This window comes from Acinetobacter sp. YH12070 (assembly GCF_013419625.1).
In the GTDB taxonomy this organism is placed as follows: Bacteria; Pseudomonadota; Gammaproteobacteria; order Pseudomonadales; family Moraxellaceae; genus Acinetobacter; species Acinetobacter amyesii.
Window position 1 is genome coordinate 1 of sequence record NZ_VOZT01000011.1, and the last position, 57259, is coordinate 57259.

A 57259-nucleotide genomic window follows, 5' to 3' on the forward strand; every position below is an offset into this window, starting at 1 on the left:
GTCCAGATTTAAATCCAATAGAAAATATGTGGTCACGAGTCAAGGCGATTCGAACTAAGTTTAGAGTTAAAGATATTGATAAATTATTTAAAGATTACTGTAATGATTTATTTGGTATTTAGCTATAAACCAAAGCTTTATCAAAATTTCATGCACTTTTTCTCATAAATTTTACCAATAAAGCCTTGTGGGATCCCTTAATTCACAGCACCAAAGTTTTAAATGCTAAGTTCTATCGTCGAACATAATCACTCAAAGAAAAAACAATCCGCTTCAACCAACTTCTATATTTATTTCTTTTCGAAATTGTGAAAAATTTACAGTTTTCCTTTTTAATCTCCGGCAATTCAAGCTACATTCTATTTTGAAATCTTAATCCTGAAAAATCCCTATGAGTACTGCATTAAACGAAACCATCTACGTCATTCAACACCTTGCATTTGAAGATTTGGGTTCATTGGAAGATGTATTTTACCAACTGGGTTATCGGGTGAGATACTTCGAAGCTGGTGTCGATGACCTGAGTAAAGCTATGCAACATACAGGGCTTACCATCATTTTGGGCGGCCCGATCGGAGTTTATGAAACTAATGACTACCCTTTCCTACAAAAAGAAATAGACTTACTTAAAGTACGTTTAGAGAGTAATTTACCGACTTTAGGCATTTGCTTAGGTGCTCAGCTTATTGCGTATGCATTGGGAGCGAAAGTCTATGCAGGTCATAGCAAAGAAATCGGTTGGAGTTCCCTAGCGCTTGAAGCCATTACTAACAATATATTAGCGCCATTAGATCAAGTGCCTGTACTGCATTGGCATGGTGATACCTTTGATTTACCTGCAAATGCACAGTTACTCGCCAGCTCGGCAATTTACCCGAATCAAGCGTTTAGCTATGGGCCCAATATTTTAGCCCTACAGTTTCATATTGAAGCAGAAGCACAGGCCATGGAAAAATGGCTGATTGGGCATACATGTGAATTACATAAAGCACAAATTAACATCTCAAATTTACGCATGCAAAGCCAACAACATGCACCTCATTTAGAACGTGTTGCTCCCCTTATTTTGCAACAATTTTTACAACGACTCAATTATAAATAGGCTATCAGCTTAATTTTGAAAGGCTTATAAATTTATACTTTATAAGCCTTTCGAACTGAGTTTTGGATGGCAATTTCTATTTCAATAATAATCTTTACCGCAACTTCATATAAACCAAAGCAACATACATTTTTGATTTGGGCGATCACCAACATAGATCAACCTTAAAAAACTGCATTAAAAATGCAACTTTATGTCAAAATTTATTACCAACATTTGTTTAGCATTTCTGCAGTAAATTTTGAGACTACACTTGCCCATTGGTTGACAATAGAAGTGCAAATTCCTTTATAGGGTAACGAATTAATACATTGAATATTTAAAGGAAGCCTCCCCCCATTTAACTGTGCAACAAGATCCTCTCCCGGGCCACCCCAAGTTTGCGAGGATGCTCTTGCCGCATCTGAGGCCACTTTATCATGTTCAATTGCTTGCTTTTTTAAAAGCTCTATCGCTTGTTTCTTATCGCTTATTTGAGCTTTTACTTCTCGTATTAAATTTTCAACATTCTTATTTAAAATATCCGTGCGAAGCCCTTGGAGATCTCGGTCTTGATAGTTTTTTATAATAGACGCAAGTTGGCTATAATCTCCACTGCAACTGGTATTGTTTACCATTTGCTGAGTAAATCCAATGTTATTAAGCCGGCTTGCCTTTCCTGAATACCCAGAGTTATTTGACATATTACTTATAGTTTTATCCATAAGCTGCTTACTATACTCACTATAATTAGAACTAGCTTTATCAAACTGTGTTCGTGCTTCCTTATTCGCCTTAGTTAAACGTACATCCCCAACTTTCTGCGCCTGATTAAGCAAAGCATCAACATCATCATCAGAAGTAGAAGCAAAAGTCTGTTGACCCAAATGAATTATCATCATAAGTGCCAAAGTAGACCTAGAAATTACTCTAAGCCCTTTGTACTTTAAATCTCTAAATTTAAAAAACATATTGTTTACTTCTGAAAAACAGCGGTATGTTCAGCGCTTGCAGTTTGAATAATAATAGTAATCGGGTCACTTGTTTTTACTTTTTCAAAAAACACCAAACCATCTACCACTTGTTTTGGCTTTAATGTGGTTGAACTCAATACAGAAGAGGTCACTTGTTGAGTTAATGCATCCATAGTCCCTGCTGTATATTTTGTTGACTGATCATAGTTATTAAAAGTCAAATGAATGTTATCCGCCATTTGTTGTTGCGTAGACTGAGCTAATGACGCATCTCCTGATAAAGCCCCCATTACCCCAACACTTACAGCGAGTACCCCCATTGCACCAGCGATGATTGCATCATTACGGTCTTTCTTTTTCTGAATATCATAAAGAGAACTAACAGTTAATGCGTTAATAGGTTTTCCATTTTTAATAAGCCGTACTTGCTCAGGTCCAAACGTGAGGTTTTTCTTGCTCAAGTTTGCAACAGTTACCCGAACAGGCAATCCATATCTTGAAATTTCTCTATAATTATTTGATTTGGTATCCATTTTAGTAATACGGACAACATAGTCACCTTGCTTTGATTGGATTTGGCCATCTGATGTAAATGTTTGATTCATTCCTAACAGTGGTTTAGTAGGTGTGGCTGCACATCCAACTAACGTCATGCTCAGCATGCCTACCGCAAAAATTTGTGCACGCTTAAAAAGATTATTATTCACCATATTCATAATAACCACGTTCCTATTCATTAACTGCTTATTGGAGCGAGATTATAAAGAATAAAAGATAAATCGTGTTATAAAATAAATACATTAAAAAACATATACTAAAAACAACAGATCAATTATCAACCATATTTTTATTAATTTAAATATCACGAATTAATGTGATTTTATAATTAAATTAAATCATTTTACACAACCATAGCGATAAAAAAAGCCTACCAAGAATAAAAGTATTCTTGGTAAGCTTTTGTATTAAAATATATTATTTTCTAACTGATGCTTCAGTCGTAATATTTACCGTAATTTTGTCACCTACATTCGGTACATATGCACCGACACCAAATGCTGAACGATCAAAAGAAGTCGTTGCATTAAAACCAATCGTTTCCGCCTTAGTCATTGGGTGAACGGCTTGCTTGTTCAATACAGCATCCAATACCACTGGTTTAGTCACATTTTTAACTGTTAAATCACCCGTGATTTTGTATTTAGTTTTGCTGATCGCTTGAACTTTTGTACTTTTAAACGTGATATTTGGATATTTTTCAGCATCAAAGAAATCAGCTGTTTTTAAATGATCATCTAATGCTTTGACATTGGTATTTAAACTCGATAATGGAATCGTCACATTCACAGACGAATTTGCAGGTTTTGCATTATCGACATTGATTGTCCCTTGAATGTCACTAAAGTTTGCAGAAGGTGTTGAGAAACCAAAATGATTCCAAGTAAAAACTGTTGCTGTATGAGTAGGATCAATTTGATAGGCAACAGGTTTTGCCATAGAAATAGTTGTAACTGATGCTACCGCCAAACCGATTGTTAATGCTTTAAAGTTCATGTTTTTATCTCACTTTCGAATACCAATAAGTCTATAGATTTTTAGCCGTATTACAGCTTTAAAGATAAAACGTTTTGTTGCATGTTTAGAACGATAGTTTTGTAAAATCTGTAGCAGCATCTACAACCACTCTCAATTATTAAATTTCCCATATATTTCAAATAATTAATAATTTAATTGATCCATGAGTTATTTATCCTAAATTTAGGAAACATCAACCTATCAGAGTCGTAGGCTTTCTAAACAAATCCACTTAAGATTTTTAGACATCATAAAAATCTGAGTACCCAAAAATGACAGAACAATCGCTGGCTATTGAAAAAGCCTTAAATACTAAAACGCCCAAAGATGTCGTTTTGGCATTTCTTATGAATACTTCAAAAGAACTCGTCGAAAATGCAACTCAGCTGCTGGTTGCAGAAGACGCGGCATATGTTTCCTTAAACTTCAGCAACCCAGAACTTAAACAAATTGAGCCGTGGGCTGGGTCTGGCACAGGCAGAGACATTTATATTTATACCTTTGCCAACGTTGGGACCTACTGGAATATCGACGACTTTCAAATCACGGATATGATCGCTGAAAATGAAACCGTAGCTGTATTTGGTCAATTCACCTACACCTCAGTCTATGCAAAAAATACTTTCACCTCGCCTTTTTCAATTAAAGCCAAAGTTCAAAACGGTTTAATCAGCTTTTTCCAATTTATGGAAGATACCTACGCCTCAGCATCATCATTCCTCGTAAGTGGAGAATGGATCATTCAGCAAGATGCTGACTCAGCTAAAAACTTTAAAGTTTCAGCTTAAATAATTAGACCCAGCAGCTTTTCACGCAAGAGCTGCTGTTGATTTGGAATAGCCTTTTACATTGACTTAATGACAGCGGTATTGAATAAACCCTGTTTTTTTCGCGATTTGATCATACAGCTTTTGCGCAGTTTCATTGTCCTGATGCGTAAGCCAATACACACGGTCACACTGCCGCTTATCACAATATTCTTTCACTTTCGCGATCAGCGCCTTGCCAATACCCTGCCCGCGATATTCTTCAAGCGTATATAAATCTTGCAAATAGGCATAAGGCTGCAATGTCCAGCAGCTCTCATGTTCAATGACATGCACGATCCCAACCACTTGATGTTCAATTACGGCTGCAAAGCCATACATATGTTCGCACTCAGCAGCATGTAACCTTTGCCATGTTCGCTCGGTCACTGCATCCGCCACCTGACTTTTATAAAATTCTAAATACAGCTCCCAAAGCGGCTGCCATTGGTTTTTTGATATTTCTGTTAAATTTTTAATTTGTATTTGCACGTTCAATGTCTTTTTTAAATGATCACTGGATTTTTATAACTGAAATAAAGCTTCATGTGTTGAAAACACTTTATTTAATGCGCTCTTTTTTAAGAATAATGAGTCTTGAAAGGACGTTTTCTTATTTGTTTTATAAACTTATCTTTTTTATAAATACGATAGGCAAATAAAAAGCCCGAACAATCGGACTTTTTAACCATTTAGCTTATAGCTTCTCAACCAAAATGCGGTCAACCTGCTTCAAGCCTGTATGCTTTTCATGGTTCTTACGGCGAATCTTAATCACTTTGTCTTCTTGCAAATCTTGCAGCATCAATTCTACTGCAACCATGGCTTCAAGCTCTAAGTCCGTGCCTATCCATTTCTGTTCACCAGCATCCATCAGTACAATTTCATCATTTATCTGATCGTAAAGGCTCATCGTTTCCTCACTTGGGGCAACATTGCACCCGTGGCTGAATACTGCATGAATGAATTAATTTTAAACCAATGCTTTAATTCATTCGTTACAAATCGTTATTTCACAATTAAAAATAAATTTAATCTCTGCAATAAAAAACGCCCCTTCTCTGGGGCGTCTTTTTTACGGTTAATCTTTACAGATTAAGCGGTAATTTCTTTCACTGCAGCAACAACAGCATCAGCTGTGATACCGAAGTGTTTGTACAAGTCTTTTGCTGGAGCAGATTCACCGTAAGTCGTCATACCGATTACACGGCCGTCAAGACCTACAAATTTCCACCAGTAATCCACATGCGCAGCTTCAACCGCAACACGAGCGCGGATCGCAGCTGGAAGAACCGCTTCACGGTAAGCAGCGTCTTGTTTTACGAATTCTTCAGCACATGGCATAGAAACCACACGTACGCCTTCTAACTGTGCGTAAGCATCCATTGCCAATGAAACTTCTGAACCTGTTGCAATGATGATTGCTTTCAACTCACCTTTTTCTTTTGCAAGTACATAACCGCCTTTCGCTACGTCAGCAATTTGATCTGCTGTACGAGTTTGGAATGGCAAGTTTTGACGAGAGAAGATTAACGCTGTAGGGCCTTCGCTACGTAACAATGCAGATTTCCAAGAAATAGACGCTTCAACAGTGTCACATGGACGCCAAGTGTTTAGATTTGGTGTACCACGTAAAGATGCAATTTGCTCTACAGGTTGGTGTGTAGGACCATCTTCACCTAGACCAATTGAGTCATGTGTATACACATGAATCACACGCTGTTTCATCAATGCAGACATGCGTACTGCATTACGTGCATATTCCATGAACATCAGGAATGTTGCTACATAAGGAACGAAACCGCCATGCAGCGCTACACCGTTCGCAATTGCAGTCATACCGAATTCACGTACACCGTAATGAACGTAGTTACCCGCTGGGTTAGATTCAACGCCTTCTGCGCCTTTCCATAAAGTCAGGTTAGAACCTGCAAGGTCAGCAGAACCACCTAGAATTTCTGGAAGCTGTGGTGCAAATGCTTGAATGGCATTTTGGCTAGCTTTACGAGTTGCAATGGTTTCAGCTTTTGCATTTACTTCTGCAATATAAGCATCCGCTTTTACAGCGAAGTCAGCAGGTAATTCACCAGAAAGACGACGTTTGAGTTCAGCCGCTTCTGTTGGATATTTAGCAGCATAAGCAGCAAATGTGTCGTTCCAAGCAGATTCAGAAGTAGTACCTTTCGCTTTTGCATCCCAAGCTGCATATACATCAGCAGGAATTTCGAATGGACCTTCTGTCCAGCCCAAAGCTTCACGAGTTAAAGCGATTTCATCATTACCAAGCGGCGCACCGTGGCAATCTTCTTTACCTTGTTTGTTTGGAGAACCTAAACCAATAATGGTTTTACAGATAATTAAAGTTGGTTTAGCTGTTTCAGCTTTCGCTTCAACAGTTGCTGCGCGGATTGCGTCTGCATCATGACCGTCAACTTTAAGCACTTGCCAGCCGTATGCCAAGAAACGCTGTTCTGTGTCGTCAGAGAACCAGCCTTCTACTTCACCATCAATTGAGATGCCGTTGTCATCGTAGTAAACAACCAATTTACCTAGACCCAAAGTACCTGCCAATGAACAAGCTTCGTGAGAAACACCTTCCATTAAACAACCGTCACCCAAGAAGCAGTATGTGTTGTGATCTACAACTGTGATGTCTTCTTTGTTGAATTGAGCCGCTAAAGTTTTTTCAGCAAGTGCAAAACCTACAGCGTTTGCAATACCTTGACCCAATGGACCAGTCGTTGTTTCAATACCCGGTGCATAGCCCAATTCTGGGTGACCTGGAGTTTTAGAATGCAATTGACGGAAAGATTTTAAATCTTCAATAGACAGGTCATAACCTGTTAAGTGCAATAACGCATATTGCAACATAGAGCCATGGCCGTTTGACAATACGAAACGGTCACGGTTTGCCCATTGTGGGTTTGCAGGGTTGTGGTTGAGGAATTCACGCCACACCACATCAGCAATATCTGCCATCCCCATTGGAGCACCTGGATGTCCTGAATTTGCTTTTTGCACAGCATCCATTGCCAATACACGAATTGCGTTTGCAATACGACGTTCGTTAAGCGGGGTTGTCATAGGTCAGAGTCCAAACAAATGGTTTAAAAGAGTAAGATGAATAAGAATTCAAAGATGCGTATATTGTCTTAAAAAAAGCGGAATGGGTAAAGCCTCAGGGGCAAATTTTCGCTAATTATTCCTGCACCACCTGTATTTTGGGCGCTTATTGCTCAATTTCAAGCCTATGCATGTCGTTTATTTTGTATACAGTGACGCTTTTATATGGCGAATCAATGACAGCGCAATGCATATTTAGAGTTTAGTGGCGAAAGCAAACGCTTCGTAATTGATAAAAGTCCAATACATCGAATGGAAATCGTGAATAAAAATAGCGGCCAAAGCTTGTCCAGATAAATGACCATTTGAAATATGAAATACTTTCAATAATTAAACCCACTAAGGTTTGGGTAACTCAAACGTCGTAATCATCCCTGTAAAATCAGCACTTATCCAATATACTCACGGTTTCACATTCAATACTTTAGATCCCACGACATGTAGCAGGTAAATTTCGCTGCGAAATATCATCCGATTGACAATTCCAAGCACCATTTAAACCATCTGGAATACTAAAATAGATCTGCTTTGAGCGAAGAGCAAAATTGACATCTGTTGATTTAAACGTAAAAACCACTGAACACGTTCCTGCCACATCAGTAATTTCACTACTCGCAATATACTTGGTACTGATACTTTCATTTAGCGCTGTATTCAAATCTACACAGCTTTGTTCCGCTGAATAATTTTCAATCAGTTTTAATTTATAGGGTGAAATCATTGTTAATACTTCAGCCACTTGCGCCCGAGCAACATAGCCATTGTAAGATACAGTAGCAATTGCAGCCAAAATGCCGATAATTGCCACTACCATCATAATTTCAATGAGTGTAAAACCAGACTGTTTCATTACGTTTCCCCCATTCAACGTAATGACAAATAGGCAATTTGCATACCAAGTCTCAAAAGCCCGCATTTATTGTGTTTTATTTTCAAATTAAACGATTAATTGTCATGAACAGTCATATTCTGACAGTTCATGACATTCATCATTGATAAATCACAGGATACTGATTTGATTTTTTCTTATAATTGATTCACTTAAAAAAACAATTTAGGCAATTGAACGCCTAATCACATTGTTGCTTGTGCCAAAGCCCAATATCTCTGTTTTATCTCATCATACAAAATTAAAATGAGAAATCCATAGCTCATATCAATTTTTTAGATGCCTATATCAATTAAAAAGTCATTGAAATGAATTAATTTCATCCAATTTGGTCATGTTAAGCTAGTCCTAAACGCTTTCTCGATGTAACATATTGCGTCTTTAAATTTAACTGTGATAGGACTTATGCGCGAGTACGCTGTATTTACCTCGGAATCTGTAAGCGAAGGCCATCCGGATAAAATGGCTGACCAAATCAGTGATGCTATTTTGGATGCAATCTTAAAAGAAGACCCATATGCACGGGTTGCTTGTGAAACGCTTGTAAAAACGGGTGCGGTTGTACTTGCCGGTGAAATCACAACAACTGCAAATGTTGACTTTGAAGCGATTGTTCGTAATACCGTAAATGGTATCGGATACCATCATTCAGATCTTGGCTTTGATGGTTCAACTTGTGCCGTGATCAACATGATCGGTAAACAATCACCTGAAATTGCTCAGGGTGTTGACCGTCAAAAACCAGAAGATCAAGGTGCGGGCGACCAAGGCTTAATGTTTGGTTATGCAAGCCGTGAAACTGATGTGCTTATGCCAGCACCGATTTCATATGCGCATCGCTTAATGGAAAAACAAGCTGAACTACGTAAACAAGGCAAACTTGCTTGGTTACGTCCCGATGCAAAAAGCCAAGTAACATTTGCTTATGAAAACGGCATGCCAGTTCGCTTAGACGCAGTTGTACTTTCAACTCAGCACGATCCCAAAATTACTCAAGCTCAATTGAAAGAAGCGGTAATTGAAGAAATCGTGAAAAAAGTGATTCCTGCTGAAATGTTCCATGCAGACACTAAATTCCACATCAACCCAACAGGTATGTTCGTCATTGGCGGCCCTGTAGGCGACTGTGGTTTAACAGGCCGTAAAATCATTGTAGATACTTACGGTGGTATGGCTCGTCACGGTGGTGGTGCGTTCTCTGGTAAAGATCCATCAAAAGTGGACCGTTCTGCTGCTTATGCAGGCCGTTATGTTGCTAAAAACATTGTGGCTGCCGGCCTAGCTGACAAATGTGAAATTCAAGTGTCATATGCGATTGGTGTTGCAGAACCAACATCTATCTCGATCAACACATTCAATACTGCAAAAGTATCTGAAGATTTGATTATTGCACTTGTACGTGAACACTTTGACTTACGTCCATACGGTATTACTCGTATGTTGAACTTAATCCAACCGATGTACCAACAAACTGCTGCGTATGGTCACTTTGGTCGTGAAGGTTCTGATACCGCATTTACATGGGAAAAAACTGACAAAGTGGAAGCGCTTAAAGCATCTGCTGGTCTTTAATCTTAATAGATTAATTTCTCAAAAAAGCCTGCATTGATTGCAGGCTTTTTTATGCCCCATATGTCCATAACTAAAACATCTAGGATAAAAATAACTAGTGTAAAAAATATTGACTAAAATTTACGCCTAGCTTATTCATAAAACACCAAAATAATTTAAGAACAACATCATGCCCTTTCCATTAGACTTAAAATTTATTACTGCAACTGAAGAACAATTAGGATTTAAGTTTCCAGAAAAATATAAAGCCAAAATGCAAATTGAAAATGGTGGCGAATTCGGCATTAGCTTTTCTAGTGCGGATGAATTTGAAGATGGTGATGATATCGAAGCATGGTGGCTCTTCCCCTTCCAAGACACCAGCGATGTGAAAAGAATAAAACGTACAACGAATCATCTAGCCGCAGAACATCAATCCATAAGTAAAATTGAAGACTTCCCTGAAAACAGTATTGCAATTGCACATAACGGCGATGGCGATTATTTATTGATGCGTACGGTAGACGATACACAATTGGGGGAAGAAATATATTTATGGCGCCATGAAGACAGTGAATTTATCTATCTACTTGTGACTTCAATTGAAGAATTATTTAGTCAAAACCCTTAACGCTATAAGCATATATAAAGCCTTTTAAACTACAAAATATGCTGGATAAAATTACACTAAATCAACAATTTTTGATCGATTTTTGAATATTTTTTCAGCTAATATAAATTCAGCCCATGCTACGGGCATAACAAAAAAAGGAAAGATCAAAATGAATAAATTACTTGTTGCTTTAGGTTTGGCTGCAACTGTTGCACTTGTTGGCTGTAATAAAGACAAAGCGCCAGAAACAGGTGCAACAACTGGTGAACACCTAGAAAACGCTGCTGACCAAGCAGGCCATGACATTGCTGATGCAACTTCAGAAGCGGCAACTGCGACAGCTACTGCTGTAGATAATGCTGCAACTGCAACTGCGACAGCAGCTGACAATGCTGCAGAAAATGCTGAAGCTGCTGCACACAATGCAAAAGAAGCAGCTAAAGACGCGACTGCTGCAACTGCAGGTGCTGTTGAGCAAGGTGCAGCAAACGTGAAAGAAAAAGCTCAACAATAAGCATTCTTAAAAAAAAGCACCTTCGGGTGCTTTTTTTATATCTGTATTTTATTCAACTTACTGTTTCAATCTATTTTTAACTTGAAATTTAACTGATGTCAGGTCAATCTTATGAGGTCATATAAATAACAAATTTAGAGAAAAGAATGTCTTATTCACATCATACCGAAAAACATTTTATGGAACGTACAGGTTGGCTACGTGCATCTGTACTCGGTGCAAATGATGGCATTATCTCCGTCACTAGTTTAATTATGGGCATGGCTGCAAGTGGTGCTTCTAGCCATACCTTACTCATTACATGCATTGCAGGACTCATCTCTGGTGCAACCTCTATGGCGGCGGGCGAATATATCTCTGTGAAATCTCAAGAAGACGTCGAAAAAGCAGATCTTCACATGGAGCATAAAGAATTACAACGTAACCCAGATATGGAGCTTAAAGAGCTGACTCAAATTTATGTAAATCGTGGGTTAGAGCCGAACCTAGCACATGAAGTTGCAGTCCAATTAACTGCCCATGATGCACTAGAGGCCCATGCACGAGATGAAATTGGAATCCATGACAATACCGCAGCAAAACCCGTTCAAGCAGCACTCTCATCGGCTTTAGCATTTTCAATTGGTGCGCTATTTCCGATGGTTGCGATCTTGATCAGTGCTGACATGCATATTGAAAAAACTGTTATGGCCGTTGGCGTAATTTCCCTAGCACTCCTCGGTGCCTTGGCCAGTTATGCAGCTGGCACTTCTATGTTGAAAGGCAGTCTACGTGTTGCGCTTTGGGGCATTGCAGCCATGCTTTTTTCTAGTTGGATTGGTTCTTTATTTAATGTAAATCCAGTTTAATGCCCACTTCATCAGTTTTTTAAATATATTAAATCAATTATACACAGCAATGATTGTGTGATTTTTCAACAATATTCATTTTTACAATATATAAAAACCGTAAAATAGAGATACATTTTTTAAGCTTTTTTCTCCATGTCTGTTATTGCTACGCCAGCCAATCGATCCAATGTATCGATTTGGGTGGCTTTTGTTTTATTAATTTTAGGCACCCTTGGTGCTTATCTGGTTGTAGGCGTTAACCAAGCATTGCTATTTTTAATTGGCGGTGCTTTGGGTATGACCCTTTATCACGCATCTTTTGGTTTTACCTCAAGTTGGCGTGTCTTTATTAAAGAGCGTCGTGGTCGTGGCTTGCGTGCACAAATGATCATGTTGGCTTTGGCTGTACTGCTCTTCTTCCCTGCTTTAGGTGCGGGTGAATTATTTGGCAACCCAGTCAAAGGTAACGTTAATCCTGTTTCAATGTCCGTGATGATCGGTGCCTTTATTTTTGGTATTGGTATGCAAGTCGGCGGAGGCTGTGCATCAGGTACACTGTACACTGTGGGCGCTGGTAGCGCACGTATGATTGTAACGTTGATCTTTTTCTGTACAGGTTCACTGATTGCAACTTCACATATTCAATGGTGGTTTGACCTTCCCCACTTTGAGCCGATTTCTTTAGTCAAAAGCTTTGGTGTAGTTCCTGCACTGGCATTAAACTTTGTAGTTTTTGCAATCATTGCAGCAGCAACAGTTTACTTTGAAAAGAAACGCCATGGTCAGCTTGAAGTTGAGCCGCAAGCTAACCAACACGGCTGGAAACGCTTTCTACGTGGTCCATGGCCATTGGTTTGGGGCGGAATTATCCTGACTTTACTAAACTTTGCCACACTCGCACTTGCAGGCCGTCCTTGGGGCGTGACCTCTGCCTTAGCCGTTTGGGCAGCAAAATCAGCAAGTATCATGGGGATCGATGTTGCATCTTGGGCATATTGGCAGCAATCTGCGAATGCCAAAGCACTGACCGAATCATTATGGTTTGATATCACGTCGATGATGAATTTCGGCATCATGCTCGGTGCATTACTCGCAGCGAGCCTAGCAGGCAAATTTGCACCGAACTTTAATATCCCAAAACGCTCACTGCTAGCGGCGGTTATCGGTGGTTTGATGTTAGGTTATGGCGCACGTTTAGCATACGGCTGTAACATTGGAGCGTATTTCAGCGGTATTGCTTCAGGTAGTTTGCATGGCTGGTTATGGTTAGTATTTGCCTTCATTGGGAACGGTATCGGCGTCAAATTACGCCCAATCTTCTTCCCTGGCGAACGTCCACAACCTGAAAAATTAACAGGCTGCTAATTTCTGTAAATAAAAAGCCCCTCAAATGAGCTTTTTTTAATCTGCTAGTGCAGCTTTTAGATTACAACCATATTGCATGGTTTCTTGTGCATGCTTGTATGTGGTATAGCGGTTGATAATAAAATCATAAAATTGGTCTGTATTCGCAAATACCTGACTCAAATCTTCGTTTGCGGCATTTGGCAGTTTAACGTCTTTCACCAAGGCTAAGTTCACATGTCCGAGATGATACATTTCAGAAAAATAATGATTCATTACTTCGCAATAGGCAATTTTGGAGCTTTTTAAAGCGGTATTGGCAACAAAATGCTGATTTAAAGTTTTTAAGTTCTGAACATCTAAAGCGGATTGATCTGAAAAAGCCATACTTTCTACTTTTTTTAGTTGGCTAAAATCAGCTGCTAGAGTCTGATTTAATTGTTCAAAGCGTTGTTGTAATCCCGCTGTATCGGCAACTTGATAACTTTGCGGATTGAATGTTTTCTTTTCTTGTTCATTTGCAGAACACGCCGTGAGCGTCATTGCCGTCAGAACGGTTGTAACAAGAAATAATTTCATCAAAGTCTCACTTAAACAATCAAAAGCTCGATCATTATGCCCGAAAACAACTAGATGATTCGCACCTAAATCGCTTTTTCATTCAGATAACGCCAATAACGACGTGGCACATACTGCACATGTAATTTCATATTACGTCGGGCTTCAATATTGACACTTCTAAAATAATCTTTCCAAAGCTGATCATATAAAACTTCCTCATCATCCAGTTCGATATTAAAGGATTGACTATGGCCTGATTGTATTTGCCTATCTATGGTTGTGGCATCCATATCCACTTGATGCACCAGTTTTAAATCATAATAAATGCCATAATTGCGTTTTTCATCGTAAATCAGCCAACGTTGATCTTGATAGCGTGATTTAAAATGCCGTTCGATCAAAGGCAATACATTAAAGTCAGGTGAGACTAAACTGATAAACAAGCCATCCTGACATTTTTTAAAGCGCACAAAAGCTTCCATTCGGTGCTTTTCACGCCCCACTTGCTTCGCCCATTGGCTCATCCCTAATACATCAGCATGACCATAGTTTTTAGACACATCACGCTGTTGCTGGAACACATAAATCGCAAAATTAAAACAATGTTGAAAAGCCTGCTGCTGCTCGGATAAAAACGCATAATAAAACTGCTTCAAAGCACTTTCAGATGCTTTAAGCTTTAATCCTTGCCATACCCGCTGTGCTTGTTCATCGTGACTAGCCACATCAATGACTTCGGCGAAAAGACCCGCCTGTACTTGCCCATCCGTACAAATCTGTACATCAAATTGCTTAAATTGAAAGGCCCGAAAAATACAGCTTAGCAATCCTGTCATCGTGCCATCAAAGACATAAATACTCACGACTGTATCCTAAAATCCTAAGTTCAATTGTGGAGAAACTTGCTGCGTATATTTCGACTGACCACTTTGCAAGATCTGCTGACGTATTTGATGTGGCTGTTGATCTCGAATAAATTTGGGAGAATCTTCACAACGTATAAAATGTTGTGCTCTATTGTAGGAAATACCCATACGTTTTAATTGGTCGATATGGATTTTCCCAAATCGTCGTGCTTGAACAATTTTTTGAGCAGAACGCACACCAATACCCGGCACTCGCAAGATCATCTGATATTCTGCACGATTGATATCCACGGGAAATTGCTCTGGATGACGCAGTGCCCACGCTAATTTTGGGTCAATATCCAGCTCTAAATTTGGATGCTCTTCATCGACCAACTCTGTCGCTTCAAATCCATAAAAACGCATTAACCAGTCACTTTGATACAGCCGATTTTCTCGTAATAAAGGAGGTGCTGATCCCACAGCTGGCAGCGCACGCTCCTCTTCGTTAACTGGAATATAACCCGAATAATACACACGCTTGAGCTTAAACTCTTTGTAATGACGGTCTGCCATCAGTATTACATCACGGTCAGACTCTTGATGTGCGCCCACCACCATTTGCGTCGTTTGTCCTGCGGGTACAAATTTAGGGACTGTACGTATTATTTTTCGTTCATCTTTGAATTGAATCAAACGATCTCGCACAATACCTAAGTCTTTTTGGACTTCGACATGACTTTTTTCAGGTGCAAATTTTTTTAAACCATCTTCTGTCGGCATTTCTAAATTAATGCTCATACGGTCAACATATAAACCTGCTTCGGTAATGATTTCCTGAGATGCCCCCGGAATGGTCTTCAGATGAATATAACCATTAAAATTTTCTTCTAAACGCAGTTTTTTTACCACCTGCAACATACGTTCCATGGTGTGATCCGCCGATTTAAAAATCCCCGAACTTAAAAATAGCCCCTCAATATAGTTCCGACGATAAAAATTCATAGTCAAATCGACCACTTCCTGTACCGTAAATGCTGCGCGCTTTACGTCGTTACTTCGACGGGACACACAATATGCGCAGTCAAAAATACAGACATTGGAAAATAGAATTTTTAATAACGAAACGCAGCGACCATCTTCGGTATAGCTATGGCAAATACCGTTTCCAGTATTACCCAGACCTTTGTCTTTATTTTGGCGCTTACTACCACTCGAAGAACATGAGACATCATATTTGGCAGCATCGGCTAAAATTTGCAGTTTTTCACGGATACGTTCAGACATGGGAGAATTATAAAATTTAAAATGATCAGCGCATTATTTTAAAATGATCAAGTTCAAAAGTTAGGTCATACATCATCAATACGACATGAGGTGTCGCTTAATTTCAAGTACAACTTTCGTGTAAGCATAAGACCATTTTGATATGAAATAACGAATATTATTTGCTTAATTTCACTCGCTTGGGCAAAGTATTTAGAGTGATTGGAGTATGCACATGACTTTATTAGAAAAACTTGGCATCAAACACCCTATATTTCTTGCCCCAATGGCAGGTGTTTCTACACCTGAACTTGCTGCAGAAGTGTCAAATCAAGGTGGACTTGGTTCACTGGGTTTAGGTGCAAGCAGTGTTGAGAATGCACGTCAACAAATATTACAAACTCAAGAACTCACTGAACAACCTTTTCAGGTCAATTTTTTTTGTCATGACACAGTAGAACTCGATGAACAAGTTGCTGCCAAATGGATCATGCAATTTAAATCACGCTTTGCTCAATATAATGCAGAAGCTCCTGAAGCACTGAACTGTATTTATCCAAGCTTTAAAGACAATGACCATTTTCTAAACCTCTTACTGGAAACGCGCCCTAAAGCGGTGAGTTTTCATTTTGGCATTCCGCACCCACATCAAATTCAGGCCTTAAAACAAGCGGGTATTTTGACTCTAGTTTCTGCAACCAACTTAGCAGAAGCTAAACTGATCGAAGCTGCAGGCATTGATATCGTGATTGCTCAAGGTATTGAAGCTGGTGGTCACCGTGGCATTTTCAATGAAAACTTTGATAGTAGCGTTAAGACACGTGACTTGGTTCAGCTCTTGAAACGCCATATTCAATGCCCCGTTGTTGCTGCTGGCGGCATTATGAATGGACATCAGGCCTATCAAATTATGGAGTTGGGTGCAGATGCTGTTCAATTGGGCACTGCTTTTGTGCAATGCAAAACATCAAATGCAAATGAAGCTTATCGCAAAGCATTATTTGATGCGCCCATCACGCAGATTACATCAAGTATTTCAGGTCGTCCTGCGCGTGGCATTATCAATAACTGGCACACCGATATTGACACACCGACACGCCCGACAGTTCCGGCTTACCCATATAGCTATGATTTAGGCAAACAATTACATGCAGCAGCAAGTAAACATGGGGTACATGAATATGGTGCTTTTTGGGCGGGAACCAATGTCTCTCAAATACGTGAATTGGAAGCACCCGACTTGATCAATCAATTGGTTTTAGAAATGCGCTTTAACTAAGACCTCGATCAACGCGTCATTTAAACATGAATGCCTACAAAAAAGCCCTCAACATTGAGGGCTTTTTATTAGATCCTTATTTCAAATCAATCTAACTAACTTAAAGCAGCCTACTTTGTATCGAATTGCACAGATCCATTTCGTTTGACTTTAAATTATTTGGTTTCAAGCAAATTGACCTGATCAACTTGAACATCACTCATGATCTGACCATGATCGAGTAAGTGATTAAAATAGTTCTCGACGACTTTATATTGATCTGCTGTAGATTCAACTTTATACATATTTTGGCGGAACTCATTACTAGAGCGTAAACCTTTGGTATACCAAGCAATATGTTTACGTGAAATTCGACAACCTGAATATTCACCATAAAAACCATATAACTCAGATAAATGTCCAAGCAATACGTCACGAACTTCCATAATACTTGGCGCAGCCATATGTTCACCTGTCGTCAGGTAATGTCCAATTTCACGGAATATCCATGGGCGACCTTGAGCTGCGCGACCAATCATGACTGCATCAGCACCGGTATAATCCAGTACATATTTGGCTTTTTCAGGTGTATCAATATCACCATTGGCAATCACAGGAATATTGATCAACGATTTCACATCTTTAATTAAGCTATAACGCGCCGTATTCAGATACATATCTTCACGTGTACGACCATGAAGTGCCAATGCAGCAATGCCAGCTTCTTCGGCACGTTTCGCAACGCGCATAATGTTTTCATGACCATTTAGATAGCCCAAGCGGGTTTTTAAAGTCACGGGTACATCAACTGCATCAACCACAGCATCTAAAATGCGAGCCACTAAGTCTTCATCTTTAAGTAGTGCAGAACCTGCCAACTTATTACAGACTTTCTTCGCCGGACATCCCATATTAATGTCGACAATTTGCGCACCATTTGCCACTTGATAGCGAGCGGCTTCAGCCAGTTCAGCTGGATCTGACCCTGCAATTTGAGCAGAAATAGGCGCTATTTCACCATCAAAATTGGCACGATAAAGACTCTTTTTACTCATGCGTAACGTCTTATCTGCCGTCATCATTTCACTAACAGCATGACCTGCACCAAAGTATTTGCAAAGTGTACGAAATGGGCGATCTGTAACCCCTGCCATAGGTGCCACCCACAGTTTTCTCTCGATGGGACGATCGAATAATTCTTGAATGACATTGTTTTTACTCAAAATCTTTTAACCTCGTTTAACTTCGTTTAGTCGCTTCGTATTGACTTTTAATGCTCTTTAGTTGCAACCTATTTGCACCACGAAATTTCAATGTTGCAAATTTATAGGTACAGTCACTAAGCGACAAACAAAAGACGGTACAACTCGGTATAGAGCTCAAGTCCGCGTACAACTTCAAGGCTACCCAGAATTCAAGCAATCCAAAACATTTAGCTAAAAGTCTTTGGCTGATGAGTGGATTAAACGCGCAGAGGCAGAAATTGAATTGCACCCTGAAAAAATGTTGAACCCTGAGGTGCAACTTAAGCAAAAACACTCAGAGAATTCATATTTCAGTATTTGGATGAGGCGGACAGTTTTGCTAGGACAAAAACAGGAGCACTACAGCATATCGCTAGTTTAGATATTTCTGAAAAGAATATCTATTATTTAACGCGACAAGACTTTTCTGATTACGCCGCTTCTTATAAAAGTATTAATCTTTCTGAACACCAACATTATCTGCATCAAATTCTAATGACATTTTCTCATATAGCTTGCTTTCAGCTGCATCTAAGCGAGCTTTTGCGGCAGCTAATGGTTTCCGGTAATAAAGATAGCTTTTCATATCTTTATCACAGCTATCCAGTTTTTCCTCACAATCACTATCATTCCTTTTGGCTTCTCTAGACTCTCTGATTATTCTGTTGTAATTATTTTTGGCTTCGTACCATTTAAATTCAATTACATTATGAGCATTTGATGGTTCATCTTTAGCATAGCAGTTCACTGATGCTAGGAAGCAAATTGTTATTCCGTTAATAATTTTGGTTAGATAATGCACTTTTGATGCTCGTTAAATTGGATGTTATTGTAAATAGTAACGTAATCTAACCCACCTGCCATAGGTGCCACCCACAGTTTTCTCTCGATGGGACGATCGAACAATTCTTGAATGACAGGATGTTGACTCAATGTTTTAACCTCTAGCTATATTTAGCAAATGATGCCCGAACCGCATTCGAAATCTTCGAAGCCACATTCAACAATGCTAAATTCAAATCTATGTTCGCAAAATCTGTTGAGCGTAAAAACGTTTCAAGGCAATGATTATGCAATTGAATGATGACAATGAATATCAACATTGCTCAACGATTGAATTGAGGAATTTGAAGCTTCGGAATTGGACGGCAAATTTGCAATGCGATAGTTTAGTAATTCCAAACAAAAATTTCTACGCTTTTGCTTAAGAGTCGTTAAAACTTACTCATCATCCATATAGCTTACGCACTATCAATTCAACATCAGACTTTCTGCGTATCTGCCTGCACAGGTGTTACTATAGAGGGTAATGCTAAAATCATTGAAAACTTAAACTCTATAAATTCACATCAGTGAGTTGAACTTTATGAAAAAATTGAAAATTTTCTCTTTTATATTTTTTGCTACTTTTCTGACTGCCTGCCAACAACCGAATGACGAGGTGGCTGCAGCTGAAAGCCAAAACGCTGATTTAACAACGGAACAAGCGACTCAACAATTTGAGCAGTCAGATGCGCAAATCAGTCAATACCTTGATGTTTTAGATGCTCCAAGTACATCGATCAAGGAAAAAACCCAAGTCTTATGTCATGACTACCCTCATGAATATAAAACTAACTACATGCCTGCCATGCTCAAACTCGCAGCCCAAGACTATACTCAAGATAAAATGTTGAATGATTTGAAGATTGCACAGGACTATTACAAAGAAAAACTCAAAATTGAATGCCCTGCTGAATAATCTCCCTTTCATCATGGCGTCATATTTCAGCGATAAATTGTTATTAAGCGAAAAGTGTGTAAGTTTCGCTGTAATAACAATGTAAAATACACTTCCCGATTTATTCGGGTTTTTCTTTTTAAAGCCTTTCAAATATTAAACGACATTTGAATGACACATATTATTTTGTAATGGATTTCAAACTATTGATTTATTTTGATAAGTTTTTCGCAAATGTTCACAATCTAGACACATAACAACTCATTTTAATTACACTTTTATCATGATTAATACATTAAGTTGTTTTTTCCAAAAAAATAGACTGAAGATTGAATCATGAAAACTTTAAACAAAGTACTTTTCGCTACACTTATCTCTGCTGCTGCTGCAACTACATTTGCTGCTGAAGAACAAAAAGTTGAAGCTGCTGCATCTGAAGCTCAAACAACTGAAGTTGCTCAAGATGCAACTGAAGCGGCTCCTGCTTCTGAAGCTGTTGCAAAATAATTGAGCAAAAATTTAAAAGCCCACAGATTGTGGGTTTTTAAATTCACAGACATTTTAGATCTGTCGCAGCTTTCAATGAATTTGATTTCAATTATTTAAAATATAAACGTTGAATTTGACGTGCCCGCCGGTTTAAACCCAATACTTTTTTTCTTTGTAAAATGTCTTCTTCACTAAATCCCAAGTGCTGGATTAATTCAGACATAGCTAAATCTGCATGTTCGATCAACACGGCATCTTGTTCAGTTGACCAAATCACGTTTGATACCTTTAATTTGTGCTGGCGTTTTAAATTTCTCATTTGCACAGTATAAAATACTTTAGACACATCAACAAAAAGCCCACCCGATGTGAGCTTTTTGCACAGACTGAGTAGTGATCATCTATTGGATTGAAATATAGATTTACTGAACGATGATGTTAAAGATTTTCATCCTTCGTGATCATCACTGAGGTTAAAATTGGAACGGCAAAACAAGGTAGTAAGAGTAAGATCCAATATTCCACCATCGGTTTAGCCACAACAAAGTTAATAATGATTGCCCCCAATACCATAACTAACGCAATCAAACCCAAGAAACGACTGAAAAATTTAGCTGGCATAATAATTCCCTTAAAAAATTATGGATTTCAGCTAGTATATACCTTCATTTTTATAATCTGTTGAAAATGATATTGGAATATTCATCTATTTAGCTCAAAAAGCATTCTTTTTCCAATCATCCTGACAGAACTGCTTGTTTTTACACGCGTAGATCTCCATAAATAGATTGACAGTCCCCTATGAGGCATATACATATTTATTCATTACTTATGTATTTTGCATAGTATACTGCTCTTGCTTTGTCGCCCCCATATGGCTGAGTTTATTGGAAAATATGAACAAAACTTTTTCGACCACATTATGCTTTAAATCCCTTTCTGTACTGGCTTTATCCATTGGCTTGGCTGCCTGTGGTAATGGTTCATGGTGGAGCAAAGATGAACCCACTATGGAAGCGGAACAGATCAAAAAAGCCATTCCACCTCGCGTGAATGAACGTCTTTCATGGGCCAATGATATCTATGACATTAGTGATCAGCTCGGTATTCCGACCACGAAAGAAAATGTCTGTACGATTGTTGCTGTGGTCGATCAAGAGTCCAATTTTGTTGCTGACCCACATGTGCCGGGACTCGGTGAAAAAGCCGTTAAAGAAGTTCAAGATCGTCTTGAAGAAAAGTTTAAAGATAAATTGGGTGATGATATCGGTGGCACAGTCGCTGGCTATTTCCAAGATGTGTTAAAAAATCAGCCAAGTCCAGAAGATAACTATCTGAGCCAAATGCGCCGTGTTCAAACTGAACGTGAACTAGACGAGTTATATCGTGAAATTTTTGACTATATGTCTAAACATTATCACGTGAGTGCTTTGACGGGCGCAGCGAAACTGGTTGGACAAGATATTGGTGAAAAGCTCAACCCCATTACCACTTTGGGTTCCATGCAAGTTCATATAGGCTATGCCAAAGACCACAAACGCCAAGGTGGAAATATTGCTGCTCTACGTACTGACATGTATAGCCAATATGGCGGTTTGTATTACGGCATCCACCGTTTAATGATGTATCCAGCTGAATATGACAAACCGATTTATCGTTTTGCAGATTATAACTCGGGTCGTTATTCGAGTCGTAATGCGGCATTCCAAAGCATGTTGAATGACTTAACCCCTGCTGAGCTCGGCTTAGATGGTGACCTCTTACTTTATAATAAAGATGGTTCTCCACGTTCAGCAAAAAGCCAGTCTGAAACTGCGCTGATTGCCGTTTTTGCAGAAAACAATGTAATTGCAACTCCACGTCAAATTCGTTCAGATCTTAAAAAAGAAAAAGATCAGGACTTCGAAGATACTTTGACGTATAAAGCGGTCAAAAAGTTGTACCAAGAAAAGACTGGTAAAGAACCGTTTTATGCCATGATGCCTGAAGTCGTAATTTCTGGGCCGAAATTAAGCCGTGATTACAATACCAATTGGTTTGCCACACGAGTCGATGGACGTTATCAAACATGCATGCGCCGCATCAAAAACCTAAAACTCTAGCCTTATTCGATTTTGACGGAACCCTGTGTAATAAAGACAGTTTTACAGGGTTCATCTTCTATTCCCTGCCTAAACGACATATCGTGCGCCAAGGGATTAAAATTCTCCCTTGGATTCAAGGCTATTATCTCAAGCTATATCCTGCCCATGCAATGCGTCCTCGCCTATATGCCGCAATGTTTAGCCAAGCCAATCATGAGCAGGTTTTAAATCAAGCAGCACAATATGCTGAACATTTGATGGCGGAACTCAATCCTTCGCTATATGAACAATTACAGCAACACCAAAAACGCGGTCATGAAGTCGTATTGGTTTCTGCATCCGTCGATTTATATCTTAAACCTGTGGCCGAAAAGCTCGGGGTCAAACTGATTTGTACCGAAACAGCAGCCAATGACCAAATACTGACTGGTTTGTATCAAACCTTAGACTGTAGTGGTGAGCAAAAGAAAATTCGAGTTTTGGAGCAATTTAACCTTCAAGACTATGAGCAGGTATATGCCTATGGAAATAGCGATGAAGACCTCGCTATGTTTGAATTGGCCACCCACCATTTCATGAATGGACAGGATAAGTGCCTACCTGAACTTGACTAAAGTCGAGTGATTTAGTTTGGTTTATTAATCAAAGTTAACAATCACAAACTTAAATTTAAGTCGCTCTAATATATGATTAAATTTTGAAAATTCTGCTTTTATTTTGACTTTATAGTGTGCTATTTTTCTCATTAATTAGAAATAATGCGGTCAAATATTAAAAGCGGGAAAAGAATATGAATCAATTCAATCCACCGAAATATGTCAAAGGCCTCCATATTAAATTTGGCGAAAATCCATTTGTTCTCCTTGCTCAATTTGCCTTCTCAGCCACTCGCCAGATGTGGACGAAAGAAGAAATTGAATTGGTCATTCGTATGGCTAAAAAAGGAAATTATATGAATTTGATTAAGATCCTCAAATTACATATCAAAAAGTAAAATAGATATTTCCCCCAAAGTTAATATGAAAAAAGCCATGTAAATGCATGGCTTTTTTTTGATTCAGCAACTCAAGCCTAGCTTTTATTACTTTTTAAATGGAAACGCATATTTCACAATACGTTTGATAACACTGCCGTACTGTTTCACCAAGCTTGCGTTATTATAGTTCAAACCATATTTTTCACATACCGCCTGTACTTTTGGCGCCATTTTACGATAACGACGCGCAGGAACATCTGGGTATAAATGGTGTTCGATCTGATGGCTTAAATGCCCTGTCAAAATATGAAATGCTTCTGAACCGGTAAGGTTTGAAGAACCACGAATTTGACGCATGTACCAATGTCCACGGCTTTCATTTTCAAGTACTTTTTTCGGGAAAACTTCAACATCTTTGGTAAAGTGACCACAAAAAATAATACTAAACGTCCAAATATTACGAAGACCATTTGCCACTAGGTTCCCTGTAAGCACCGGTAATGCTGCAGGCCCTGCAATAAGCGGGAAGAACACATAGTCTTTAAATAATTGCTTGCCGATTTTGGCTTGCATTGGTTTCCATTCTTCTTTGGTTTGCTGTTTTGTTTTACGACCTTTGAAGTATTTACCCAATTCAAGGTTTTGAATGGCAACACCCCATTGGAACAATAAGCAAAATGGAATGCTATAAATCGGTTGTAATAGATAGCCCGGCTTCCAACGCTGTTCTGGGAACAAACGAACGAGACCATAACCAATATCATCATCCATACCTTTAATGTTGGTATAGGTATGATGTTTAAAATTGTGAGTTTGGCGCCAGTTATCTGCTGTCCCTACGATATCCCATTCGTAGGTCTGACCATTGAATTTAGGATCATTCATCCAGTCATATTGACCGTGCATGACATTATGACCCAATTCCATGTTTTCCATGATTTTGGCAAAACCTAAAAGACCTGTGCCCAAAATCCACGCTGGTGGGAACCAACCTGCAAACAATAAAGCACGACCCGCCATAGATGAATAACGAACTGTCGAATACACACGGCGAATGTATTTCGCGTCTTTTTCACCTAAGTCATCTAAAACTTCTTGCTTAATCGCATCAAGCTCACGCGCAAGTTCGTCTAATTGCGATTGGGTTAACTCACGGTTTTTGGGATTTTTAAAATATTCAATTTTTACAGGCATGTTCATATTTTTCTACCTTATAAATCAATAACAAGATCTGACTGTGCTGAGTTCACACAAATTTTGAGTAAATTACCCGGCTCTGTATTTTGGCTACCATTGACCATATTTTTAGTCGAACCTTCCACTTTATTGCAGGCACATTTATTACAAATGCCCATACGGCAACCGTGATTTAGTTTGATATTTTGCTGCTCAAGACTGGCTAAAATTGATTGGCCTTTTGGAATACTGACGGTTTTATTGGATTGTGTAAGTGTGACATTCACAAAGCCAATCTCATCCGTTGCAATTGGGCTCATGCTAAATGCTTCACTCATAAAGCATTGTGCATGATCAAATAACGCTTCGGCCTGAGTGACGAAACCCGATGGACCACATGCAAACACAGTACTGTGCTCAATGTCGTCAATTTGAGCAGCGTGAGCGGCATTTAATCGTGGATCAGCAACTTCTTCTTGGGTAAAGAAAATTTGAAATTTAAAGTTTGGATATTGATTTGCCAAAGCTTCGAAGCGTAATTTGAATGCGGCATCATCGTGATACTTAACCCAATACATTAACTGAATTGGTTGCTCCGCAATTTTCTTGGTTTTGCTCATCGTTTTCAACAAACTTAACATTGGCGTAATACCACTACCCGCAGCCAATAGTAGCAACGGCGCAGAATTTGACACCAAAGTCATATCACCAAAAGGCTGACCAAATTCTAAGATATCGCCCACTTGCGCTTGTTCTACGAGCCAAGTACTCACAATACCCGTATTCACTTTTTTTACACTTAGCAATACGTGTTGATCATCTAACTGAGTCAAACTATAAGTACGTTCGTAACGGATCCCATTTACACGAGCAAAGACAGGATGATGCTGACCAGCTTTACCCATTTTAAACAAACGGTTCACCTGTATAGTTAGGCTGACCATCTCATTTGCTGCATTTTCTTTTTGTACAATTTTGCCGAGTTCCTGATTACCAGACCATAACGGATTAAGTTTCTGCAACCAGAAATTTACCGCATTGACGTCTATAACACTGTCTTTGAGTGCGTTTAAAGGCTTTTTCGCTTTTTCGAGTACATGCATAATCAAATACAACTCATGGGAGGTTTTTAATTATTATACACATGTATATATATTTGTATATATGCTTGTGCATTTAATCGACATTTTCACAAAAGCTATTAGCAGACGCTATAATATGTTAATGTTTTTAATCTATTAAAAAATATGACTCAGTCTGCACAGACGAATATGGTTAACATGTACCAGGAAGATTTACATTCTGAAGCTGAAACTCCACTTACAGTTCGCACTGTAGGTCGTAAAGCAACGATTACCAAGGAAGAACTGTTTCAGGCAGCGCTTAATTTAATTGGTCCACAAAAAAGTATTTCATCACTGAGTTTGCGTGAAGTTGCACGTGAAGCTGGCATTGCTCCAAATAGTTTTTATCGTCACTTCAAAGATATTGATGAATTAGCCATTGAGTTGATTGATCGAGCTGGTGGTGTGTTACGTCAAATTTTGCATGAAGCACGCCTTCAGGCATCACGCCAAAGCAGTATTATTCGTAGTTCAGTTGAAGTATTTATTCAGCAGCTAGATGCCGATGAAGGCAACTTAAGCCTTTTACTTCGTGAAGGCTATACTGGTTCGCATTCCTATAAAAATGCAGTTGAGCGTCAACTTAACTATTTCCAACAAGAATTAAGAGAAGATTTAATCGTCCTAGAACGTTTAAATCAAAGCAAGTTGGCTCATCCTGACATCGTGGCACGTGGTATTACCCAATTGGTGTTTAACATGGGTGCAAAAGTCATTGATCTACCGACAGAACAACGCAAAGAAGTTGCCGAACAAACCATGATTATGATTCGTATGATCCTGGAAGGCGCTCGCCATTTAGATGAAGCACAGATTCGCTAAAAATTAACGGTCAAAAAAAGGAGACGTTCAGGTCTCCTTTTTTATGAGCAAAATTTATTTTTCTAATGCTGTAAGTACTGCATGACGTGTAGCGCTGTCTGTTTCGGCTGCTCAAGTGGAAACATGTGCCCACCATCAACCACACTATAATCTATACCATAGGTTTTCTTCATTCCGTCAGGCAAACCTTGTTTATAAAAATGGCTGTTATCTGCGGTGATAAGGTGTACAGGCATTTGAGGGGCTTTTCGTGGAGTACGCCACCACCATGCAGGCACTGTACGGAAGATTTGCGCTTCCACGGCTTTTGGAATGCTGAGGGTCACGCCACCGCGTTTTTCATCAGCGCGAACACCTTGTGCAAAATAATCCTCAAAACATTGCGGATCAAAACTTTTAAATAAACGATTATTCCGTAGTGCCGTATAGGCTTCATCCAAATTTGGCCAATGGTCATTACGCTTCAATGTAATTGCCGCCGGGGTAAGTTTATCGACAGCTTTGAGCTTTAATTTTTGCATACCTTCAAAAATGGCAGACTTAGGACCGATTACGAAAGGTGGATCCATAATAATCAGTTGTGAAAACAAATCTGGACGTTTATAAGCCGCCATAAGGGTGACTAAAGAGCCAAAAGAATGCCCAAGCCCAATCACTTTTTGTTTTGGAAATTGGTGCTCGATATCTGCTATGACTTGATCGACCAAATATCGCCAATCTTTGGTGATCGGATAGCGCTCATCCATACCAATAAGCGGAATCACCTTCACATCAAATTGCGGTGCAAAGTAGGATAAAAACTTTCGATAACTTGCAGCAGGAATACCATTGGCATGGGTAAAATGGATCGCGCTTTTCATCTAAAACTCATCCAATCAACTGATGATGCCACATCATAAAGAGATCAATACGATTTAAACAGGACTCAATGAGTTTATCTAGATGACCTCAAAGTCAGTTTGCAGATTATTTTTGTGAACCGACCATTGATTGATTCGGTAAGAAGGTTGCGCCACAAGTGGTTTTATCTCCAGCAACCACAACACCTCGCCCCTTTACCGTTGTACTTTGATCTGCCGCGATCGCAGCCACAGTCGAATTACATTTCGGGCAATAATGTTTCATGCCGTTTAAATGCACCGCAATACCATTAATCACAAATGAAGGTTCACATTCTGAAACCACACCACCGTGTGACGTTTTACTACCTAAGGTAATTAAGGATTTCATATTTTTATTTTCTTCTAACGAACTGCCGAAATTTGAAGCATTTTAACGGAACTGCCCTCAACTCGCTAGCATCGACGTATAAATTTAACCAAGCCAAAACTTTACTTAACTAAAGCATCAAAACACGACATTAAGACAGTTCGTGATCAATCATTTGAATATGATGCTATCTCTGTATGTCCGAATACATTTAATCATTTCACTTTCATAATTCAATCGACATCAATCACGACAGCTTATGTCGCGATGCCGATTCTTTTACTAATCAAAGCATGTATATTGGGTATCGCAATGAGCATGAAGCGTAGCACCCTATTTTACAATTTCAGTATTTAACTGAGCTTCGAATCAGAAAATGGCGCTTTTCTACGCCATGATTAACTTTAGAACGTTCATAGACTGAACACATTATCCAAAACCATTTTTAGAAAATTTTAGATTCGAAACGTAGCACCATTTCATTTTATAGCGCAGATAAATAAAGCATAACCATTCTATTTTCAGGAGGTTTTATGATTTTAATAAATGACTTTGATTTAACCCAACCGCAAAAAGTCATCGTGTTAGACCATACACTAGATGACTCAACCCTGTTAACTGAAGTACTCGCTTTGTGTAAGACCGCAGACCCAGAGCTCATCGTGGCGGAAAGCAAAGAGGCTGATTTAGTCTTACGTTTATTACCTGAAATACATGCTTATTGTGGTGCCATTGCCTTAAAACAGCCGCTATGTAATGACATCGACTTTGATTTACTTAGTGTTCATTATGTAACACGCAGCCAAGCAGACCGATGTACGATCCAAATTCAGTTAGCAAAAAATCATCCGGACTATACAAAGCTTGATGGCATATTTTATATGTTGGATGAAAATGAAGATTTTGATCAAGCTGTAGAATTGCTGAAGAATAGTTACTTTTTTTATGCCGATGTCGACAATTTAGATTAAAAATAAACAATACAAAACTTTGATTTAGCGTAAATCTGTCGTGATTAATTTTACAGTTATAATTTTAGCCATAAAAAAAAGCACCCTAAGGTGCTTTTTGAAGATTCTTAACTTATGGCTTAACCACTACCATAATTTGAATCGCTTCTGGTGTAACCGCTAGACCATCAAGCAGTGTTAAACCTTCTTTTTGCAGTTTTTGTAAACGTGCAATTTCGTCTTCACGAATACTTGGGTTGAACTGCTTCAAATAAGTTAAACGGTCAATTTCATATTGCCATTTGCTACCGTAGATTTCTTTGGCTTGTTGTTTAAAGCCCGGTAATGCACCACGAGCAATTTCAAGCGCTTGCGTATAACGCTGTTCAATGACATCACGACGCGCCTTAACCACTTGGCGGCAACTGTTGCCATCAAGATGATGTAAATAAGGACGTAAAATTTCAGGTGCAATTTTTTGCGATAAATCCTGACCTTTTTCGCTCAGTAATACACGAACCAACTGTTGTGGCAAACTTGACGGCAAATTCAATGCTTTCGGTGCAACGACATCGACTTTAAACCACACTTCCATTAACACAGAACCTTGCGGTAAAGCGGCCGATTTCAATACAGCAACGTTGGTACTACCAAAGCCTTGCGTATTAATCATTTCCATCACACTTTCAGTGAATGGATGCTCAAGTGTTAAATATTGAGCATCTTCACGGATCTGTGCTTGGTCACGATAGAACGTCGCCGTCATACCTTCTTCGTCCAAAGTCAGACCTTGAACTTGCATTTGATCCGTTGGCTTGATGATCACGGTACCATTACTTTGCTCATCAAAATCAATGTTTGTAGACGCCATAAAGCGTTTCATAAACATTGGCAAAGTCGTGTTGTCATCATAATCTTCAAGTGCAGTCACAATTTCTTGTGCCACGATTGGACGGCAAGAGTTGTATTCAAGTAAACGGTCACGACCTTCTTGAAGTTCAGCTTCAAGCGCTTCACGTTGCACACTTACGGCTTCGAGCAGATCTTCAAACTCTTGGCCTTTATCTGCCAACAAACAATCTTTCAGATTGACGATGAAGTTTTCTTGTAAGGTTTGCGCAGTCGGCGAGATATTACAGAAAATATTTAATGCTTCGTTATACCAACGGAACATACGCTCTTGAGCAGTACCAACCAAATAAGGCACATGAATTTGAATACGATTTTCTTGACCAATACGGTCTAAACGACCAATACGTTGTTCAAGTACGTCTGGGTTAGCAGGTAAGTCAAATAACACAAGGTCCGATGCAAATTGGAAGTTACGACCTTCAGAACCAATTTCTGAACATAGTAAAATTTGCGCACCGTATGACTCTTCCGCAAAGTAAGCCGCTGCTTGGTCACGCTCTAATAGGCTCATGCCTTCATGGAACATCGCTGTGCGAATACCTGCATGCAAACGAAGTACATTTTCTAAAGACTCAACCACTGGACCACTGCGTGCAATCAATAACACTTTTTTGTGTTTCAGGTCTGTACGCAGACGTTCCATCAACCACATCACACGTGGGTCAGTTTCCATCCACGAGCCATCAAGCTGCGCTTCTTCAGGCCACATTTGTTCACGTAGCTTGCCATCTTTAGACCAGTTTTCTGGTGCAGGTAATGGCGCAGGCTGACAGTCACGACCTGGGAAGCCTTGAATCGCTTCACGGGTATTACGGAATAAAATACGACCTGTACCATGACGGTCTAATAACTCATGAATAGCACGGAATCGTTGTTCTGGCTCGTCAGTAATTCGATGACCTAATAGACTTTCAATCGCTGCCAAATGCCCTTCTTCGAGTGGCAGATCAGACATCAGCACTTCAGCAATTTTAGCTGTTTGGTGATACTGCTCCTCTTCATCCAAGAAACGATCAAGTGAACTAAAACGTTGTGGATCAAGTAAACGTAAACGTGCAAAGTGACTTTCCACACCTAATTGTTCAGGCGTTGCGGTTAGTAACAAGACACCCGGCGTTTTTTCAGCAAGTTCTTCAACAAGGTCATAACGGTCATTGCCGCCTTCTTCTTCTGACCACATTAAATGATGGGCTTCATCGACCACGAGCAAATCAAAACCAGCTTCAAGCGCTTGTTCACGCAAGTCATCATGGTCGATCATCAAATCAACACTAGCAATAATGCATTGTTCAGTTAAGAATGGGTTGAGGTCTGGATCGTGTTCTTTAATCGAAGCTGTACGCGTCAAGTCAAATAATGAGAACTCAAGATTGAAACGACGACGCATTTCAATCATCCATTGATATTGCAATGAATCAGGTACTAAGACCAAGATACGTTCTGAACGACCCGTTTTGAGTTGCTGATGAATGATCAGACCGGCTTCGATGGTTTTACCTAAACCGACTTCGTCAGCAAGTAATACACGTGGGGCAAAACGCTTACCCACTTCATGCGCAATATACAGTTGGTGTGGAATGAGACCCACACGTGAACCCACTAGGCCACGTAAAGGGCTAGACTTCATATTGGCTTGAAGAAGCAATGCTTCGATACGCAGGTCATACCATTCTTTATAGTCTACTTGGCTTGCAAGTAAACGGTCTAATGGTTTTGCTAACTGAATACTTGCACCAATACGTGTTTCATTCAGTGCTTTACGTTCTTCTGTACCGTCGGCCAGTTTACGTACCGCGTTATAACGAACCACACCACCACGGTCTTCAAGCGATTCGACAATCCAAATTTGACCTTCTTGGTCTTGGACTTCGTCATTTACATTGAAAACAATACGAGATAAAGGTGCATTGTGACGGGCATAGACACGAGTTTCATCACTTTTCGGGAATAAAATGCTGACCGATCGCTCATCAACATCAATAAGAACACCTAAACCCAGTTCCGTTTCTGTATCTGATAACCAACGTTGACCAATAGCAAACTGCTGCAATTTTTCCACCTTTTTCTCAAGTTCGGTCTGAAAATATTATGCTCAAACTGTGAACGTTATTTGAGCAAAAATCTAGACCATAAAGCAATATATTTTGACATAAAGCCCACTAAATAGTGAGCAGAATTCTTAGGGATTTAAATGATTTTCCTAAAATGGTACAGGACAGTGAAATTCCACTGTTTGCTCAGTTTCAGGATGGTTAAAACTCAAGCGCTCAGCATGTAAACATAAGCGCGGCATCAGCTGCTGTTGCTCAGTTGTTGCATACAAAGTATCACCTACAATAGGATGACCTAAATATTGCATATGAACACGAAGCTGATGTGATCGACCGGTAATAGGCGTTAAAACTACACGTGTTACGGCTTGCCCCTGAATCTCAAAATGTTCAGTGGCTTTCCAATGCGTAAGTGCAGGCTTATTATGTGCAGGATCGGCAATATGCAGTGGCGGATGTTCTGGGTCATATATGACGGGTACATCAACAGTACCTTCACCTTCGAGCGTACCCGCAACCAATGCCTGATATGTTTTTGAAGTTTGACGTTCTTGGAACTGGCGTGAAATTCGATTTTGCCCTTGACGGGTTAATGCAAAAACCAAAATACCTGAGGTATCACGATCCAAACGATGGATGAGCAAGGTATTCGGTTCAATTTTTAATAATCGATTGATAACACAGTCTTGTAAATCTGCTGTTTTTCCCGGAACTGTGAGTAAACCTGCTGGTTTATGGATCACCATAAAGTCAGTGTCACGATGTATCAGGTGTTCGGTTAGAAAATTACTCAAAGTTCAATCCAGTTCTGATCTCGAAAAACAAGGCGGCAATAATAAAAAGCTTAGCCAACAATTACAATGCACAAAGCTATATTTCCCGACGTATTTTCCGATTTAGAACAAAAATAATTCCAATTGGCTTTGTTTAGTCTGTACTGAGCAATTTTTCTAGCAATGCTTTTAGACTTGCATCATCTAAAAAGTCTTCATAACGGATGTTAGCACCATTGGCACGCCACAACCCAATTAAGCTGACCATGGCAACGGAATCTAGTCCATAACTGCGTAAATCCAATAAGGGATCTATTTCCAATGCCTCCATATCTAGCTGTTCTGCGATAGCCAATAATATGCCTTTGGCTGACAAGACGAATTCAGTTGGTGCTGACAGATTCCAAAGCCGCATCAAATTATAACTACTCATGTGATGAATCCCTTGGCCTGACATGGAGTCCACCCACTGAATATGCTGCTCCTGATTATTCATCGCAATCGCATCATCAACGATACAGATTTGCTCTGTTACGCTATATAGATGCGGCAAGATCTGTTTCAGCATAGGCGTGATTTGCCCTGCAAAGATGAGCTGCGGGTGTGTTGTTGCATATTCACCGAGCTGCGGCATGCCTTGAAGTAAATCATCACCATATAAATCGACAATAGGAATCTCTAAGGCTTTGGCTTTATTGGTCAGCTGGATAATATTTTCCATCAGCTGCGTATCCTGTATACCCTGCTGCATGCGTAGATTTTGCAGTCCTGCTAATACCAATACTGACTGTGTTGAAGACAGCTGCCATTTTGCTTGAGATGGTGAAAATTGGATTTTTTTAGGCATGGGATAAAGCATGGGAGGCTCTAAAAAATATTTAACGATTCTATGGATAGGCTTTGTTGCATAAATATGTAAGCATCTGATTTAAATAAATTTAATTTTGGATCAAAAAATAATCAAAACCTTTAAAATCATATAGTTATGAAATCTTTGTGCAACAAAGCCGATAAATTGCTAAAATTCAATTTAGTTAAACTAAAACAATCATCCTGCTTGCATCAAAAACTTCTCAATCGCCTGCTGTGCAATTTCTGCATCCTGAAATGACTTTACCCCAGACACGCCCATTGCACCCACCAATTGCCCTTCGTACATAATCGGCTCACCGCCTTCCAGCATGCCTGAAAAGGTATCCATGGTCAGAAAACCCATCTGACCACTTTTGATGATGTCTTCAAATAACTTTGAAGGACGACGGCTAATGGCTGAACATTTGGCTTTTTCTAAGCATAGATTTGCTGTCATTGGCGATGCACCATCCATTCGTTTCATCGCCAATAAATTGCCTGTATCATCCATTACCGCAATGCTGACATTAAAACCATTTTCTACTGCATAAGTATGTGCTGTGTTTAGTAAAAATTCTGCATCTGCTAAAGTTAAATAATGCTTGGTTTTCATTTAAAAATCCTTTTCTTAAAAAACTGAACTTATAACAACAAAAAAGCCCACAGCAGGCTGCGGGCTTTATTCTAAAGCAGAATTTACCGATTTAAATGAAAATTACTTCATTTCAGCAAAAACTTCTTTCGCCATTTCAATTGTAAATGCGATATCTTCATCGCTATGCGCGCTTGAGAAGAACCCTGCTTCAAATGCAGACGGTGCAAGGTTAACACCACGTTTCAGCATGCCATGGAAGAAAGCGCGGAACGCATCTACATCACATTTCAAAATTGAATCAAAACCAGTGATTTCAGTTTGATCTGTAAAGTAAATACCAAACATTCCACCTACTTGCTGCGTAAAGAACGGAATGCCCGCTTCGTCTGCAGCTACCTGTAAACCAGCAAGCAAACCTGCCAATTTTTCAGTCAAAGTTTCATAGAAGCCCGGCTGACGCAAATGTTTAAACATCTCAATACCGGCACGCATAGCCAATGGGTTACCAGACAATGTACCTGCTTGATAGACTTTGCCAAGAGGTGCAATGCATTCCATCACTTCACGCTTGCCGCCAAATGCACCCACAGGCAGGCCAGCACCAATAATTTTACCTAAAGTGGTTAAATCAGGTGTTACGCCATAATGCGCTTGCGCACCGCCAAGACCTACACGGAAACCTGTCATTACTTCATCAATGATAAAGACTGAACCATGCTCATCACACACATCGCGAATTGCTTGCAAGAAACCATCTATCGGTTTAACCAAGTTCATGTTGCCTGCAACTGGCTCGACAATTACACCTGCAATTTCTGAACCGAATTTTGCAAAGCATTCTTTCAGCATGGCGATGTCATTGTATGGCAGTGTTAAAGTGTGTTTGGCAAAATCAGCCGGAACACCTGCAGAAGTTGCTTCACCCTCACCCTTTGTCAACAAGCCTGAGCCTGCTTTCACTAAAAGCGAATCTGAGTGACCGTGGTAGCAGCCTTCAAATTTTACAATCTTGTCACGGCCAGTGTAGCCACGAGCAAGACGAATTGCTGTCATGGTTGCTTCTGTCCCTGAGTTGGTCATACGCACCAGCTCAATAGACGGCATAATTTCGCAAATAATATCCGCCAATGTCGTTTCATGCACAGTTGGCGCACCAAAACTTAAACCATCAACAGCCGCTTCTTGAACCGCTTTAATAATGTCGGGCTGCGCATGACCTAAAATCATTGGGCCCCAAGAGCCGACATAGTCGACATAGCGTTTTCCGTCTACGTCATAGAGATATGCGCCTTGCGCTTTTTCGATAAATACCGGTGTACCGCCTACACCATTAAATGCGCGTACAGGAGAGTTTACGCCGCCAGGAATATGCTTGCTGGCTTGTTTAAATAATTGTTCTTGCTTAGCAGATAAGCTCATAAAAATTCTCTACTTATTCAATCTAAAAAATAAAATTAAGCTTGTTCAGCAAAAAGCTCAGACCATTCATAAACACGACTGCTTACAGCAGACATTGAACGACCTAATACATCACTAATCACAGCACAAAGATCAGCACCCGCTTCAATCACTTCAGCAGAATTTTCTACAGTTAAACCACCAATTGCACAAATAGGTACATTTAGTTTCGCTTTGGCTTGTTTTAGCGTTTCTAAGCCAATATTGCCTGCTTCAGGCTTAGTTTCAGTCGCAAAAATGGCGCCAAAAGCCACATAGTTTGCACCGTCTGCAATCGCCTGCTCAGCCAGTTCTAAAGAATTATTACAGCTTCGACCGATCAAAACATTTTTAGGTAAACGTGCTACAGCTTCAGCAATTGAACCATCATCTTGCCCTAAATGTACACCCACACCATATTGAACTGCAGTTTCTAAATCGTCATTAATAACAAAAGGCACTTTGTACTGATTACACATATTTTTCATGTATTCAATTTCATAAGCCTGATCTTCTTTTGCCACTTTTTTACGGCGATATTGCAAAACAGCGACTTCATAAGTCGCCATCGCGCCTTCAAGTTTGGCTAAAAGCAATTCTATAGGATCATCATTGGTAATGAGGTATAAACCACGCATAGTTCAATCACAACTTAAAACTTTTGAATATTATAGCGATTAGGTCTATGAAATGTTGCTTGGGGCATAAAATTTTAATATTTTCCCGCTGTGAAAGTTATATTCCTTTTCACAAGACTGCTTATATAAATGTTTAATTGAATTGTCTGTAAAAAATGGAAAAAATCACTATTTTTAGGTATAGAACAAAACTGATACAAATTATTTAATAGTGCAACAAAAGAACACAAAACGCAGCGCATAAAAACACAACACTTTATAAAAATAATAATGTGTACCTATTAGACTTTTTGGTGCTTGGTAAGAAACGTTTTGGGGAGCGTTCAGAGCATCAAAAAGTCTAGCCTATTTTATGAAATTTTTTATTGTTATATCTTTCAAACAATAGACCTTTTCTAAGGCCATAAAAAAAGCCTAGAGAAGGTCACTCTAGGCTCGGAAAACTGGGGTTTATCGACTTTTCATCTTATAGACAGGAAGTAAATAAACAATATGAACATTATTAGACTAATCACTCTAATTTTGCAAGTCATTTACTCAAAAAAATCACACCTAGATCCATAAAAATTAAACGTTTGATTAATAAATAATTAACTATCAATCTTATCTAAATTACGGTCTTTTAAGCTTAAGTTCCCCTTCACAATATCAGACAGCATGCGCCAATCGGAAATAAAACTGTACAAAGGTTGCTTGAAACTTGCTGGCTTGTTTTTTTCAAAGAAAAAATGTCCGACCCATGCACAGGCATAGCCTGAAACCAGGCCATAAGCAAAATACTTCGGTTGTTTTTTTAAAATTGCTTTTGCGAAGAAATAGAGTCCTATACTGCTGCCTGTGGCATGTAAACGTCGACTCATGATATTTTGATGTTCAGTCAAATAAAATCGATAAAATTGCGAATAGTCACGAATAGGTAACTGAAATTCGGGCTTTAAATCTCGATTAAACTCGGGTTGTACTTGTGAATTCATTTTGTGCTCATCCTGAACTTATTTTAACCAACATAGCTCAAAAATCGCCCACTTTAAAGGCGTAAAATTTTATTTTGATCCCATGAAAGTCGAACCATTGTGAATTATACAATTGATGGAATATCCATCTTTTAAAACTTTTATTAGTCCAAAAGCAGAGTTTTCAAATCCGTCAAGTCTTACTTCTCAACTGTTTTTCGCTACAATCGATACGCGTTTAGCTCATAGAAAATGTACGCGCATTTTAGTTTTTCATTTTTATAAAAATTTAAAGATCGCTTCATGCCAGATCATGAAGTTTTGACATCAGGACAGAAAACCATGGTTGAAGTTGAATTAAAGTTCCAGATTCCAGAAGCACGTCGAACTGCATTATTAAAGGCACTCGATCCAAAAAAATCTGAACAAATTCAACTTAAAGCTAAATATTTTGATACCCTAGATCGAAAAATGGCACAGCAGCATGCAGCCTTGCGTCAACGTTTAGAAGGAACCCGCTGGATTCAAACCCTGAAAGCTGCAGGTAAAAGCCACATTGAACGCTTTGAGCATAACTTAGATTTGGGTGAACTTGAACAAGCTCCTGCCCTAGATTTATCTGTTTATAGTAATGAAGCTGAAGTTCAATCAGTTTTAAAAACCACTTTAGGCGATCAGCAAGATTCACTACAACTTCAGTTTGAAACCGACATTCTAAGAACTTATCGCGTCATAGAGTTTGAAGACGCCAAAATCGAAGTTAGCTTAGATATCGGCTGTATCCGCAGCAACAGTACAGAAACAGAAGTTCACGAAGTTGAATTTGAACTTAAAAGTGGCTCTATTCAATCGCTTCTAGCCTTTAGTTTTGAATGGGTTAAAAAGTACCATTTGTGGTTAGACGTTCGCAGTAAAGCGGAAATTGGTAACTTGCTGGCATTGAATCAAACGGTGAGTCCAGCAGTTGAGGCTAAAGAATTTCAACTCAGTAAAAAAGACACTGCCGCAAAAAACTTACGACTTTTAATTGCACAGGAAATGCAGCACCTTCTGCCTAATATTGCCGCAATTTCTGCAGGTGTGGCTCAGGCCGAGCACATTACACAAGCTCAAAAAGCACTCCATCATTTACAATTAACCATTTCGCTGTTTAAAGATTGGAACAGCGATATCATTGAAAAATGGGCATTGCAATTAGGCGCATTTAAACAGCAGTTTGAACAATTACACCATTTTGAGCACATGCAAAATACCTTGGGTGGCTTTTTACAAAACCCAACGACTTCTGAAAATTTAACCAAAGATATTTTGTATGCCAAAGAGAAGTTAGGCAATTTGGTTAAATCGACTCAAAATGTACATCATTATCTTGAGCTTTTAATGTTTAGTTTGAAAATCGATGATGCACCGCAGCAACATGATTTTAAATGGCATGCTCAAAACACCCTGCAAAACCAATATAAAGCCCTGCAAGAGGCTTTAAATGATGCCGACATTAACAATTTTGAAAGCTTAGATGTGCTTTCTCAGCGCATACAAGAGCTTAAATTTAGCTTCCCTATTTTGACATCGATTTATGATGTAAAAAACTTGCAGAAATACAGTAAAGCGCTTAATGATGCACAAGTCGCGGCTCAGGAATACCAAGTCCTATCTTCTTCTGCACAATATATTCAGCAAACAGAGCTGGAAGCTAGCGATTGGTTTGTTCTCGGTTGGTTGACGGCAAAACAAGAGGTTTATGCAGATAAGCTATTAGACGCGACAGAACAATTCCTTGTCAGTCGAAAACTTATTAAATAAAACCTAAGGGAGATTCAATGATTCTCCCTGTTTATTTGTATCCTACATTGTCATATAGATATTCATTTGTTGATCATTCAGATTCAAAGTCGGCTATTTACAATTCATCATTTCCTTAGTTTGACTCAGTTACATTGAAATATTTTGAGAAGCTATTATTTTTGTTTTCTGGATAAAAACTTTTAAAATAAGCTATCTGAAAAATTAGATTCAGGGTGGTTTTATGTTGAAAAGTCACATACCTGTAATTCATCCCCTATTTTCATTTTCACTTATTTTTATCATTTTCCCATTACTGAGTGCTTGTAGTGAACAACATAAGCCTGTGCAAAGTACCGAATTAAGGCGCACGGCATCCTTACAAGTCGAAAAGCCGCTTTCTCCAACTCAAAACTTTGATCAGACACGACGAACCTTTAAAGTCCTGCGCAATAATAATGAGGACTATGGTGATGAGTCTTACCAAATCAAAACCGATGCTGGCACACTGAGTATTTACAGCATGAACTTGAATCCGCAACAAGGTCAGCTACTATCTAGCGTCAAGTCTGGAGAATGTCTCACCCTATCGAGTCAAAGCGACAATTTGATTGCGGTTGATGGTTATATCAGTGTGATGGAATTGGGTGACATTAAAATTCATCCCTGCAAATAAACTTCAATATAGTATTTGCATATCAGTCATTCAAAAAAACTAAGAAAATTGCCTTAAGGCTACACTGCTATTGGGGGTTTAATTCATAATCCATACTGATTTAACCTTGTGCTAATAACCCCCATGATTTCATGGCATTACTCACCATGCGTTGTAATTGTGTCAAGGCCATACCATCACGTGCTTGTATCGTCATCCCTTGCAATAAGGTCATATAAAAATCAGTCAATTGCTCTGCATGAGCCAAACTTTCAATTTCGGCATTTGCCATAGTGGCTATTTTCACATTAGGGCGTGGATTACATAATCCAAAGCATCCTTGTGCAGCGAACTAAATTCACGTTCTAAGTAATATCGTCAACATATTTAATTAACTGATGTTACGCACGTAAAAGTAATTACGCATTTTTAAAATGATTTTTAAGTCTATTCGACGGAGTCTTACATCTAGGGTTTAAATAAAGGGATTAGCCTTCGGCTGGAAGTACTTTTGTTTCGGCAAAATGAGAAGCGAAGCTTCGCAAGGAAACCATCTTGCGGAGCAATGCTCCTCACCGCAAAACTCGTTCACTAGCGTCTACTTATTCAAAGTATCGCAAAAACATCTTTAAATAGATGTAGTTCTGTTTCAAACACTTGCGGATGACGTTGCCGCGTATCGCTCTTTTATTTGAATCAAATGGCGCTTCTGATGTTACTGCGTAACATCAGTAATTAACGATATTTATTAATTAACGATATTTCCCAAAGATTTTCCACGTATTGTTATCTGCTAAAGGGTCACTATAGCTATCGCTACGGGCTTTACGTGGTTTGTCACGGGCATCCACCAATTTAAAGTCGTTTTCGACACTGAGTACAATGCCATTCACATAAAAACGGGTACGGGTGTAATCACTTTGTCCATGTTGAAATACATAGGTTCTGAGATCAATAAATTCACGGTGTGCGACCAAGGCTGCCGTGTCATCGCTGTCAAGCCAATGTCGCATCGCTTGAATTTGATCTGCTTCAAACTGCCCACATTTTTCAACTAAGCTGGCAATACCCCGAAAGGTTTTAGATTCTTTTGCACGTGTTTTGTTGATTCGAATACGATCCACATGAAAATAAAAAAGCGGCAGATTCAAATGACTCGGCAAATGGATTGCATCAAGGACTTCATCTTCCACAAAGGGTTGAAATAAGTCTTGAGCACGTTCAATTAAACCTGTCCACTGTGCATAATATTCGGCTACTTCAGACTGCGTACCATAATAAATGGGCAGCCCTTCTACATTGGCTAAGGTTGAGGGCGGCCAAATATTTTGTCGAAGTAATGCAATATCACTTTTCAGACTTTGCACTGCGATTGCGTCTTGCATGAAGCATTCCATTGTACTTAGGCTATTTTTAGATTAAGTCAAAGGTTTAGTTTCTGCAAGGCTTTGCCTATAATACTGCATTAGATTTTTATGCTAGGACACATTCATGGTTCAAAAGATTGAAGCTACTGATGTAACCGAAGAAGAAGCGTTGAATGCAGCATTCTTTGAACGTGCGGATGAATTTATTAAACAAGCCAATGAATTTTGTCGTGTTGAAAAAGGTTCTCAAGTCATACCTGCAGAAATGCGCGGTCAAGTAAGTGCTGCCATGTTATTTGGTACTGCTCGCTTTAATACTTGGGTTGCTGCAAATGGCTTCAAAGATGGCAAAGAAATGCGTGATGCCAAAGATCAAGTGATGTCTTATATTCTTCAACAATTTCAAATGATGCTTGAAGATAATTATGATGAATATTGCGAACAGTTTGAAAACTATCTTCGCTTCCGTCATAACGAAGAATTCCATGCAAATAAGCATGATCACGACCACGATCATCAGCATTAATCAAAAGCCCTTCGGGGCTTTTTTTATACAACTTCTCTTTCACAAAGCTTTGATTTAATATTTAGTCATAACGTTGTATTTTCATCATTCATGCTATTTTCAGTGCCTCGCGTATTCGGAAATACAATGAAATACGCAAGAAATGGACATGGTTTTAAGGACAAGGATAGCAATGCAGACGCTCGATTTTGCCATCGTGGATTCACATATACATCAATGGGATCCATACAATACCCCACATGCCGCTTCACTTGCCGTGAAATTATTGGGTAAACATCCCTACTTGCTCGACAAAATGATGCGCTTAGTTAAGCCGCAAGAGTTAATTGACACAGTTGGTTTGACCAAACATGTGACGACACCGTATTTGCCTGAAAATTATAAGCAAGATGCAGGACATTATCAGGTCGATCAAATCGTACATGTAGAAGCGAGCTGGCATGACCATAAAGGCAAAGGGGTGGTTGGTGAAACCAAGTTTATTGAATCTTTAGACTTTAACGCTCAAAAAATTAAACTTGGCGCCATAGTCGGCACTGCAGACCCATGTGACAGTAGTTTTAAGAAAATTCTTAAAATGCATAAACAAGCCTCCCCACATTTTCGTGGCATACGAAAAATGGCAGCTGTACATGAAGACCCAAAAGTTCATGCATGGACCAATGAGCCCCATCTCTATACCAATAAAAAATTTATGAAAGGTTTTGAAGCTCTTGCTCAAATGAACTTAAGTTTTGATGCATGGGTTTATTCAGACCAGATTCGTGATTTAACCGCTTTAGCACGTGCTTTCCCTGAAACATCTATCGTGCTGGATCATTTTGGGACACCTGTCGGTGCCTTTGGCGCTGTTGGCTCACATACAGGCTTAACCCAAACTTCACGTGACAATATCTTGTTTCGTTGGAAAGATGATTTAGCCGAACTGGCAAGTTGCCCAAATGTTTATACCAAAATGTCTGGTTTATTCATGCCGGTGTTGGGTCATCAGTTTCATAAAGAACAACGCCTTGCATCCAAACAAGAGATTTTCGATTGCGCCTTTCCGCTTATTTCTCATGCTCTACAATGCTTTGGGAAATACCGTGTGATGTTTGGCTCTAACTTCCCGATGGATAGTGTGAGTGCATCTTTGGTGAATATTATTGACGCCTTTTCAGATGCGGTCGCGAATTATGATCATGATGCACTGACTTTAGTCTTCCAACAAAATGCCCGTCAGTTCTACCGCCTATAAGTTCGTTAAGATAATCTTACAATCAAGTCATACAATGCAGCTCAAAAAAAATCCTCCATCTGGAGGATTTTTTATTCGGTTTATTTTTGAGTAGATTTTACGGCTTGACCATATTGGTCAGACATCACCTCAACCAAATGTTCAGGTTGAATATATTTTGTGATGACAGCATCAACATCCGCTTTGGTCAAAGCAGCAATGCGTTGATCACGTTTTTCACGATAGTTGAGGTCACGATCTTTTTCTAACTGTGGAATCAACATACTATGAATGCGACGATCATCTTCAAGTGCAGTTAAACGCTTTTTCAAAATACTGGCTTTGGCCGCTTCTACTTCCTGTTCCGTCACGCCATTTTTCAATAAGTTTTGCAGCACTTTATGAACAGACTGAGAAACTTGTGCTGATTTACCCGCAGTGTAGTTTGCATCAATACTCAGTACACCTGAATTCACCCATTCATCAAAATTAATGTCTGCACTAAAACCATAAACCAGTGCATTCTTTTCACGTAACTCTTGAGCTAGACGTGAAGACAACTGTGAATCACCGAGTATGTGGCGTAATACTTGTAACGCAGGAGAATCGGTATGCTCTACACCTACAGGTAGAGTCATAATGGCTTGGTAACTACCAAACTCACGCTGTTCAGACAATGCATGCACTTTCTGTGCGGGATATGCCGTAAACGTAGACTCTAAGCGTTGATAAGGTTCGCTGGTTTTCCAATCTGCAAATTCTTTTTTCAGAATTTTTTCTATTTGCTTGGTATCAAAATCACCTGTTACCGCAATTTGTGCATGCTGTGTTTTAAAGAATTTTTGATGTAACTGCTGCACTTGATCACGTGTAGCTGACTCAATTTGTTTTTTCGCAAGTTCAGGTTCGAAGTGATAACGAATATCACCCGGCTGATAGATCTCGACAATACGCGACAAAGTCATTGCAGCAACGGTATCCGGCTCTGTATAAGGTCGATCCAAACTCGACAAACTTTGCGCTTTGATTAAATCAAATTGTGACTGTTCAAATGCTGGTGCTTTAATAACATCAATAACATATTGCAAAAATTCTGCAAATTTTTCTTTACGAGCAACCACTTGAATCATGAGGCCATTATCATTTGCACTAACCGTTGCACCGCCACCGACATCAATAATTTTATCGGCAATTTGCTGTAAGCTTTGATCTTTAGATGCACGGAACATGAGATAAGCTGTTAAATCTAGCAACTCCCCTTTATTCATTAAGCTTTGTGCTGTACCAAAATCCAATGCAATTGTTGCATAAGTCTTGTCATCACGAGTTTTGGTTGGAAACAATGCATACTGAATGCCGTTTTTAAATTTAGCTCGCTGAATCTGTTTTTCTTTCTGATTTAGATATTGCTTAGACTCAGCTACATATTGCTTCACTTCAGCTCGATAAACACTCGCATCTTTCAATGGCTCTTCTGCAGGCGCTTGCTGATCTAAAGTTTCAGCAGGTTTCGACGCTGCTTGTTGCTGTGCTTTCTTTTGATCTTCAGGTGTAGGCAGAATATTTCCTGTGACACGGTATTCAGGCTTTAGAAAATCCTTATACACCTGATTCACGTCGCTTACATTCAGCTTTTGTACTTTATCTAAGTCTCGGAAATATTGAGACCAGTCCCCGTTATAAGCCACAGTATAAGAACTAAGACGCTCGCCAAGTGCTGTTGCGCTATTTTTGACATTGTCAGCCATATTTCGAGTCAGGCTTTTAACACGGTTTAGCTCGACGTCATTAAAGGCTTTATTCTGCTCTACACCTTGTGCCAGACTGGTTGCCACTTTGTTAGCATCATGACTTGGGCCATATATCGCCCCCATAAACACCAAATTAAAATCTTTATCTAACCATGTGGTGGATTGAACTGCAGTTGCTGTCCCTGTTTCCACCATGCTTTGATACAAATGCCCACTTGGCTGTAAGGTATACAAAGTTGGAGATACCGCCAAAGCAGTTTTAATCGGTTCGACTGCACCATTTAAATAAATATTAAATTTACCAAAGTCACTGCCCTTATGAACTGTAAATTCGCGTTGCTTTAATTTCGTTCCATCTAATTTAGGGACTTTGGCCTGTTCAGGAATTTGACGTGCGGCAATTGGGCTAAATTGTTGATCAATTTGTTTTAATACTGCCGCTTTATCGAACTTACCAGAAATCACCATCACTGCATTATTTGGCGCATACCAACGACGATAAAACTGATTTAATTCGTTCATATTAATCGATTGAAGTTCTTTCAAATCACCAATCGGTAAACGACCTAAAGATTGATTACCATAGGCTTCTTTTAAAACTTGGTCGATTAAGACGGAAAATGGCTGATCTAAACGAATTTCACGTTCACGCTTAACGATATCAATTTCTGTTGGTACAAATTTTTCCTGAAGTACCAATTTGTCCATCCGTTCTGCTTCTAAATGCAAAACTTGATCGATTGAACTTTGTTCAGGACGAATCACATTGGTGTATTTCGTTGAATAATAATCCGTACTGGCATTGGTCATCAGCGTGAATTGGTCTAAGCGACGCTGAAATTCATCACCTTTGACATTTTCAGTGCCTTTAAAGGCCAAATGTTCGAGCAAATGTGCCAAACCACCTTTGCCCGCAGGGTCATTTAAAGAACCCGTGAAATACACCGTATTCATAAACACTTTGCTTTCTTTATCGTTTTGCGCCAAAACCACACGAAAACCGTTATCTAATTTATATTCTTCAATGGCTTGTTCAGTTTTAACCAATACAGGTTGAGCAAAAAGGCTTGTACTTAAACCTGCAAAAAAAAGTGAAAGCGTTAAATGTTTAATACGCATGTAATTCAAGTGTCCTTTATATTTAGCATCGATCAGCGTAGTGCTGTCGATCAGATTAGTTTTGATTTTATGCTGAGCTTTTCAGGATTAATAGTTACTTTTTATTAAATACATGCCGCAGAATGAGACAGCATGTATTTGATTTATGTTCAGATATAAATGTCAGACTGCATATACAAACACGCATAGCCTGAGATTTCTATACGGTCATTTTCAAGCATTTGACAGTGTAACTCACCACCACGACTCGATGCTTGATACGCCAAGATTTGAAGTTTTTCTAGACGTTCTGCCCAAATAGGCACGATTCCGGTATGAATAGAACCCGTAACAGGATCTTCATTGATGCCATTGCCCGGTGCAAAATAGCGTGAAATGCAGTCATATTGCTGGGCTGCCGCAGTGATTGCAACATCGGTAATCGTACCCGGTGCTGTAATTGCGGTTCGGATTTTGCCCAGTCGTTTTAAAATTTCAAAATTCGGTCGTTCGTCCAAAACTTGTTGAGCCGTTTCGTATTCCACGATATACGCCTGCGCATTCTGATAAACCTGCTTAAAAGGTTGACTCAACCCTAGACGTAGCTCTTCAGGATAATCGCTCACGACCTGTGCCCGACGCACAGGGAAATTCATCAGAATTTTTCCATCTTCAGCTTTATTTACGCTAAAAATACCGAGATTTTTGACATGAAATTGGATATTTTTTTCAGCCGTATAAAACTCAAAAAGTACATAACTACTGGCCAATGTCGCATGTCCACAAAAGTCCACTTCAGTGGTCGGTGTAAACCAACGAATTTCATAATTACTGCTGTCAATTTTTTTCACAAATGCAGTTTCAGACAGATTATTTTCCAAAGCAATCTGTTGCATCAAGTGTTCATCTAACCATTCATCCAACACCAAAACCGCCGCTGGGTTGCCTTTAAACAACACTTTGGTAAATGCGTCCACTTGATACATTTTCATTGATAGAACTCCTGATTTAGTGATTTATATTAAAGGCTTTTGAAAATATTTCATGCGTAATATGCTATGTGGCAACACTTTTTAATAAAACATCTAAGTTTTAGATGAACTTAAATATAGGCACAATTTTGAAAACGCATATTCACCCTGTTCCTTTAGAAAAATCATACCGACTTTTAAATCATGGGCCGACTGTGCTCGTCTCTGCTAAAGACCAAACCCATACTGGTGTCATGACTGCAGCATGGGCATGCGCCTTAGAGTTCAATCCTGCAAAAGTGACAGTAGTACTGGATAAATCAACTAAAACACGTGAAATTATTGAAAATTCAGGTTATTTCGCCTTACAAGTGCCAACACTGAAACAACTCAAACTGGTCTATGCACTTGGCATGATGAGCCAACGTGATGCGCCAGAAAAATTACGCCAATGTGGCGTGGAATTATTTCAATTTAATAACTCAGATATTCCTGTGGTTGAAGGTTGTGCTGCCTGGCTACTGTGCAAACTTATTCCTGAGCCGCACAATCAACAAGCGCACGATCTGTTTATTGGCGAAGTCATTGCTGCCTATGCAGACGACCGCGTCTTCCGTAACGGACATTGGTATTATCATGAAGTAGAAGATGAATGGAAAAGTCTGCACCATGTTGCTGGTGGGCATTTTTATACCATTGGTAATCCTGTATCTGTAGACGAGACACCAGACTAAAATAGTGCTATGAACTCTGTCGTTTATCTAGGGCTGAAAATCAATAATCATCCGTTTTGAGCATTTTCATGCTAACTTTAACTTAATTTTAAATATTGAATGAATGGATATGGCGTTTAAAATACATACATTGGATGTCAAAAATTCACTGCAAAATTATATTTGGCTGCTTGAACACACCGAAAGCCATGATGTCATTGCGGTAGATCCTACTGAAGCTGCCTTAGTCGAGCGCTATTGTCAGGAACATCAACTCAATCTCGTACAAATTTGGTTAACGCATTGGCATAAAGATCACGTCGGTGGCGTACCGGAACTTATCCAGGATAAAAACATTGCCGTTTACGGTCCCCGTGCAGAATTAAGCCGTATTCCATGGGTGAATTATCCTCTCGATCATAATGACCGTTTTGAATTTCATGGTCTTGAAATTGAAATTACAGCAACTCCCGGCCACACCCTCGGTCATATCGTATATTTTATCGATGACATTCATACACTTTTCTGTGGCGATGTATTATTTGCTATGGGTTGTGGACGTGTATTTGAAGGCACCTTTCAACAAATGTACGATTCCTTGAACCGTATAGCCGCATTCCCTGCTGAAACTCAAGTGTATTGTACTCATGAATACACCCTATCAAATGCTCAGTTTGCGCGGCATGTTGAACCTGACAACCTTGCCATACAACAGCGTTTTGATGAGGTTGAATCAATGCGCATGCTCGGACAATGTACTTTACCAAGCAGTATTGAATTAGAATTAGAAACCAATCCATTTTTACGCGCAGAAAGTGTTGAAACGTTTCAGCGCTTAAGAGAACTTAAAGACAATTTTTAATTGGATTGAGAGGTATAAGCATTTTAGATTTCATCACAAATAAACTGTTTTATTTGTGATGAATGTTTCGGGCCGATTCATCATTTTATATTTATAAAATTTGATTGGTGGCAGCAAACTCATCCAATTCAGCTTGTGTTACAACTCGAACGGCTTGCATTTCATCGATACGTACCATCAATAAACCACCTAATGCCGGCTGATAACGTCGTGCACTACCAAATGGTGTATATGCCACTTTGGATTGCTCCGAAAAGACCAACCAATCTTCATGTCCAAGCATCACCGCAACAGGCGTCTGCCCTGCTTGTTGCATCTGTTCAATTTTTGCTTTGACATCGTGCTCAATGTTTTGCATGCGTTCAATCTATTTATATCGATGGGACATAGTATAAAAGCATTTCGACAAATCTTGATGTGAAATAACTTTGCATGCTCACCTATCCAGTTAATTTGGCTGTGAACAAGTCTTTATTTGCAATCAATACTGCACACCTAATCCACTATACTTTCTTAGTTAAGTCATCGCTTATTTTGCACACAGCTTCTCTATAGGCATAGGATAGATTTTAAGCCAGCAGTTAAAACCTAAATTTTTAAAATACGTTATATTTACTTACATTAAGTTTAGCTTGTTATAAAACAGCGAGTTAAATGAATTTATACAGTTTACAATCCGATAATCTGTTTATTTATCCATCAAAATTTCATATTTTAAATAAAAGTTTTCCATTTCCCCTTTAAAAAATATTTTGACACCCCTATTTAATATTTTAATGATTGATAAGGAGTTCGCTCGTGAAAAAAGTGGTTAAAGCAAAAAATTTAGTTGCCTTCCGTCTTTGGTTAGAAAAGTTAGGATATTCTGTTCGTACACTGGCAGATAATCGTGGATTTACATTCAGTTTTAAAAAAGAATATGGTCTAGTGACTGTAGACTTGTCTGGTAATGCTTTGGCCATGCAGCTCGGTGAAGAGTTTGAAGATCATTTAAAGGCATAATCTTCTCTATAATTTATTCGAACGATTTGAAATAAATGATTTAATTCGATTGATTCGAATCCGCATTTCAAAATTTGCCCGTATATGCGGGCTTTTTTTCACCTTTGTTTTACTGACACATTTTTAAGGAGTGAAATTTCTGACAATAAAAAAGCAAGATTAGACATCTTGCTGTATCTCTTCGTTCATCATCTTTCATTAGATTTTTTTCATTAGATTATGTTTTCAAAAAAACCACGTTTGAGACACTGATTTTTTCGAATTTCAAAAACAAAAAAGCAAGGTATAAAACCTTGCTTAATCTAATGGTGGGGACGGAGAGACTCGAACTCTCACACCTCGCGGCGCTGGAACCTAAATCCAGTGCGTCTACCAATTTCGCCACGTCCCCAACTCGGGTGCTGACAATGTCAGACTTTAATTTGTTTTAAAAACCTGTTTATTTGGCAACTTAATAAATTAAGTGGTGGGGACGGAGAGACTCGAACTCTCACACCTCGCGGCGCTGGAACCTAAATCCAGTGCGTCTACCAATTTCGCCACGTCCCCAACAGGGTTGCTGACAATGTCAGACTTTTTTAAAACTTGGCAGAGGATCAAGGATTCGAACCTTGACGAACGGTTTTGGAGACCGTCATGCTACCATTACACCAATCCTCTGTGACCTTCATTACCAAACTCATGTTTAGTAATTCAGTGGTGGGGACGGAGAGACTCGAACTCTCACACCTCGCGGCGCTGGAACCTAAATCCAGTGCGTCTACCAATTTCGCCACGTCCCCGATGGCTGTGTATATTATAGAGATCACCCCTACATGACAAGCCTTTTTTATAAAAAAGCATATTGTTTGTTTAAATAAAAAACAATAGTGCCTTTTTTGTATTTTTCTTAAGCAAATTCAGCAACTAAGTCGCTTTTTAAGCGATAAAAATCCACCAATCTGTCATTTTTTTGCTTCATCAACATGTGTTGCAATAGCTGATTAAACCCTTGATATTGCATCGGCAGATCAAGCTTTAAGCGTTGGCAATGTAAATAGGCCCAATCTTCATAGTTTTTCGCCTCTAAACGCTGTGATGTCAGCCATTCCAAGAAAATAATCCCCAGCGCATAGATATCACTGTGCAAAGATTTTGCTTGTCCATGGAAAAGTTCTGGAGCCATATAACGTGGTGTCGCAGTTAAGGCATTTTGCTGATCAAAATCTAATGGTAGCGCTTGCTCAAAGTCGATGAGTCTGCACTGCCCTTGCCAATTCACAAAATGCTCTTGTTTTAAATCTGCATGTATCCAACCGTGCAAGCTTAATCGTTCAACCACATCGAGAGCTTGCCATAGCACCTGCCTCACCTGTTCGATGCTCAAACTCGATGCAGGCTGTAAGAACCAAGGCTCAGCATTGGGCAGTATTAATAGGCGATCAATAGGCTCTTGCTGAATACTGAGATGCGTCTCTTTTATCACTTGAAAAGGTAGCGTGATACTGTTTTGTGTAGACGCTTGATTGAATAGCTGGTACAGCTCAATTTCTCGACCAAAACTAGCTACATGTTCAGGGCTGCTGTCACTGACTTGCGCCTTGAGCCAATGACGTTGTTGGTTGAATTGAAATTGATATAGACGACGCCCAAAAACCAAACTTTTAGATTTGGTTTTTGGCTCATAAATGATTTGCGTTAAATCTGTGGATTTAAACCGCAATAAACTCTGCATGTCGTTGGCTGGGTTCATTTTGATAATTTAATAATTCCAAACAATGCTGAATGGTCTTACCGATACGGGCTTGCGTTTCGATTAATGAAATCTTCGGCCATGTGGCTCTTTCACCTTCACGTTGCAATACCTTAAACAGATAAGGTCGAGGATTTTGCAACATATAACTATAGTGTCTTAAGCCATATTTCCCCACAATATTGACATCACCATAGTAACGCTGATCCATCACGCCATAACCATGATCAAGCAAACGTCTAACAGGTGGAATACTTCCTGCGCGCTCACGGGCAAAATCCATAACCCCTTTACTAATCACCTTACCTTGACGACGAACGATCCGCTCAGGCCAACTCAACATGCTTTTACGAAAGCGTGCAGCATCATCCTGCATAAACGGCACAATATGCGGATTGACCTGACTGGCGATACTATAATTAATATTATATAGACGTGCCATTTTCTCCTGTGGGAAATCACTGCGCACACTACCATCTACCCAACGTGTTGCCGACATATATGGCGTAAATTGCCCGTCATAACGCTTACTTGTCAGTCGTACCGGTGGAAATAGAATGGGCACTGCACATGATGCCAGCACTGCACTCCATACCAACAAATCGGGTGATGTATAGGCATTCATAATTCTTGCATCTTGTGATGCATCATAAGGCGCAACTGCCACATTGATATGCAGACCAGATTGCTTATAGGCTTCGGAAAAAGTTAAGTCACCTAAGTTTTCAACCAAAAACTTTTTCAGATATTTTACATCCGCCAAGCCGCCATTACCCTGCACTAACTCAGTCAATTTCCGAAAGTGAAATGCCTCACTAAAGAAGTTTTGTCCGTTTAATAAATTGGTAAATTCTGACGGTTTAGATACACCCAACATCCCGGTCATAATGGCGCCAGCACTGGAACCTGACAAAACTTTTGGCATGAGGTCTTGTTCCATCAGCGCTTTACACACACCGGTATGAAACAAGCCTAAAGTTGAACCGCCGGAAAACATCAATACAGGTTGTCCATAGGCTTTTTGGCTTTGTTCAAAGAATTCAATTTTTTGTGCAGCATCAAGACAAACGCATTCTTCAGATGCGATAAAAGCCAAACTTTGACTCACCTCATCAACATAGTCTTCAATAATTTTTTTGGTGCCGACGTAGGCTACTGTAAACAGCAAGGGATGGGCAATATTGCCCACATCATAAGTTAAACCTTCACTTAAAATATACATCAAATCTCGGGTACGTTTCTGAGCACGATATCGTCTCAGTAACCCTAAACGATGAGTAATAATTTCTGCATCAAAATATGGTGAACTATTATCGAGTTTCCATTCTTGCGCACCCGATTCTTCATCTATTTTAAGTGCGATATCTTTCCATTCTTCATAACATTCAGCACAGTCGAGCTGACGCTTTAATTTTTTTATCCGATATGCCTGATGTGGATTAATACTTTTTGAAAACCCTGTAAACAACATGACTATCCCTCAGCACACTTTAAACTGTTCCCTCAGCTAGATTTATAACAACTTTTTGGTTGTTCGAATAGCGCATATCTGCCTGAACAATCATTAAACTTTGACATATTTCAGCGATTATAACTGCATTATTGATGTACACTGCTGTCATATACCAACCAACAACAAGACACGACACGCTGACTTATCATGGCTACAATTGATTTACCTGACAATATCCTTCAATCGCTATCTACTGTACTCTTAAAACTACAGCACAGTTTGCCTGAGCTGAAGCAAGCACCCGATTTTTCGAGTATCGCGTTTAAATGGCAAGATAAACAGCTTAAAGCCATTCAACAGCCCAAAGTCATGTATTTAGAAGATTTAAAAGGAATTGAACGTCAAAAAGAAAAAGTGATTCAAAACACTTTACAGTTTTTAAAAGGCTTACCTGCCAATGATGTTTTACTCACTGGCTCTCGTGGTACAGGTAAATCATCCATCGTCCGTGCTCTGCTCACCCATTATGCAGACCAAGGTTTACGTTTAATTGAAATTGAGCGTGATGATCTATCTGATTTACCAGAAATCCAAAATTTAATTAAAAATCGCCCTGAAAAATTTATCGTATATTGTGATGATTTGGCATTCAATGCTGAAGATGAAAACTATCGCAGTTTAAAAAGTGTTTTGGATGGTTCATTACAATCAGGTTCAAGTAATTTTATTATTTATGCTACCAGTAACCGTCGTCATTTATTGCCAGAATTCATGCATGAAAACACACCTGTAACCAAGGTAGATGTGCCTCAATATACTGAGCTCCATCCACAAGAAGCGATCGAAGAAAAAATATCTCTTTCTGACCGCTTTGGGATGTGGCTGTCGTTTTACCCAATGGATCAAAATTTATATCTCGAAATTGTGGAACACTATCTTGCCAAGGCTGATTTAGCCATGACCAGCGAAGTTCGTGCTGAAGCCTTAAGATGGTGTCAGTCTCGTGGGCAGCGTTCAGGCCGTGCTGCTTATCAGTTTTCAAAGCATTGGATTGGGTCTGAAAATCTAAAGGCTTTGGAAAAATAACGTCTACAATATTTTTATGATCTGAAAATATAAGTTCTGCAAAGCCAGTCAGACAATTTCAGCTAAAAGCAGCCACATCCTCGTTGGCTGCTTTTAAATGCTAATAAACTCTTGATTGAACCAATTTCTTGAAAATCATTAAGAACACACCACTTATGGCGCTAAATTGAGTTGACCAATCACATATAAGGTATTGCAATCAATCACATTTTTCTCCGCATCAAGGTATTTTTGCTCCAAGATCCCATCCGTTTCTGTAAAACCATAATCATCATTTATAATTGCCAAATGCTGTTCATCAATCACCCACAAGCCTTCAACTTTATCGTGTGGATAATGTAAAGTTTCGACTAAATCGACAACTAAGCTCTTTGCCACAGGCAAAATATTTAATTTTTTTAGCGCCTCCCACCCCTCATTAAGCACATATTGTTCAGGTGTTTGCCCATCAATGAGCAATCCTAAAGATTCATTTTGCTGAAAATGATCACTTAGTTGAACTTTTTCTAGGTTTGTCGCCGCATCGAGATATATTTTATAGATTCGTTTAAAAGCGTTTGGATTATCTTTATAAAAATCATCATCACGTTCAGCCACTAAAAAACATGTTTCACTCAGCGCGACAATGGCTGTATTTGAGTTTGACTTAAGTTCTTGCCGATATAGATATTGTTCAATTGACCCATCGTCTAAATTGACCACCACAATACGAACCAAGTCCGATGTTGTGACTGATGAATCTGGATTACTCATCGTCGATTGCATGATGCCGACCAATTTTTTTTGATCAGGTGTAATCGTCAGACCTTCCATCCCCCGATTTTGCTTACGGTTGGCAAATTCATTTGGAAGAAAATAACCCGACTTGCAACGCTCATCTTGTTTGTATGCATTAATACGGTCTATTTCCAAGCCTTCACTATTAAAATGAACAAGATGAGGCCCATATTCATCACTCACCCAAAAAGTGCCATCTTTTAATGCAACTAAGCCCTCAGAATCTAAACCATATTCATCTGTGCCAATTGCTAAAACCACACCATTTTAATCATAAGCCACTTCTTTTGTTGCACCAAAATGCCGATTTGGCAAACCTGTTATAGGTCTCCCAGTTGGATCTTTGAGTAAGATTTCTTTCAATTTTTTAATCGATCCATCGAACTGCAATTCAAAAAGCCCGATTTTTGGCGTATAGCTTGGATCTAAGAATATCTTGCCTTTATCTCCATTCACATCATAGGTTGTATTCGGACCTCGATCCGTAAGAGCATAAAATTGATATTTTTGAGTGGGATGTGGGGAAATTTCCGACCCAAAACCTCCACAATGAATTTCAATAAAATGGTCTTGTTTTGCCCCATCTGGAATATTGTGGATATCCAAAGTTTCATAGGGTAAAGAAACACCTTTATAAAATTTCTTTAGGTCAATATGACTTTGATTTGGTTTTGATTGATCCAAAGCTTCATTATTTTTTGTCATTATTTCACATGGCTCTAATTATTTATTGAGCCATCATATCCACAATATTGTTCTAAAACCACAGTCTCTTTTTTGAAACACACAATAAAAAAAAGAGGCTAATTTAGCCTCCTTTTTAAACGATTTTTACGCTTCGTTTGGATTACCTAATTCCGTCATCGGCCAACGCGGTGTAGTCGTAACAGACAAACCATCATGCTGACCCGCTTTAAGACGCTGATAACCAGCAAATGCAATCATTGCGCCATTATCTGTACACAGTGCAGGTTCTGCATAAAACACATTTGCACGGATTTTTGCCAAGTCAGCTTCTAAGCGCTCACGTAAACGCTTGTTTGCACTTACACCGCCGGCAATAACTAAACGTTTTAAACCCGTTTGTTTTAATGCTTTCACTGATTTTTTCACCAATGTGTCAACCAACGCTTCTTGGAATGATGCAGCGATATCCGCCTCACGACCTTCGCCTTCAACTTTTTTCAATTGAACTGAAACGGCAGTTTTTAAACCACTAAATGAAAAATCTAAACCTTGGTGTAGCATTGGACGTGGAAATTCAAAGGCATTGATGTCGCCATTGATCGCCAATTTCGAAATATTTGGACCACCTGGGTATGGTAGACCCATCATTTTAGCGACTTTATCGAATGCCTCACCTGCTGCATCATCAATCGACTCACCCAATAATTCATATTGACCAATTCCATAAGCAGCCATCAATTGAGTATGTCCCCCAGAGACTAAAAGTGCCACAAATGGAAATTCTGGTGGAGTTTTAGACAACAGCGGCGCCAACATATGACCTTCCATATGATGTACACCAATTGCAGGTTTATTCAGTGCAAATGCCAACGTACGACCAAACAATGCGCCTGTCATTAATGCACCCATCAAGCCCGGCCCGCGAGTATATGCAATGGCATCAATTTCTGATTTATCAACTTTACTTTCTTCAAGCAGTTGTTTTAATAACGGAATTAACTTACGCACATGGTCACGTGAAGCTAATTCAGGTACCACACCACCATATTCTGCATGCAGTTTGATTTGGCTATACAATACTTGTCCGCGTAATCCTTGCTCACTATCGTAGAGTGCGAGCCCTGTTTCATCACACGAAGTTTCCAAGCCTAAAACGATCATTAAACTGCCTTTTGCCCATTTCAAAATATTGCGAAACCTATTATAGACTTGTGATATGAGATGTAAATGAGTAAAATACTGACCTTCACTTGTGATCAAGGGTAATTCGACCCGAGATCTTATCCATAACTTAATGAGGATTCTTCATGCCACAAGTTAAATTGAAAGAAGGCGAACCAGTAGACGTAGCTATCCGTCGTTTCAAACGTTCATGCGAAAAAGCGGGTGTTCTTGCTGACGTTCGTAAACGTGAATTCTACGAAAAACCAACTCAAGAACGTAAACGTAAAAAAGCTGCTGCTGTTAAACGCTACCAAAAGAAATTGGCTCGCGAATCAGTACGTACTACTCGCCTTTACTAAGATTAATTTGTGATTGATTGACTAACCTGGACAAGATAAATGACTACTTTAAAAAACCAAATAACTGAAGTTTTAAAAGCCGCTATGCGTGCTAAAGAAATGGACAAGTTAACGGTAATACGTAGTCTACAGGCAGCAATCAAGCAAATCGAAGTCGATGAGCGCATAGAGCTTGACGATAAGCAAGTTCTTGCGGTCATTGAAAAGCAAATCAAACAACGCAAAGAATCGGTTAAAGCCTTTTTAGGTGCAAATCGAGATGATTTAGCTAGTAAGGAACAAGCCGAGATTGAGGTGTTATCTCAATTTCTACCAGAAGCTATGACTGAGGAAGAACTTGATTCCATCATTGCGCAAACAATTACTGCGCAAGAAGCTACTAGCATGAAAGATATGGGTAAGGTGATGAACTCTCTACGTCCGCTCATAGCCGGACGTGCCGATCCTGCACAAGTTTCAGCTAAAATTAAAGCGAAACTCTCTTAATCTTTCATCTATATTGTTTGATTTGGTCTATTTAAGTTCGCTGATGACTTAAATAGCCAAATTATCCAAATTCAAAAATAATTCAAATCCATACATCATTTATTTTTTTCTTTATTATCTAACGATTTCATACTTACAAATATCTCGCCAACTTCCATCTACTGGATTTTGAATTGCAGCTTGTTCGATTTCAATCAATTTAAAATTTGCTCGTTCACATAGACGTCGCGCTCGCTTGTTTTCCACATCTACAAAAGCGTTTAATTGCTGAAATCCTAGACCATTTAATAATTGATCCACAAATAACTGCAAGGCTTCAGTCGTCAAACCCTGCCCT

Annotated in this window: 61 protein-coding genes, 4 tRNA genes and 1 pseudogene (1 of these 66 cut by a window edge); 26 read left to right on the forward strand and 40 right to left on the reverse strand. The window is 39.2% G+C overall.

Features of this window, described 5'->3' with window-relative positions:
• Positions 1 to 391: 391 nt before the first annotated feature.
• Entirely contained in the window at positions 392 to 1102 is a 711-nt protein-coding gene (locus FTU17_RS04630) for a glutamine amidotransferase (protein ID WP_180134784.1), read from the forward strand.
• Between the two features lie 206 nt (positions 1103 to 1308).
• Here FTU17_RS04630 and FTU17_RS04635 read toward each other — a convergent pair whose 3' ends face one another.
• The 3 genes from FTU17_RS04635 to FTU17_RS04645 all read right to left on the reverse strand — a co-directional run bounded on the left by FTU17_RS04635 (position 1309) and on the right by FTU17_RS04645 (position 3609).
• Positions 1309 to 2052, reverse strand: a complete 744-nt coding sequence (locus FTU17_RS04635) for a hypothetical protein (protein WP_168377641.1) — start codon at positions 2050 to 2052, stop codon at positions 1309 to 1311.
• 5 nt (positions 2053 to 2057) lie between these two features.
• Complete coding sequence (locus tag FTU17_RS04640) at positions 2058 to 2771, reverse strand: hypothetical protein (protein ID WP_180134785.1); 714 nt, start codon at positions 2769 to 2771, stop codon at positions 2058 to 2060.
• A 259-nt stretch (positions 2772 to 3030) separates the two neighbouring features.
• Positions 3031 to 3609 carry a YceI family protein gene (locus FTU17_RS04645; protein ID WP_180134786.1) on the reverse strand — a complete coding sequence of 193 codons (579 nt, stop codon included), beginning with the start codon at positions 3607 to 3609 and terminating at the stop codon, positions 3031 to 3033.
• A 293-nt stretch (positions 3610 to 3902) separates the two neighbouring features.
• Here FTU17_RS04645 and FTU17_RS17445 point away from each other — a divergent pair, with 293 nt between their 5' ends.
• Positions 3903 to 4418 (forward strand): hypothetical protein, encoded by a 516-nt coding sequence (locus FTU17_RS17445; protein ID WP_257227361.1) that lies wholly within the window; start codon positions 3903 to 3905, stop codon positions 4416 to 4418.
• 66 nt (positions 4419 to 4484) lie between these two features.
• Here the strand turns inward: FTU17_RS17445 and FTU17_RS04655 are convergent, their stop codons facing one another.
• From FTU17_RS04655 to FTU17_RS04670, 4 genes are all read right to left on the reverse strand, one after another.
• Positions 4485 to 4928 (reverse strand): GNAT family N-acetyltransferase, encoded by a 444-nt coding sequence (locus FTU17_RS04655; protein ID WP_373684059.1) that lies wholly within the window; start codon positions 4926 to 4928, stop codon positions 4485 to 4487.
• 205 nt (positions 4929 to 5133) lie between these two features.
• Entirely contained in the window at positions 5134 to 5349 is a 216-nt protein-coding gene (locus FTU17_RS04660; RefSeq protein ID WP_078188774.1) for a hypothetical protein, read from the reverse strand.
• Between the two features lie 182 nt (positions 5350 to 5531).
• Positions 5532 to 7520 (reverse strand): transketolase, encoded by a 1989-nt coding sequence (tkt, locus tag FTU17_RS04665; protein WP_180134788.1) that lies wholly within the window; start codon positions 7518 to 7520, stop codon positions 5532 to 5534.
• Positions 7521 to 7983: 463 nt separating this feature from the next.
• The gene (locus FTU17_RS04670; protein ID WP_180134812.1) at positions 7984 to 8409 is read right to left on the reverse strand and encodes a pilin; all 426 of its coding nucleotides are present in this window, start codon (positions 8407 to 8409) and stop codon (positions 7984 to 7986) included.
• A gap of 444 nt (positions 8410 to 8853) precedes the next feature.
• On the opposite strand from FTU17_RS04670, the gene metK reads away from it, so the two are divergent.
• From metK to FTU17_RS04695, 5 genes are all read left to right on the forward strand, one after another.
• Positions 8854 to 10020, forward strand: coding sequence for a methionine adenosyltransferase (metK, locus tag FTU17_RS04675; protein ID WP_078188779.1), 1167 nt, complete (start codon positions 8854 to 8856; stop codon positions 10018 to 10020).
• A 169-nt stretch (positions 10021 to 10189) separates the two neighbouring features.
• Positions 10190 to 10630, forward strand: coding sequence for an SMI1/KNR4 family protein (locus tag FTU17_RS04680; RefSeq protein ID WP_180040067.1), 441 nt, complete (start codon positions 10190 to 10192; stop codon positions 10628 to 10630).
• 151 nt (positions 10631 to 10781) lie between these two features.
• Entirely contained in the window at positions 10782 to 11126 is a 345-nt protein-coding gene (locus FTU17_RS04685) for a hypothetical protein (protein WP_078188782.1), read from the forward strand.
• A 146-nt stretch (positions 11127 to 11272) separates the two neighbouring features.
• Positions 11273 to 11974: a VIT family protein gene (locus FTU17_RS04690; RefSeq protein WP_180027050.1), complete on the forward strand. Its 702-nt coding sequence runs from the start codon at positions 11273 to 11275 to the stop codon at positions 11972 to 11974.
• 135 nt (positions 11975 to 12109) lie between these two features.
• On the forward strand, positions 12110 to 13321 hold the full coding sequence (locus FTU17_RS04695) for a YeeE/YedE family protein (RefSeq protein WP_180134789.1): 1212 nt from the start codon (positions 12110 to 12112) through the stop codon (positions 13319 to 13321).
• A gap of 36 nt (positions 13322 to 13357) precedes the next feature.
• Here the strand turns inward: FTU17_RS04695 and FTU17_RS04700 are convergent, their stop codons facing one another.
• The 3 genes from FTU17_RS04700 to FTU17_RS04710 all read right to left on the reverse strand — a co-directional run bounded on the left by FTU17_RS04700 (position 13358) and on the right by FTU17_RS04710 (position 15993).
• Positions 13358 to 13879 carry a hypothetical protein gene (locus FTU17_RS04700; RefSeq protein WP_180022261.1) on the reverse strand — a complete coding sequence of 174 codons (522 nt, stop codon included), beginning with the start codon at positions 13877 to 13879 and terminating at the stop codon, positions 13358 to 13360.
• Positions 13880 to 13944: 65 nt separating this feature from the next.
• Positions 13945 to 14724 (reverse strand): TIGR03915 family putative DNA repair protein, encoded by a 780-nt coding sequence (locus tag FTU17_RS04705; RefSeq protein ID WP_180134790.1) that lies wholly within the window; start codon positions 14722 to 14724, stop codon positions 13945 to 13947.
• Between the two features lie 9 nt (positions 14725 to 14733).
• A complete protein-coding gene (locus tag FTU17_RS04710; protein WP_180134791.1) occupies positions 14734 to 15993 on the reverse strand; it encodes a putative DNA modification/repair radical SAM protein in 1260 nt (419 codons plus the stop codon).
• 214 nt (positions 15994 to 16207) lie between these two features.
• Between FTU17_RS04710 and FTU17_RS04715 the strand changes: the two genes are divergently transcribed.
• The gene (locus tag FTU17_RS04715) at positions 16208 to 17251 is read left to right on the forward strand and encodes a nitronate monooxygenase family protein (RefSeq protein ID WP_111883795.1); all 1044 of its coding nucleotides are present in this window, start codon (positions 16208 to 16210) and stop codon (positions 17249 to 17251) included.
• Between the two features lie 155 nt (positions 17252 to 17406).
• Here the strand turns inward: FTU17_RS04715 and dusB are convergent, their stop codons facing one another.
• Positions 17407 to 18453: a tRNA dihydrouridine synthase DusB gene (dusB, locus tag FTU17_RS04720; protein WP_180022264.1), complete on the reverse strand. Its 1047-nt coding sequence runs from the start codon at positions 18451 to 18453 to the stop codon at positions 17407 to 17409.
• 103 nt (positions 18454 to 18556) lie between these two features.
• On the opposite strand from dusB, the pseudogene FTU17_RS17450 reads away from it, so the two are divergent.
• A pseudogene (locus FTU17_RS17450) lies at positions 18557 to 18912 on the forward strand (site-specific integrase); the annotation flags it as partial.
• Between the two features lie 16 nt (positions 18913 to 18928).
• Here the strand turns inward: FTU17_RS17450 and FTU17_RS04725 are convergent.
• Positions 18929 to 19276, reverse strand: a complete 348-nt coding sequence (locus FTU17_RS04725) for a hypothetical protein (protein ID WP_168377460.1) — start codon at positions 19274 to 19276, stop codon at positions 18929 to 18931.
• A gap of 564 nt (positions 19277 to 19840) precedes the next feature.
• Between FTU17_RS04725 and FTU17_RS04730 the strand changes: the two genes are divergently transcribed.
• Both FTU17_RS04730 and FTU17_RS04735 read left to right on the forward strand, forming a co-directional pair.
• Positions 19841 to 20215 carry a hypothetical protein gene (locus FTU17_RS04730; protein WP_180134792.1) on the forward strand — a complete coding sequence of 125 codons (375 nt, stop codon included), beginning with the start codon at positions 19841 to 19843 and terminating at the stop codon, positions 20213 to 20215.
• A gap of 315 nt (positions 20216 to 20530) precedes the next feature.
• A complete protein-coding gene (locus tag FTU17_RS04735) occupies positions 20531 to 20701 on the forward strand; it encodes a hypothetical protein (RefSeq protein ID WP_171262568.1) in 171 nt (56 codons plus the stop codon).
• Between the two features lie 91 nt (positions 20702 to 20792).
• Here FTU17_RS04735 and FTU17_RS04740 read toward each other — a convergent pair whose 3' ends face one another.
• Positions 20793 to 20960, reverse strand: a complete 168-nt coding sequence (locus FTU17_RS04740; RefSeq protein ID WP_373683444.1) for an acyl-CoA thioesterase — start codon at positions 20958 to 20960, stop codon at positions 20793 to 20795.
• Positions 20961 to 21121: 161 nt separating this feature from the next.
• Positions 21122 to 21304, reverse strand: coding sequence for a hypothetical protein (locus tag FTU17_RS04745; protein ID WP_168377709.1), 183 nt, complete (start codon positions 21302 to 21304; stop codon positions 21122 to 21124).
• A 275-nt stretch (positions 21305 to 21579) separates the two neighbouring features.
• Here FTU17_RS04745 and FTU17_RS04750 point away from each other — a divergent pair, with 275 nt between their 5' ends.
• From FTU17_RS04750 to FTU17_RS04760, 3 genes are all read left to right on the forward strand, one after another.
• Positions 21580 to 22785 (forward strand): DUF1615 domain-containing protein, encoded by a 1206-nt coding sequence (locus FTU17_RS04750; protein WP_180134793.1) that lies wholly within the window; start codon positions 21580 to 21582, stop codon positions 22783 to 22785.
• Positions 22752 to 23381, forward strand: coding sequence for an HAD-IB family hydrolase (locus tag FTU17_RS04755; RefSeq protein ID WP_180040082.1), 630 nt, complete (start codon positions 22752 to 22754; stop codon positions 23379 to 23381). The genes FTU17_RS04750 and FTU17_RS04755 overlap by 34 nt, the downstream gene beginning before the upstream one ends.
• 176 nt (positions 23382 to 23557) lie before the next feature.
• Positions 23558 to 23761 (forward strand): hypothetical protein, encoded by a 204-nt coding sequence (locus FTU17_RS04760; RefSeq protein ID WP_078188800.1) that lies wholly within the window; start codon positions 23558 to 23560, stop codon positions 23759 to 23761.
• A gap of 87 nt (positions 23762 to 23848) precedes the next feature.
• Here the strand turns inward: FTU17_RS04760 and FTU17_RS04765 are convergent, their stop codons facing one another.
• Both FTU17_RS04765 and FTU17_RS04770 read right to left on the reverse strand, forming a co-directional pair.
• Positions 23849 to 24943: an acyl-CoA desaturase gene (locus FTU17_RS04765; RefSeq protein ID WP_180040084.1), complete on the reverse strand. Its 1095-nt coding sequence runs from the start codon at positions 24941 to 24943 to the stop codon at positions 23849 to 23851.
• Positions 24944 to 24954: 11 nt separating this feature from the next.
• Complete coding sequence (locus tag FTU17_RS04770; RefSeq protein ID WP_180134794.1) at positions 24955 to 26022, reverse strand: ferredoxin reductase; 1068 nt, start codon at positions 26020 to 26022, stop codon at positions 24955 to 24957.
• 144 nt (positions 26023 to 26166) lie between these two features.
• Between FTU17_RS04770 and fabR the strand changes: the two genes are divergently transcribed.
• Positions 26167 to 26865: an HTH-type transcriptional repressor FabR gene (gene fabR, locus FTU17_RS04775; RefSeq protein WP_078188804.1), complete on the forward strand. Its 699-nt coding sequence runs from the start codon at positions 26167 to 26169 to the stop codon at positions 26863 to 26865.
• A 62-nt stretch (positions 26866 to 26927) separates the two neighbouring features.
• Here the strand turns inward: fabR and FTU17_RS04780 are convergent, their stop codons facing one another.
• Both FTU17_RS04780 and FTU17_RS04785 read right to left on the reverse strand, forming a co-directional pair.
• Complete coding sequence (locus FTU17_RS04780; protein WP_180054492.1) at positions 26928 to 27725, reverse strand: alpha/beta fold hydrolase; 798 nt, start codon at positions 27723 to 27725, stop codon at positions 26928 to 26930.
• A 106-nt stretch (positions 27726 to 27831) separates the two neighbouring features.
• Positions 27832 to 28095 carry a PAAR domain-containing protein gene (locus tag FTU17_RS04785; RefSeq protein ID WP_078193592.1) on the reverse strand — a complete coding sequence of 88 codons (264 nt, stop codon included), beginning with the start codon at positions 28093 to 28095 and terminating at the stop codon, positions 27832 to 27834.
• Between the two features lie 512 nt (positions 28096 to 28607).
• Here FTU17_RS04785 and FTU17_RS04790 point away from each other — a divergent pair.
• The gene (locus FTU17_RS04790; RefSeq protein WP_180134795.1) at positions 28608 to 29045 is read left to right on the forward strand and encodes a hypothetical protein; all 438 of its coding nucleotides are present in this window, start codon (positions 28608 to 28610) and stop codon (positions 29043 to 29045) included.
• 112 nt (positions 29046 to 29157) lie between these two features.
• Here the strand turns inward: FTU17_RS04790 and rapA are convergent, their stop codons facing one another.
• The 7 genes from rapA to FTU17_RS04825 all read right to left on the reverse strand — a co-directional run bounded on the left by rapA (position 29158) and on the right by FTU17_RS04825 (position 37256).
• Positions 29158 to 31995: an RNA polymerase-associated protein RapA gene (rapA, locus tag FTU17_RS04795; protein ID WP_180023849.1), complete on the reverse strand. Its 2838-nt coding sequence runs from the start codon at positions 31993 to 31995 to the stop codon at positions 29158 to 29160.
• Between the two features lie 141 nt (positions 31996 to 32136).
• Positions 32137 to 32781, reverse strand: a complete 645-nt coding sequence (locus tag FTU17_RS04800) for an RluA family pseudouridine synthase (RefSeq protein WP_180109155.1) — start codon at positions 32779 to 32781, stop codon at positions 32137 to 32139.
• Positions 32782 to 32914: 133 nt separating this feature from the next.
• Positions 32915 to 33619 carry a phosphopantetheine-binding protein gene (locus tag FTU17_RS04805; protein WP_180003798.1) on the reverse strand — a complete coding sequence of 235 codons (705 nt, stop codon included), beginning with the start codon at positions 33617 to 33619 and terminating at the stop codon, positions 32915 to 32917.
• Between the two features lie 189 nt (positions 33620 to 33808).
• A complete protein-coding gene (locus tag FTU17_RS04810) occupies positions 33809 to 34225 on the reverse strand; it encodes a heme-binding protein (protein ID WP_180003797.1) in 417 nt (138 codons plus the stop codon).
• Positions 34226 to 34327: 102 nt separating this feature from the next.
• Positions 34328 to 35626, reverse strand: coding sequence for a glutamate-1-semialdehyde 2,1-aminomutase (hemL, locus tag FTU17_RS04815; protein ID WP_180003795.1), 1299 nt, complete (start codon positions 35624 to 35626; stop codon positions 34328 to 34330).
• Positions 35627 to 35661: 35 nt separating this feature from the next.
• Positions 35662 to 36282: a thiamine phosphate synthase gene (gene thiE, locus FTU17_RS04820; protein WP_078188828.1), complete on the reverse strand. Its 621-nt coding sequence runs from the start codon at positions 36280 to 36282 to the stop codon at positions 35662 to 35664.
• A gap of 590 nt (positions 36283 to 36872) precedes the next feature.
• Complete coding sequence (locus FTU17_RS04825) at positions 36873 to 37256, reverse strand: DUF962 domain-containing protein (RefSeq protein ID WP_180022441.1); 384 nt, start codon at positions 37254 to 37256, stop codon at positions 36873 to 36875.
• Between the two features lie 321 nt (positions 37257 to 37577).
• On the opposite strand from FTU17_RS04825, the gene FTU17_RS04830 reads away from it, so the two are divergent.
• Both FTU17_RS04830 and FTU17_RS04835 read left to right on the forward strand, forming a co-directional pair.
• Positions 37578 to 39038, forward strand: a complete 1461-nt coding sequence (locus FTU17_RS04830; protein ID WP_180134813.1) for an inorganic triphosphatase — start codon at positions 37578 to 37580, stop codon at positions 39036 to 39038.
• 223 nt (positions 39039 to 39261) lie between these two features.
• Complete coding sequence (locus FTU17_RS04835; RefSeq protein WP_180012250.1) at positions 39262 to 39693, forward strand: hypothetical protein; 432 nt, start codon at positions 39262 to 39264, stop codon at positions 39691 to 39693.
• A gap of 100 nt (positions 39694 to 39793) precedes the next feature.
• Here FTU17_RS04835 and FTU17_RS04840 read toward each other — a convergent pair whose 3' ends face one another.
• Together FTU17_RS04840 and FTU17_RS04845 are read right to left on the reverse strand one after the other, a co-directional pair.
• Complete coding sequence (locus FTU17_RS04840; RefSeq protein ID WP_180002979.1) at positions 39794 to 39964, reverse strand: hypothetical protein; 171 nt, start codon at positions 39962 to 39964, stop codon at positions 39794 to 39796.
• Between the two features lie 460 nt (positions 39965 to 40424).
• Positions 40425 to 41057 (reverse strand): hypothetical protein, encoded by a 633-nt coding sequence (locus FTU17_RS04845; RefSeq protein ID WP_180134796.1) that lies wholly within the window; start codon positions 41055 to 41057, stop codon positions 40425 to 40427.
• 106 nt (positions 41058 to 41163) lie between these two features.
• Here FTU17_RS04845 and FTU17_RS04850 point away from each other — a divergent pair, with 106 nt between their 5' ends.
• Both FTU17_RS04850 and FTU17_RS04855 read left to right on the forward strand, forming a co-directional pair.
• The gene (locus FTU17_RS04850) at positions 41164 to 41565 is read left to right on the forward strand and encodes a DUF3144 domain-containing protein (protein ID WP_180134797.1); all 402 of its coding nucleotides are present in this window, start codon (positions 41164 to 41166) and stop codon (positions 41563 to 41565) included.
• A gap of 172 nt (positions 41566 to 41737) precedes the next feature.
• Positions 41738 to 42802 carry an amidohydrolase gene (locus tag FTU17_RS04855; protein ID WP_180134798.1) on the forward strand — a complete coding sequence of 355 codons (1065 nt, stop codon included), beginning with the start codon at positions 41738 to 41740 and terminating at the stop codon, positions 42800 to 42802.
• An 80-nt stretch (positions 42803 to 42882) separates the two neighbouring features.
• Here the strand turns inward: FTU17_RS04855 and FTU17_RS04860 are convergent, their stop codons facing one another.
• Positions 42883 to 45651, reverse strand: coding sequence for a pitrilysin family protein (locus FTU17_RS04860; RefSeq protein WP_180134799.1), 2769 nt, complete (start codon positions 45649 to 45651; stop codon positions 42883 to 42885).
• 149 nt (positions 45652 to 45800) lie between these two features.
• Positions 45801 to 46622 (reverse strand): PhzF family phenazine biosynthesis protein, encoded by an 822-nt coding sequence (locus tag FTU17_RS04865; protein WP_180105828.1) that lies wholly within the window; start codon positions 46620 to 46622, stop codon positions 45801 to 45803.
• 104 nt (positions 46623 to 46726) lie between these two features.
• Between FTU17_RS04865 and FTU17_RS04870 the strand changes: the two genes are divergently transcribed.
• Positions 46727 to 47335 (forward strand): flavin reductase family protein, encoded by a 609-nt coding sequence (locus tag FTU17_RS04870; RefSeq protein WP_180105829.1) that lies wholly within the window; start codon positions 46727 to 46729, stop codon positions 47333 to 47335.
• Between the two features lie 109 nt (positions 47336 to 47444).
• Positions 47445 to 48176, forward strand: a complete 732-nt coding sequence (gene gloB / locus FTU17_RS04875) for a hydroxyacylglutathione hydrolase (protein ID WP_180134800.1) — start codon at positions 47445 to 47447, stop codon at positions 48174 to 48176.
• A gap of 91 nt (positions 48177 to 48267) precedes the next feature.
• On the opposite strand, the gene FTU17_RS04880 is transcribed toward gloB, so the two are convergent.
• Complete coding sequence (locus FTU17_RS04880) at positions 48268 to 48534, reverse strand: hypothetical protein (RefSeq protein WP_078193609.1); 267 nt, start codon at positions 48532 to 48534, stop codon at positions 48268 to 48270.
• Between the two features lie 440 nt (positions 48535 to 48974).
• Between FTU17_RS04880 and FTU17_RS04885 the strand changes: the two genes are divergently transcribed.
• Positions 48975 to 49178, forward strand: coding sequence for a hypothetical protein (locus tag FTU17_RS04885; RefSeq protein ID WP_078188846.1), 204 nt, complete (start codon positions 48975 to 48977; stop codon positions 49176 to 49178).
• 306 nt (positions 49179 to 49484) lie between these two features.
• Here FTU17_RS04885 and FTU17_RS04890 read toward each other — a convergent pair.
• From FTU17_RS04890 to FTU17_RS04915, 6 genes are all read right to left on the reverse strand, one after another.
• Positions 49485 to 49569, reverse strand: a tRNA-Leu gene (locus FTU17_RS04890).
• A 73-nt stretch (positions 49570 to 49642) separates the two neighbouring features.
• Positions 49643 to 49727 (reverse strand) — tRNA-Leu (locus FTU17_RS04895).
• 37 nt (positions 49728 to 49764) lie between these two features.
• Positions 49765 to 49838, reverse strand: a tRNA-Trp gene (locus FTU17_RS04900).
• A gap of 37 nt (positions 49839 to 49875) precedes the next feature.
• A tRNA-Leu gene (locus FTU17_RS04905) sits at positions 49876 to 49960 on the reverse strand.
• 107 nt (positions 49961 to 50067) lie between these two features.
• Complete coding sequence (locus FTU17_RS04910; protein WP_180134801.1) at positions 50068 to 50892, reverse strand: protein kinase; 825 nt, start codon at positions 50890 to 50892, stop codon at positions 50068 to 50070.
• Entirely contained in the window at positions 50870 to 52381 is a 1512-nt protein-coding gene (locus tag FTU17_RS04915; RefSeq protein ID WP_180054512.1) for a DUF3336 domain-containing protein, read from the reverse strand. Before FTU17_RS04915 ends, FTU17_RS04910 begins: the two co-directional genes overlap by 23 nt.
• 189 nt (positions 52382 to 52570) lie before the next feature.
• Here FTU17_RS04915 and FTU17_RS04920 point away from each other — a divergent pair, with 189 nt between their 5' ends.
• Positions 52571 to 53449, forward strand: a complete 879-nt coding sequence (locus FTU17_RS04920; protein WP_180054514.1) for an ATP-binding protein — start codon at positions 52571 to 52573, stop codon at positions 53447 to 53449.
• Positions 53450 to 53602: 153 nt separating this feature from the next.
• Here FTU17_RS04920 and FTU17_RS17455 read toward each other — a convergent pair whose 3' ends face one another.
• The 3 genes from FTU17_RS17455 to tsaD form a co-directional block, all read right to left on the reverse strand.
• Complete coding sequence (locus tag FTU17_RS17455) at positions 53603 to 54487, reverse strand: esterase-like activity of phytase family protein (RefSeq protein ID WP_373684060.1); 885 nt, start codon at positions 54485 to 54487, stop codon at positions 53603 to 53605.
• Between the two features lie 6 nt (positions 54488 to 54493).
• Positions 54494 to 54931 carry a hypothetical protein gene (locus FTU17_RS17460; protein WP_257227362.1) on the reverse strand — a complete coding sequence of 146 codons (438 nt, stop codon included), beginning with the start codon at positions 54929 to 54931 and terminating at the stop codon, positions 54494 to 54496.
• Between the two features lie 126 nt (positions 54932 to 55057).
• Positions 55058 to 56074 (reverse strand): tRNA (adenosine(37)-N6)-threonylcarbamoyltransferase complex transferase subunit TsaD, encoded by a 1017-nt coding sequence (gene tsaD / locus FTU17_RS04930; RefSeq protein WP_180134802.1) that lies wholly within the window; start codon positions 56072 to 56074, stop codon positions 55058 to 55060.
• 146 nt (positions 56075 to 56220) lie between these two features.
• On the opposite strand from tsaD, the gene rpsU reads away from it, so the two are divergent.
• The gene (gene rpsU, locus FTU17_RS04935; RefSeq protein ID WP_001136722.1) at positions 56221 to 56436 is read left to right on the forward strand and encodes a 30S ribosomal protein S21; all 216 of its coding nucleotides are present in this window, start codon (positions 56221 to 56223) and stop codon (positions 56434 to 56436) included.
• 39 nt (positions 56437 to 56475) lie between these two features.
• Positions 56476 to 56922, forward strand: coding sequence for a GatB/YqeY domain-containing protein (locus FTU17_RS04940; RefSeq protein ID WP_078193617.1), 447 nt, complete (start codon positions 56476 to 56478; stop codon positions 56920 to 56922).
• Between the two features lie 114 nt (positions 56923 to 57036).
• Here the strand turns inward: FTU17_RS04940 and FTU17_RS04945 are convergent, their stop codons facing one another.
• On the reverse strand, positions 57037 to 57259 hold the final stretch of the coding sequence (locus FTU17_RS04945; RefSeq protein ID WP_180054516.1) for a GNAT family N-acetyltransferase. The gene runs 335 nt beyond the window's last position; 223 of the gene's 558 nt are visible here — the last part of the coding sequence; the start codon falls outside the window, past its right edge; it ends in the stop codon at positions 57037 to 57039.

What these genes read in the sequence shown, in the direction of transcription:
- FTU17_RS04750 (WP_180134793.1), top strand. Translation starts at nt 21,580, where the DNA reads ATGAACAAAACTTTTTCGACCACATTATGCTTTAAATCCCTTTCTGTA.
- FTU17_RS04780 (WP_180054492.1), bottom strand. Translation starts at nt 27,725, where the DNA reads ATGAAAAGCGCGATCCATTTTACCCATGCCAATGGTATTCCTGCTGCA.
- FTU17_RS04845 (WP_180134796.1), bottom strand. Translation starts at nt 41,057, where the DNA reads ATGCAAGACGCAATCGCAGTGCAAAGTCTGAAAAGTGATATTGCATTA.
- FTU17_RS04680 (WP_180040067.1), top strand. Translation starts at nt 10,190, where the DNA reads ATGCCCTTTCCATTAGACTTAAAATTTATTACTGCAACTGAAGAACAA.
- FTU17_RS04825 (WP_180022441.1), bottom strand. Translation starts at nt 37,256, where the DNA reads ATGAATTCACAAGTACAACCCGAGTTTAATCGAGATTTAAAGCCCGAA.
- FTU17_RS04830 (WP_180134813.1), top strand. Translation starts at nt 37,578, where the DNA reads ATGGTTGAAGTTGAATTAAAGTTCCAGATTCCAGAAGCACGTCGAACT.
- FTU17_RS04805 (WP_180003798.1), bottom strand. Translation starts at nt 33,619, where the DNA reads ATGCTTTATCCCATGCCTAAAAAAATCCAATTTTCACCATCTCAAGCA.
- FTU17_RS04645 (WP_180134786.1), bottom strand. Translation starts at nt 3,609, where the DNA reads ATGAACTTTAAAGCATTAACAATCGGTTTGGCGGTAGCATCAGTTACA.
- FTU17_RS04860 (WP_180134799.1), bottom strand. Translation starts at nt 45,651, where the DNA reads ATGCGTATTAAACATTTAACGCTTTCACTTTTTTTTGCAGGTTTAAGT.
- FTU17_RS04660 (WP_078188774.1), bottom strand. Translation starts at nt 5,349, where the DNA reads ATGAGCCTTTACGATCAGATAAATGATGAAATTGTACTGATGGATGCT.
- FTU17_RS04770 (WP_180134794.1), bottom strand. Translation starts at nt 26,022, where the DNA reads ATGCATGTACTCGAAAAAGCGAAAAAGCCTTTAAACGCACTCAAAGAC.
- FTU17_RS04940 (WP_078193617.1), top strand. Translation starts at nt 56,476, where the DNA reads ATGACTACTTTAAAAAACCAAATAACTGAAGTTTTAAAAGCCGCTATG.
- FTU17_RS04870 (WP_180105829.1), top strand. Translation starts at nt 46,727, where the DNA reads ATGAACTTAAATATAGGCACAATTTTGAAAACGCATATTCACCCTGTT.
- FTU17_RS04785 (WP_078193592.1), bottom strand. Translation starts at nt 28,095, where the DNA reads ATGAAATCCTTAATTACCTTAGGTAGTAAAACGTCACACGGTGGTGTG.
- FTU17_RS04670 (WP_180134812.1), bottom strand. Translation starts at nt 8,409, where the DNA reads ATGAAACAGTCTGGTTTTACACTCATTGAAATTATGATGGTAGTGGCA.
- FTU17_RS04855 (WP_180134798.1), top strand. Translation starts at nt 41,738, where the DNA reads ATGCAGACGCTCGATTTTGCCATCGTGGATTCACATATACATCAATGG.
- FTU17_RS04920 (WP_180054514.1), top strand. Translation starts at nt 52,571, where the DNA reads ATGGCTACAATTGATTTACCTGACAATATCCTTCAATCGCTATCTACT.
- FTU17_RS04635 (WP_168377641.1), bottom strand. Translation starts at nt 2,052, where the DNA reads ATGTTTTTTAAATTTAGAGATTTAAAGTACAAAGGGCTTAGAGTAATT.
- FTU17_RS04745 (WP_168377709.1), bottom strand. Translation starts at nt 21,304, where the DNA reads ATGCCAGCTAAATTTTTCAGTCGTTTCTTGGGTTTGATTGCGTTAGTT.
- FTU17_RS04630 (WP_180134784.1), top strand. Translation starts at nt 392, where the DNA reads ATGAGTACTGCATTAAACGAAACCATCTACGTCATTCAACACCTTGCA.
- FTU17_RS04735 (WP_171262568.1), top strand. Translation starts at nt 20,531, where the DNA reads ATGAAAACTTTAAACAAAGTACTTTTCGCTACACTTATCTCTGCTGCT.
- tkt (WP_180134788.1), bottom strand. Translation starts at nt 7,520, where the DNA reads ATGACAACCCCGCTTAACGAACGTCGTATTGCAAACGCAATTCGTGTA.
- FTU17_RS04685 (WP_078188782.1), top strand. Translation starts at nt 10,782, where the DNA reads ATGAATAAATTACTTGTTGCTTTAGGTTTGGCTGCAACTGTTGCACTT.
- FTU17_RS17445 (WP_257227361.1), top strand. Translation starts at nt 3,903, where the DNA reads ATGACAGAACAATCGCTGGCTATTGAAAAAGCCTTAAATACTAAAACG.
- thiE (WP_078188828.1), bottom strand. Translation starts at nt 36,282, where the DNA reads ATGCGTGGTTTATACCTCATTACCAATGATGATCCTATAGAATTGCTT.
- FTU17_RS04915 (WP_180054512.1), bottom strand. Translation starts at nt 52,381, where the DNA reads ATGTTGTTTACAGGGTTTTCAAAAAGTATTAATCCACATCAGGCATAT.
- FTU17_RS04865 (WP_180105828.1), bottom strand. Translation starts at nt 46,622, where the DNA reads ATGAAAATGTATCAAGTGGACGCATTTACCAAAGTGTTGTTTAAAGGC.
- FTU17_RS04810 (WP_180003797.1), bottom strand. Translation starts at nt 34,225, where the DNA reads ATGAAAACCAAGCATTATTTAACTTTAGCAGATGCAGAATTTTTACTA.
- FTU17_RS04850 (WP_180134797.1), top strand. Translation starts at nt 41,164, where the DNA reads ATGGTTCAAAAGATTGAAGCTACTGATGTAACCGAAGAAGAAGCGTTG.
- FTU17_RS04640 (WP_180134785.1), bottom strand. Translation starts at nt 2,771, where the DNA reads ATGAATATGGTGAATAATAATCTTTTTAAGCGTGCACAAATTTTTGCG.
- FTU17_RS17460 (WP_257227362.1), bottom strand. Translation starts at nt 54,931, where the DNA reads ATGACAAAAAATAATGAAGCTTTGGATCAATCAAAACCAAATCAAAGT.
- tsaD (WP_180134802.1), bottom strand. Translation starts at nt 56,074, where the DNA reads ATGATCGTTTTAGGCTTGGAAACTTCGTGTGATGAAACAGGGCTCGCA.
- gloB (WP_180134800.1), top strand. Translation starts at nt 47,445, where the DNA reads ATGGCGTTTAAAATACATACATTGGATGTCAAAAATTCACTGCAAAAT.
- FTU17_RS04840 (WP_180002979.1), bottom strand. Translation starts at nt 39,964, where the DNA reads ATGGCAAATGCCGAAATTGAAAGTTTGGCTCATGCAGAGCAATTGACT.
- rpsU (WP_001136722.1), top strand. Translation starts at nt 56,221, where the DNA reads ATGCCACAAGTTAAATTGAAAGAAGGCGAACCAGTAGACGTAGCTATC.
- FTU17_RS04730 (WP_180134792.1), top strand. Translation starts at nt 19,841, where the DNA reads ATGAAAAAATTGAAAATTTTCTCTTTTATATTTTTTGCTACTTTTCTG.
- FTU17_RS04880 (WP_078193609.1), bottom strand. Translation starts at nt 48,534, where the DNA reads ATGCAAAACATTGAGCACGATGTCAAAGCAAAAATTGAACAGATGCAA.
- FTU17_RS04695 (WP_180134789.1), top strand. Translation starts at nt 12,110, where the DNA reads ATGTCTGTTATTGCTACGCCAGCCAATCGATCCAATGTATCGATTTGG.
- FTU17_RS04835 (WP_180012250.1), top strand. Translation starts at nt 39,262, where the DNA reads ATGTTGAAAAGTCACATACCTGTAATTCATCCCCTATTTTCATTTTCA.
- metK (WP_078188779.1), top strand. Translation starts at nt 8,854, where the DNA reads ATGCGCGAGTACGCTGTATTTACCTCGGAATCTGTAAGCGAAGGCCAT.
- FTU17_RS04910 (WP_180134801.1), bottom strand. Translation starts at nt 50,892, where the DNA reads ATGCAGAGTTTATTGCGGTTTAAATCCACAGATTTAACGCAAATCATT.
- FTU17_RS04790 (WP_180134795.1), top strand. Translation starts at nt 28,608, where the DNA reads ATGATTTTAATAAATGACTTTGATTTAACCCAACCGCAAAAAGTCATC.
- FTU17_RS04710 (WP_180134791.1), bottom strand. Translation starts at nt 15,993, where the DNA reads ATGTCTGAACGTATCCGTGAAAAACTGCAAATTTTAGCCGATGCTGCC.
- FTU17_RS04760 (WP_078188800.1), top strand. Translation starts at nt 23,558, where the DNA reads ATGAATCAATTCAATCCACCGAAATATGTCAAAGGCCTCCATATTAAA.
- hemL (WP_180003795.1), bottom strand. Translation starts at nt 35,626, where the DNA reads ATGAGCTTATCTGCTAAGCAAGAACAATTATTTAAACAAGCCAGCAAG.
- FTU17_RS04765 (WP_180040084.1), bottom strand. Translation starts at nt 24,943, where the DNA reads ATGAACATGCCTGTAAAAATTGAATATTTTAAAAATCCCAAAAACCGT.
- FTU17_RS04755 (WP_180040082.1), top strand. Translation starts at nt 22,752, where the DNA reads ATGCATGCGCCGCATCAAAAACCTAAAACTCTAGCCTTATTCGATTTT.
- FTU17_RS04690 (WP_180027050.1), top strand. Translation starts at nt 11,273, where the DNA reads ATGTCTTATTCACATCATACCGAAAAACATTTTATGGAACGTACAGGT.
- FTU17_RS04700 (WP_180022261.1), bottom strand. Translation starts at nt 13,879, where the DNA reads ATGAAATTATTTCTTGTTACAACCGTTCTGACGGCAATGACGCTCACG.
- fabR (WP_078188804.1), top strand. Translation starts at nt 26,167, where the DNA reads ATGACTCAGTCTGCACAGACGAATATGGTTAACATGTACCAGGAAGAT.
- FTU17_RS04715 (WP_111883795.1), top strand. Translation starts at nt 16,208, where the DNA reads ATGACTTTATTAGAAAAACTTGGCATCAAACACCCTATATTTCTTGCC.